The organism is Kluyvera sp. Awk 3 (genome assembly GCF_028069715.1).
In the GTDB taxonomy this organism is placed as follows: domain Bacteria; phylum Pseudomonadota; class Gammaproteobacteria; order Enterobacterales; family Enterobacteriaceae; genus Kluyvera; species Kluyvera georgiana_A.
The window spans coordinates 115,343-171,808 of record NZ_JANEWH010000001.1 but is presented as its reverse complement, the minus strand read 5'-3'; the positions used below and the strand labels follow the sequence as shown (position 1 = coordinate 171,808).

53 protein-coding genes, 6 tRNA genes, 1 other RNA gene and 1 pseudogene (2 of these 61 only partly in view) are annotated in these 56,466 nt (G+C 55.1%); 29 read left to right on the top strand and 32 right to left on the bottom strand.

The window, feature by feature from the left end:
* Both NNN71_RS00815 and nagA read left to right on the top strand, forming a co-directional pair.
* Positions 1-536, top strand: the end of a protein-coding gene (locus NNN71_RS00815) for a class-II fumarase/aspartase family protein (RefSeq protein WP_163446094.1). The gene continues 817 nt to the left of window position 1, outside the view; 536 of the gene's 1,353 nt are visible here — the last part of the coding sequence; its start codon lies off the left edge, out of view; the stop codon is at positions 534-536.
* Positions 526-1,740, top strand: coding sequence for an N-acetylglucosamine-6-phosphate deacetylase (gene nagA, locus NNN71_RS00810; RefSeq protein WP_249022933.1), 1,215 nt, complete (start codon positions 526-528; stop codon positions 1,738-1,740). The genes NNN71_RS00815 and nagA overlap by 11 nt, the downstream gene beginning before the upstream one ends.
* Here the strand turns inward: nagA and NNN71_RS00805 are convergent.
* Positions 1,733-3,280: a hypothetical protein gene (locus tag NNN71_RS00805; protein ID WP_271457675.1), complete on the bottom strand. Its 1,548-nt coding sequence runs from the start codon at positions 3,278-3,280 to the stop codon at positions 1,733-1,735. The genes nagA and NNN71_RS00805 overlap by 8 nt on opposite strands.
* Before the next feature lie 90 nt (positions 3,281-3,370).
* Positions 3,371-4,606 (bottom strand): Nramp family divalent metal transporter, encoded by a 1,236-nt coding sequence (locus NNN71_RS00800; protein WP_167575288.1) that lies wholly within the window; start codon positions 4,604-4,606, stop codon positions 3,371-3,373.
* Positions 4,607-4,941: 335 nt separating this feature from the next.
* Between NNN71_RS00800 and nupC the strand changes: the two genes are divergently transcribed.
* Complete coding sequence (nupC, locus tag NNN71_RS00795; protein WP_163446097.1) at positions 4,942-6,144, top strand: nucleoside permease NupC; 1,203 nt, start codon at positions 4,942-4,944, stop codon at positions 6,142-6,144.
* A 34-nt stretch (positions 6,145-6,178) separates the two neighbouring features.
* Here the strand turns inward: nupC and NNN71_RS00790 are convergent, their stop codons facing one another.
* The 3 genes from NNN71_RS00790 to NNN71_RS00780 form a co-directional block, all read right to left on the bottom strand.
* On the bottom strand, positions 6,179-8,380 hold the full coding sequence (locus NNN71_RS00790; protein ID WP_223803087.1) for a sensor domain-containing phosphodiesterase: 2,202 nt from the start codon (positions 8,378-8,380) through the stop codon (positions 6,179-6,181).
* Between the two features lie 186 nt (positions 8,381-8,566).
* Positions 8,567-8,642: transfer RNA gene (locus NNN71_RS00785), tRNA-Ala, on the bottom strand.
* Between the two features lie 40 nt (positions 8,643-8,682).
* A tRNA-Ala gene (locus NNN71_RS00780) sits at positions 8,683-8,758 on the bottom strand.
* 216 nt (positions 8,759-8,974) lie between these two features.
* Here NNN71_RS00780 and NNN71_RS00775 point away from each other — a divergent pair.
* Positions 8,975-9,322 carry a YfeC-like transcriptional regulator gene (locus NNN71_RS00775; protein WP_064543724.1) on the top strand — a complete coding sequence of 116 codons (348 nt, stop codon included), beginning with the start codon at positions 8,975-8,977 and terminating at the stop codon, positions 9,320-9,322.
* Positions 9,323-9,331: 9 nt separating this feature from the next.
* A complete protein-coding gene (locus tag NNN71_RS00770; RefSeq protein WP_271457674.1) occupies positions 9,332-9,727 on the top strand; it encodes a YfeC-like transcriptional regulator in 396 nt (131 codons plus the stop codon).
* A gap of 41 nt (positions 9,728-9,768) precedes the next feature.
* On the opposite strand, the gene gltX is transcribed toward NNN71_RS00770, so the two are convergent.
* Positions 9,769-11,184, bottom strand: coding sequence for a glutamate--tRNA ligase (gltX, locus tag NNN71_RS00765; protein WP_163446100.1), 1,416 nt, complete (start codon positions 11,182-11,184; stop codon positions 9,769-9,771).
* A 247-nt stretch (positions 11,185-11,431) separates the two neighbouring features.
* Here gltX and NNN71_RS00760 point away from each other — a divergent pair.
* The 6 genes from NNN71_RS00760 (at position 11,432) to NNN71_RS00735 (ending at position 12,460) form a co-directional block, all read left to right on the top strand.
* Positions 11,432-11,507: transfer RNA gene (locus tag NNN71_RS00760), tRNA-Val, on the top strand.
* 46 nt (positions 11,508-11,553) lie between these two features.
* A tRNA-Val gene (locus NNN71_RS00755) sits at positions 11,554-11,629 on the top strand.
* A 46-nt stretch (positions 11,630-11,675) separates the two neighbouring features.
* Positions 11,676-11,751 (top strand) — tRNA-Val (locus tag NNN71_RS00750).
* Positions 11,752-11,755: 4 nt separating this feature from the next.
* Positions 11,756-11,831: transfer RNA gene (locus NNN71_RS00745), tRNA-Lys, on the top strand.
* A gap of 29 nt (positions 11,832-11,860) precedes the next feature.
* Positions 11,861-11,986, top strand: a non-coding RNA gene (locus NNN71_RS00740) — RtT sRNA.
* A gap of 132 nt (positions 11,987-12,118) precedes the next feature.
* Positions 12,119-12,460, top strand: a complete 342-nt coding sequence (locus NNN71_RS00735; RefSeq protein WP_163446101.1) for a FlxA-like family protein — start codon at positions 12,119-12,121, stop codon at positions 12,458-12,460.
* On the opposite strand, the gene NNN71_RS00730 is transcribed toward NNN71_RS00735, so the two are convergent.
* A complete protein-coding gene (locus NNN71_RS00730) occupies positions 12,451-13,377 on the bottom strand; it encodes a LysR family transcriptional regulator (protein ID WP_271457673.1) in 927 nt (308 codons plus the stop codon). The two genes, NNN71_RS00735 and NNN71_RS00730, sit on opposite strands and share 10 nt — an antisense overlap.
* An 89-nt stretch (positions 13,378-13,466) precedes the next feature.
* On the opposite strand from NNN71_RS00730, the gene NNN71_RS00725 reads away from it, so the two are divergent.
* On the top strand, positions 13,467-14,456 hold the full coding sequence (locus NNN71_RS00725) for a bile acid:sodium symporter family protein (RefSeq protein ID WP_271457672.1): 990 nt from the start codon (positions 13,467-13,469) through the stop codon (positions 14,454-14,456).
* Positions 14,457-14,458: 2 nt separating this feature from the next.
* Here the strand turns inward: NNN71_RS00725 and NNN71_RS00720 are convergent, their stop codons facing one another.
* From NNN71_RS00720 to zipA, 3 genes are all read right to left on the bottom strand, one after another.
* Complete coding sequence (locus tag NNN71_RS00720) at positions 14,459-14,671, bottom strand: DUF3820 family protein (RefSeq protein ID WP_163446104.1); 213 nt, start codon at positions 14,669-14,671, stop codon at positions 14,459-14,461.
* Position 14,672: 1 nt separating this feature from the next.
* A complete protein-coding gene (ligA, locus tag NNN71_RS00715; RefSeq protein ID WP_271457671.1) occupies positions 14,673-16,688 on the bottom strand; it encodes an NAD-dependent DNA ligase LigA in 2,016 nt (671 codons plus the stop codon).
* A gap of 71 nt (positions 16,689-16,759) precedes the next feature.
* Positions 16,760-17,782: a cell division protein ZipA gene (gene zipA / locus NNN71_RS00710; RefSeq protein ID WP_064543710.1), complete on the bottom strand. Its 1,023-nt coding sequence runs from the start codon at positions 17,780-17,782 to the stop codon at positions 16,760-16,762.
* A 229-nt stretch (positions 17,783-18,011) separates the two neighbouring features.
* Between zipA and cysZ the strand changes: the two genes are divergently transcribed.
* Positions 18,012-18,773 (top strand): sulfate transporter CysZ, encoded by a 762-nt coding sequence (cysZ, locus tag NNN71_RS00705; protein WP_065355855.1) that lies wholly within the window; start codon positions 18,012-18,014, stop codon positions 18,771-18,773.
* On the opposite strand, the gene NNN71_RS00700 is transcribed toward cysZ, so the two are convergent.
* Positions 18,709-19,566: a helix-turn-helix domain-containing protein gene (locus tag NNN71_RS00700; RefSeq protein ID WP_271457670.1), complete on the bottom strand. Its 858-nt coding sequence runs from the start codon at positions 19,564-19,566 to the stop codon at positions 18,709-18,711. The two genes, cysZ and NNN71_RS00700, sit on opposite strands and share 65 nt — an antisense overlap.
* Positions 19,567-19,850: 284 nt before the next feature.
* On the opposite strand from NNN71_RS00700, the gene NNN71_RS00695 reads away from it, so the two are divergent.
* From NNN71_RS00695 to crr, 5 genes are all read left to right on the top strand, one after another.
* Positions 19,851-21,104, top strand: coding sequence for an oligosaccharide MFS transporter (locus NNN71_RS00695; protein WP_164092351.1), 1,254 nt, complete (start codon positions 19,851-19,853; stop codon positions 21,102-21,104).
* Positions 21,105-21,273: 169 nt separating this feature from the next.
* Complete coding sequence (cysK, locus tag NNN71_RS00690) at positions 21,274-22,245, top strand: cysteine synthase A (RefSeq protein WP_163446109.1); 972 nt, start codon at positions 21,274-21,276, stop codon at positions 22,243-22,245.
* Positions 22,246-22,630: 385 nt separating this feature from the next.
* Positions 22,631-22,888, top strand: a complete 258-nt coding sequence (gene ptsH / locus NNN71_RS00685) for a phosphocarrier protein Hpr (RefSeq protein WP_002913505.1) — start codon at positions 22,631-22,633, stop codon at positions 22,886-22,888.
* Positions 22,889-22,933: 45 nt separating this feature from the next.
* Positions 22,934-24,661 carry a phosphoenolpyruvate-protein phosphotransferase PtsI gene (gene ptsI, locus NNN71_RS00680; protein WP_167575281.1) on the top strand — a complete coding sequence of 576 codons (1,728 nt, stop codon included), beginning with the start codon at positions 22,934-22,936 and terminating at the stop codon, positions 24,659-24,661.
* A gap of 40 nt (positions 24,662-24,701) precedes the next feature.
* Positions 24,702-25,211, top strand: coding sequence for a PTS glucose transporter subunit IIA (gene crr, locus NNN71_RS00675; RefSeq protein WP_065355860.1), 510 nt, complete (start codon positions 24,702-24,704; stop codon positions 25,209-25,211).
* Between the two features lie 134 nt (positions 25,212-25,345).
* Here the strand turns inward: crr and NNN71_RS00670 are convergent, their stop codons facing one another.
* Positions 25,346-25,585, bottom strand: coding sequence for a cytoplasmic protein (locus NNN71_RS00670; protein WP_271457669.1), 240 nt, complete (start codon positions 25,583-25,585; stop codon positions 25,346-25,348).
* Positions 25,582-26,448, bottom strand: a complete 867-nt coding sequence (pdxK, locus tag NNN71_RS00665) for a pyridoxine/pyridoxal/pyridoxamine kinase (protein ID WP_271457668.1) — start codon at positions 26,446-26,448, stop codon at positions 25,582-25,584. Before pdxK ends, NNN71_RS00670 begins: the two co-directional genes overlap by 4 nt.
* Before the next feature lie 85 nt (positions 26,449-26,533).
* On the opposite strand from pdxK, the gene ptsJ reads away from it, so the two are divergent.
* Genes ptsJ through NNN71_RS00650 form a run of 3 tightly spaced genes read left to right on the top strand, consistent with a single transcriptional unit; the run spans position 26,534 to position 29,009 of the window.
* Positions 26,534-27,829 carry a MocR-like B6 salvage transcription factor PtsJ gene (gene ptsJ, locus NNN71_RS00660; RefSeq protein ID WP_271457667.1) on the top strand — a complete coding sequence of 432 codons (1,296 nt, stop codon included), beginning with the start codon at positions 26,534-26,536 and terminating at the stop codon, positions 27,827-27,829.
* Between the two features lie 13 nt (positions 27,830-27,842).
* Positions 27,843-28,598, top strand: a complete 756-nt coding sequence (locus NNN71_RS00655; protein ID WP_271457666.1) for a type 1 glutamine amidotransferase — start codon at positions 27,843-27,845, stop codon at positions 28,596-28,598.
* A gap of 9 nt (positions 28,599-28,607) precedes the next feature.
* The gene (locus NNN71_RS00650) at positions 28,608-29,009 is read left to right on the top strand and encodes a YybH family protein (protein ID WP_163446115.1); all 402 of its coding nucleotides are present in this window, start codon (positions 28,608-28,610) and stop codon (positions 29,007-29,009) included.
* On the opposite strand, the gene cysM is transcribed toward NNN71_RS00650, so the two are convergent.
* The 5 genes from cysM to NNN71_RS00625 form a co-directional block, all read right to left on the bottom strand.
* Positions 29,006-29,917, bottom strand: a complete 912-nt coding sequence (gene cysM / locus NNN71_RS00645; RefSeq protein ID WP_271457665.1) for a cysteine synthase CysM — start codon at positions 29,915-29,917, stop codon at positions 29,006-29,008. The two genes, NNN71_RS00650 and cysM, sit on opposite strands and share 4 nt — an antisense overlap.
* A 98-nt stretch (positions 29,918-30,015) precedes the next feature.
* Positions 30,016-31,110, bottom strand: a complete 1,095-nt coding sequence (gene cysA, locus NNN71_RS00640) for a sulfate/thiosulfate ABC transporter ATP-binding protein CysA (protein WP_271457664.1) — start codon at positions 31,108-31,110, stop codon at positions 30,016-30,018.
* Entirely contained in the window at positions 31,100-31,975 is an 876-nt protein-coding gene (gene cysW / locus NNN71_RS00635) for a sulfate/thiosulfate ABC transporter permease CysW (RefSeq protein ID WP_163446118.1), read from the bottom strand. Before cysW ends, cysA begins: the two co-directional genes overlap by 11 nt.
* The gene (gene cysT, locus NNN71_RS00630) at positions 31,975-32,808 is read right to left on the bottom strand and encodes a sulfate/thiosulfate ABC transporter permease CysT (protein WP_065355867.1); all 834 of its coding nucleotides are present in this window, start codon (positions 32,806-32,808) and stop codon (positions 31,975-31,977) included. Before cysT ends, cysW begins: the two co-directional genes overlap by 1 nt.
* Positions 32,808-33,824, bottom strand: a complete 1,017-nt coding sequence (locus tag NNN71_RS00625; protein WP_163446119.1) for a sulfate ABC transporter substrate-binding protein — start codon at positions 33,822-33,824, stop codon at positions 32,808-32,810. The genes cysT and NNN71_RS00625 overlap by 1 nt, the downstream gene beginning before the upstream one ends.
* 265 nt (positions 33,825-34,089) lie before the next feature.
* On the opposite strand from NNN71_RS00625, the gene yefM reads away from it, so the two are divergent.
* Positions 34,090-34,341: a YoeB-YefM toxin-antitoxin system antitoxin YefM gene (gene yefM, locus NNN71_RS00620; protein ID WP_271457663.1), complete on the top strand. Its 252-nt coding sequence runs from the start codon at positions 34,090-34,092 to the stop codon at positions 34,339-34,341.
* Positions 34,338-34,589 (top strand): annotated as a pseudogene (locus tag NNN71_RS00615) (Txe/YoeB family addiction module toxin); the annotation flags it as partial. The gene yefM and the pseudogene NNN71_RS00615, both read left to right, overlap by 4 nt.
* 38 nt (positions 34,590-34,627) lie before the next feature.
* On the opposite strand, the gene NNN71_RS00610 reads toward NNN71_RS00615, so the two are convergent.
* From NNN71_RS00610 to NNN71_RS00595, 4 genes are all read right to left on the bottom strand, one after another.
* A complete protein-coding gene (locus tag NNN71_RS00610) occupies positions 34,628-35,527 on the bottom strand; it encodes a Dyp-type peroxidase (RefSeq protein WP_271457662.1) in 900 nt (299 codons plus the stop codon).
* 98 nt (positions 35,528-35,625) lie between these two features.
* The gene (locus NNN71_RS00605; RefSeq protein ID WP_271457661.1) at positions 35,626-36,201 is read right to left on the bottom strand and encodes an RpoE-regulated lipoprotein; all 576 of its coding nucleotides are present in this window, start codon (positions 36,199-36,201) and stop codon (positions 35,626-35,628) included.
* A gap of 61 nt (positions 36,202-36,262) precedes the next feature.
* The gene (locus tag NNN71_RS00600) at positions 36,263-36,712 is read right to left on the bottom strand and encodes a DUF2919 domain-containing protein (protein WP_167575276.1); all 450 of its coding nucleotides are present in this window, start codon (positions 36,710-36,712) and stop codon (positions 36,263-36,265) included.
* Positions 36,699-37,124, bottom strand: a complete 426-nt coding sequence (locus NNN71_RS00595; protein ID WP_035891508.1) for a GNAT family acetyltransferase — start codon at positions 37,122-37,124, stop codon at positions 36,699-36,701. The genes NNN71_RS00600 and NNN71_RS00595 overlap by 14 nt, the downstream gene beginning before the upstream one ends.
* Before the next feature lie 213 nt (positions 37,125-37,337).
* Here NNN71_RS00595 and amiA point away from each other — a divergent pair, with 213 nt between their 5' ends.
* Both amiA and hemF read left to right on the top strand, forming a co-directional pair.
* Positions 37,338-38,207, top strand: a complete 870-nt coding sequence (gene amiA, locus NNN71_RS00590) for an N-acetylmuramoyl-L-alanine amidase AmiA (protein WP_064543656.1) — start codon at positions 37,338-37,340, stop codon at positions 38,205-38,207.
* Positions 38,207-39,109 carry an oxygen-dependent coproporphyrinogen oxidase gene (hemF, locus tag NNN71_RS00585; RefSeq protein ID WP_167575275.1) on the top strand — a complete coding sequence of 301 codons (903 nt, stop codon included), beginning with the start codon at positions 38,207-38,209 and terminating at the stop codon, positions 39,107-39,109. Before amiA ends, hemF begins: the two co-directional genes overlap by 1 nt.
* A 62-nt stretch (positions 39,110-39,171) precedes the next feature.
* Here the strand turns inward: hemF and maeB are convergent, their stop codons facing one another.
* The 4 genes from maeB to aegA form a co-directional block, all read right to left on the bottom strand.
* The gene (gene maeB / locus NNN71_RS00580; protein ID WP_163446123.1) at positions 39,172-41,451 is read right to left on the bottom strand and encodes an NADP-dependent oxaloacetate-decarboxylating malate dehydrogenase; all 2,280 of its coding nucleotides are present in this window, start codon (positions 41,449-41,451) and stop codon (positions 39,172-39,174) included.
* 408 nt (positions 41,452-41,859) lie between these two features.
* On the bottom strand, positions 41,860-42,909 hold the full coding sequence (locus NNN71_RS00575; protein WP_271457660.1) for a DUF1176 domain-containing protein: 1,050 nt from the start codon (positions 42,907-42,909) through the stop codon (positions 41,860-41,862).
* A 105-nt stretch (positions 42,910-43,014) separates the two neighbouring features.
* Positions 43,015-43,590: a GDP-mannose pyrophosphatase NudK gene (nudK, locus tag NNN71_RS00570; RefSeq protein ID WP_271457659.1), complete on the bottom strand. Its 576-nt coding sequence runs from the start codon at positions 43,588-43,590 to the stop codon at positions 43,015-43,017.
* Between the two features lie 58 nt (positions 43,591-43,648).
* Positions 43,649-45,631, bottom strand: a complete 1,983-nt coding sequence (gene aegA, locus NNN71_RS00565) for a formate-dependent uric acid utilization protein AegA (protein WP_271457658.1) — start codon at positions 45,629-45,631, stop codon at positions 43,649-43,651.
* 328 nt (positions 45,632-45,959) lie between these two features.
* Between aegA and acrD the strand changes: the two genes are divergently transcribed.
* The gene (acrD, locus tag NNN71_RS00560) at positions 45,960-49,073 is read left to right on the top strand and encodes a multidrug efflux RND transporter permease AcrD (protein ID WP_163446126.1); all 3,114 of its coding nucleotides are present in this window, start codon (positions 45,960-45,962) and stop codon (positions 49,071-49,073) included.
* A gap of 125 nt (positions 49,074-49,198) precedes the next feature.
* Here acrD and ypfM read toward each other — a convergent pair whose 3' ends face one another.
* Positions 49,199-49,258 carry a protein YpfM gene (gene ypfM, locus NNN71_RS00555; RefSeq protein WP_001386977.1) on the bottom strand — a complete coding sequence of 20 codons (60 nt, stop codon included), beginning with the start codon at positions 49,256-49,258 and terminating at the stop codon, positions 49,199-49,201.
* A gap of 358 nt (positions 49,259-49,616) precedes the next feature.
* On the opposite strand from ypfM, the gene NNN71_RS00550 reads away from it, so the two are divergent.
* The 3 genes from NNN71_RS00550 to NNN71_RS00540 are packed head-to-tail and all read left to right on the top strand — an operon-like array spanning position 49,617 to position 51,387.
* Entirely contained in the window at positions 49,617-49,976 is a 360-nt protein-coding gene (locus tag NNN71_RS00550; RefSeq protein WP_167575272.1) for an ArsC family reductase, read from the top strand.
* A gap of 57 nt (positions 49,977-50,033) precedes the next feature.
* Positions 50,034-51,161: a succinyl-diaminopimelate desuccinylase gene (gene dapE / locus NNN71_RS00545; RefSeq protein WP_064543643.1), complete on the top strand. Its 1,128-nt coding sequence runs from the start codon at positions 50,034-50,036 to the stop codon at positions 51,159-51,161.
* 25 nt (positions 51,162-51,186) lie between these two features.
* Positions 51,187-51,387, top strand: coding sequence for a YpfN family protein (locus NNN71_RS00540; RefSeq protein WP_163446594.1), 201 nt, complete (start codon positions 51,187-51,189; stop codon positions 51,385-51,387).
* A 61-nt stretch (positions 51,388-51,448) separates the two neighbouring features.
* Here the strand turns inward: NNN71_RS00540 and ypfH are convergent, their stop codons facing one another.
* From ypfH to bamC, 5 genes are all read right to left on the bottom strand, one after another.
* Positions 51,449-52,147 carry an esterase gene (gene ypfH / locus NNN71_RS00535; protein ID WP_271457657.1) on the bottom strand — a complete coding sequence of 233 codons (699 nt, stop codon included), beginning with the start codon at positions 52,145-52,147 and terminating at the stop codon, positions 51,449-51,451.
* Between the two features lie 76 nt (positions 52,148-52,223).
* On the bottom strand, positions 52,224-54,224 hold the full coding sequence (locus NNN71_RS00530; protein WP_271457656.1) for a tRNA(Met) cytidine acetyltransferase TmcA: 2,001 nt from the start codon (positions 54,222-54,224) through the stop codon (positions 52,224-52,226).
* Between the two features lie 16 nt (positions 54,225-54,240).
* The gene (gene ypfJ, locus NNN71_RS00525) at positions 54,241-55,116 is read right to left on the bottom strand and encodes a KPN_02809 family neutral zinc metallopeptidase (RefSeq protein ID WP_064543639.1); all 876 of its coding nucleotides are present in this window, start codon (positions 55,114-55,116) and stop codon (positions 54,241-54,243) included.
* Between the two features lie 195 nt (positions 55,117-55,311).
* Positions 55,312-56,025, bottom strand: coding sequence for a phosphoribosylaminoimidazolesuccinocarboxamide synthase (gene purC, locus NNN71_RS00520; RefSeq protein WP_035891480.1), 714 nt, complete (start codon positions 56,023-56,025; stop codon positions 55,312-55,314).
* Positions 56,026-56,134: 109 nt separating this feature from the next.
* Positions 56,135-56,466, bottom strand: partial view of an outer membrane protein assembly factor BamC gene (gene bamC, locus NNN71_RS00515; protein ID WP_064543637.1) — the final stretch only. 700 nt of this gene lie beyond the right edge of the window; only the last 332 of its 1,032 coding nucleotides appear in the window; the start codon falls outside the window, past its right edge — the gene reads right to left on this strand; the stop codon is at positions 56,135-56,137.

Sequence of the window (56,466 nt, the reverse complement as noted above, 5' to 3'; positions counted from 1 at the left end):
TTGGCAGCAGCACCATGCCGCAAAAGGTCAACCCGAAACTGGCGAAAGGCATTATCGCTAACGCACAAAAGCTTTATTCCGTACATACCTCGTGCCTGTACGTCAGCCCACGCCCCTTCGAGGCAGATAGCTCGGCCTACTTTATCTTTGATGGCAATATTCAGGAGAGCATGGAGTGCATCGCCGAGATCGTTATGCGCGCCGAGGAACTGACCCGCACGCTGGTCATCAACCCCGAGCGGATGCAGCAAAACGTGCAATTGACCCACGGCCTCATCAATAGCGAAAAAATCATGATGCATCTGGTGGCGAAGCTCGGTAAAGATGCGGCGCATGAGCGCGTTTACCAGTTGGCCATGCGCAGCACTCATGAAGGTATTCCCTACGGGGAGGTGCTGCGCCAGGATCCGGTGATTCAGCAGAACTTCAGCGAGGCGGAAATTGACGCGCTGATTGACCCTTCGCACTACATCGGGCTGTGCTCAGAGATAGCGCTGGAAACCGCCGCACGCGTACAGGAGGCCCATGGTGAGTGATGCCCTGCTCTCTCTCGCCAGTCAGCGAATTGTGACGCCGGACGGAATACGCTCCGGCTACCTTCACATCTGCGGCGATAAAATTACCGGCATCGATGAGACACCCCGCGGGCGCGTCATCGACTATCACGATGCGATGCTGATGCCGGGGTTTGTCGATATTCACGTACACGGCTGGGGGCGAGGATCATTTGCCTGGAAAGGTGAACGGGACTCGCTACGCGCCATGAGTGAAGATTTAGTGTATGCAGGCGTGACGGCCTGGCTTGCCACCTCAGCCACCCAGCCAGAGGATTTCTTGTGTCAAAGCCTGGCTACCGCCGCCGAATGGATCGCGCAAGCCACGCCCGCCGACGGCGCTGAAGCGGTAGGTATCCATATGGAAGGCCCATATATCAACCCGAAGTTTATCGGTATGCAGCGTCTGGACAGCGTTCAGCCCCCCAGCATCGCCGGGTTCGAACGCTATCAACGCGCCGCGCGCGGCCATGTTCGCCTGATGACGCTGGCCCCGGAACTTCCCGGCGCACTGGCATTGATTCGCCATTTGCATCAAGCCGGCGTCACCGTTTCGGCGGGCCATACGGATGCCACGTTTGACGAAATCAGCGAGGCGATTACCGCGGGTTTGAGCCATTTTACCCACGCCTTCAGCGCCATGCGCGGCTTGCACCACCGTGAGCCTGGCGTGGTAGGCGCACTGATGTACTATGAAGACACCTACGCCGAAGTGGCAAAACAAAGCGGAATTACCCTGCGCCCGGAGGTCTTCGACATTCTCTACCGGCTGAAAAAGGATCGTCGGCTGGTAATGATGAGCGATTGTCTCGGTTACGTCGACTTTCCCGAAGGCTTCGAATTTCATCATTATCTGCGCCAGGAGACATTTCGTATCCGCCAGCAGTCGCTGGAAATTACCGATTGCCACGGCTGCACACGCACCATCAGCGCCGAAGACTGGCCCGAAGTCCGCAAGCTGGAAATGAGTTTTCTCGATTCCGTCAAAAACGTGGTTGGCCGGCTGGAGCACGGCTGGGTGTCAGCGGCGCAGATAGCCTGCCTCAACCCCGCTATCCTCGCGGGCGTGGCGGATCGCAAAGGTAGCCTGACGCCGGGCAAAGATGCCGATATTCTGGTACTCGACGACCAGCAAGAACTGCAAGCGGTGTGGTGTCGTGGCGTGTGCCAGCCGCTGGTTAAATAAAAACGTCGCCGTACTGCTGCTCAAGGAAGGCTTTTAGCGCCTGCGGACTCATCCCCTGTACCTGTTGCACGAACGCGTCAACGGGTATTTTTTTGCGCGCCGGGCTTAGCCCGTGCTCGCGCAGCAGTTGAAAATCGTCCTGCGTCAGATAGAAATTCACCTTCACATAGCTGAGTTGAGCATGACGCAGGTGACTGGCAATTTTGTTGGTAAAGGCAATCAGCAGGTCGAAATCCTGCTGCTGGAGCCGGTCCAGTTCGTTGATGTTGACGCAGGCCAGCACCTCAATGTGAAAACGCGAGAGCAGCACCTCTTTGAAGTAGCCCACTTTACTCTCTGAGGAGTTGGTCACAATGATGACGCGTTTTTTCACATCCCCCACTACCCGATTTTTCAGTTCGTGCTTTTTGATAATCAGCACCAGGGTCGCCAGATGAATCGCCGAAAACGACATCTGCCAACACGATTCTATTTCGCGCAGGGCACGCTGGACGTGCTGCCAAAGGTCGGGGTAGCGGCGCTGTACATCGTGTAGCTTTTTATCATCAAACCACAGGCGCAGTTTGTTCTGCACAATCGCCGCGTAGATAAAATGGTAAATTTCGGCAAACCAGGCGTGGTGGTTGTGAATCGTCGCATTCAGACCGCGGGACATCTCCTCGCCGGCCTGCTTAACGTGCCTGATCAGCCGCGCGTCGTACAGCGTAAAGGGACGCCAGGTAAAGGTGAGTGAGGCGATGAGCATATCCAGGCAGGCATTTTCATCTTTCTCCGCCAACACGCGATAGGGATAGGTGGTCAGGAATGCTGCCGCCGAGCTGTCGTTGATTCGCCGTCCGCGCCGAATGCGCTGTAGCGCCAGGCTGAGATAGACCAGCAGATATTTACGCCCATTGTAGCCAAGGTGAATCACCGGGCTGATGACCTTTTCATAACAGGCCGCCGCCTGGCCGATCTCCTGCGCGCACTCATGAAGAAACTGCTCGGCAATGGAACGATTGATAGGCTCGTTGGCCTGATGCGCAATCAGTTGATGACCAGTACCAATCTCGACGGTTTTCAGAATCGACATACAGGCTGCCAGACGCAGGCTGAATTCATCGCCCACCAGTTGCGAACCCTTTCTCGGTATGCTCAGCAGCGTTAACCCACTTTCCTGCACCCGGTTGAGCATGAGCGGGTTATCGTTTTTCACCGTCCCGGCGCTGACATAGAACTTTTTATAGTACTCATTTTTATTGACCACATCGTGCAGACAGAGCGCAACAAACAGATCCTGAACGCGCTCTTCACCGGTCGTGAGATAACGGTTGAAACGCACGCGCTGCAAAAACTGGATGTAATCACTGTAGGTGATACCGGTCGTAATAAATGCATTATCCTGGTGGAGATGCGCTTCGTCCGGCAGCAGTTCGTTAAGCTCTTTCATCGTTCGCTTCAGGGTGGAAAGCGTTTTGCCAAAGCGCAGCACCGCGCTATCAACCGCGAGCGGGCTGTTATCCTGAAGGTATTTGAGAAAAGAGAGATCAAAAGAGTTCATGAACGTTCGCTGCTGTTAAACGCAAAATGCAGCATAGCGAATAAACGGTAAAGAAACCGTGACCTGTCGCGGGTCACGGTAAACAGGCCATTAATTCAGCAGCGTTCCCAGCAGCAACCAGCCGTTTAATGCGACCACCACCGCAACAATCGCCCAGCCGATGCGTTTAATCCACCGCGTGTTGACCAGTTCGCCCATCAGCTTGCGGTCGCTGGTGAAAATCAGCAGCGGAACCAACGCCAGCGCAATGCCAAAGCTCAGCAGCACCTGGCTCATCACCAGAATACGCGTTGGGTCCAGCCCCATCAGAATGACGATAAACGACGGCAGCATGGTGACCGCGCGGCGGAACCACAGTGGAATATGGAAACGAATAAAGCCCTGCATCACCACCTGACCGGCCAGCGTACCAACCACCGTAGAAGACAGGCCGGCGGCAATCAGGCTGAGGCCAAAGATCGTCGCCGCCGCATGGCTGAGCAGCGGTTCAAGCGTCAGGTAAGCCTGATCGAGATCGGTAATGCCGGTATGCCCGTGAAAATGGAAGGCCGCAGCGGCTGTCGCCATCATCGCCAGGTTAACGAAGCCGGCGATGGTCATGGCGATAGCGACGTCCCAGCGGGTGGCCTGATAGCGCTCTTTAGCGCTACCGCCGTGTAGATGCTGGGTCAGCGATGAATGAAGATAAATAACGTGCGGCATGATGGTTGCCCCCAGCACCCCCGCAGCCAGATAAACCGCTTCACCATTGGGTAACGACGGTAACAGCATACCTTTGGTCAGCGGCGCCAGTTCGGGCTGCGAGAACACCAGCTCGACAATATACGCTGCCGCCACGAATAGCAGCAGGCCGCCGATCACTTTTTCCAACGGTTTTTGCCCGCGACGCTGAAGCATCAGAATCAAAAAGGTGGCAATCCCGGTCAGCACCGCGCCCTGTAACAGCGAAATGCCCAGGATCAGCTTAAAGCCGATCGCCGCACCGATAAACTCGGCCAGATCGGTCGCCATGGCGATAATTTCCGCCTGCACCCAGTAGAACCAGACCACCGGTCGTGGGTAATGGTCACGAATCTGCTCCGCGAGGTTTTTTCCGGTAGCGATGCCCAGCTTCGCTGAAAGCACCTGAATCAGCATCGCCATCAGGTTTGCCCACACCACCACCCACAGCAACTGGTAGCCAAAGCTGGCGCCCGCCTGAATGTTGGTCGCAAAGTTGCCCGGATCGATATAGCCGATCGCAGCAATAAATGCCGGCCCCATCAGCGCCAGCCGCATACGGCGTGCGGTACGACAGCTGTTAGTTTCAATGCGACTGTTTGTCATTCTCTGCCTCAAAAACATAGCCTTTGCTATGTTTTAGGCTAACAGAATGAGAATGATTATCAAGTTCATTTAAGCAAGGTGATAATGATTATTCTGATAGCCGGAACCAATAGCCAGACTGGAGGTTGGGAAGGTTTGGTATACGCTTAAGAAGAGAGTAGTACAACGTGGAAACTTTTCATACATTTACTCAACATAACAAAAATGCATGCTTGATCACTAATTTTGAGTTTGCTCACAGGTTCTGAATATAGTGAGAGACAGATCTCGTTTTATTTAACCATGTTACATAGAATGTGCACGAAAATTTAACCCGTCTCATGTTTGGAGCAAATATGGACCGCGTCTTGCATTTTATTCTCGCGCTCGTTGTGGTGGCGATCCTGGCCTTGCTGGTCAGTTCTAACCGCAAACAGATCCGCATTCGTTATGTTATCCAGCTACTGGTCATTGAAGTGCTGTTGGCCTGGTTCTTCCTGAACTCCGATATTGGTCTGGGCTTTGTGAAAGGCTTCTCCGAGATGTTCGAAAAACTTCTCGGTTTCGCCAACGAAGGGACCAACTTTGTCTTCGGTAGCATGAACGATAAAGGTCTGGCCTTCTTCTTCCTGAAAGTACTGTGCCCTATCGTGTTTATCTCTGCGCTGATCGGTATCCTGCAGCACATCCGCGTACTGCCTATCGTCATTCGTGCGATTGGTACCGTGCTGTCGAAAATCAACGGCATGGGCAAACTGGAGTCTTTCAACGCCGTCAGCTCCCTGATTCTGGGTCAGTCTGAAAACTTCATCGCCTATAAAGACATCCTTGGTAAAATGTCCCGTAACCGCATGTACACCATGGCGGCGACGGCGATGTCTACCGTGTCTATGTCTATCGTTGGCGCCTACATGACCATGCTGGAGCCGAAGTACGTTGTCGCGGCGCTGGTACTAAACATGTTCAGCACCTTTATCGTCCTGTCGCTGATCAACCCGTACCGCGTTGATGCCAGCGAAGAAAACATTCAGATGTCTAACCTGCACGAAGGTCAAAGCTTCTTCGAAATGCTGGGTGAATACATTCTGGCAGGTTTCAAAGTGGCAATTATCGTTGCTGCGATGCTGATCGGCTTTATCGCCCTGATCGCTGCGCTGAACGCCCTGTTCGCCACCGTGACCGGCTGGTTTGGCTACAGCATCTCCTTCCAGGGCATTCTGGGCTACATCTTCTATCCGGTTGCGTGGATCATGGGTGTACCGGCAAGTGAATCCCTGCAGGTGGGCAGCATCATGGCAACCAAACTGGTTTCCAATGAATTCGTCGCCATGATGGATCTGCAGAAAATCGCCGCTGAGCTCTCTCCGCGCGCGGTCGGCATCATCTCCGTGTTCCTGGTCTCCTTCGCCAACTTCTCTTCCATCGGTATCATCGCCGGTGCGATTAAAGGTCTGAACGAAGAACAGGGCAACGTGGTTTCTCGCTTCGGTCTGAAGCTGGTTTACGGTTCTACGCTGGTGAGCGTGCTGTCTGCGTCTATCGCCGCGCTGGTTCTGTAATTCACCGTCGCTAACATCAGGACCTGTAACGTTGTTACAGGTCCTTTTTTTTGTTCTCAAGCTGCCAGAGCGGACGCGGTTTATCGATCAGGTAGCCCTGCATATAGTGCACGCCAAGGCGTTCCAGCAGCTGTTGCTGTTCTTCCGTCTCGACATATTCTGCCACCACGGACAAATTCCGCAGCTTCGCCATCTCGCAGATAGAGCGAATAATCATCGCATCCATCGGGTTGTTTAAAACATCACGTACAAAGCAGCCATCTATCTTGATAATGTCGGCTTCCAGACGCTTCAGGCGCTCATAGTTCGCGTAGCCGGTACCGAAGTCATCAATCGCAATCAGGCAGCCAAACTGACGCAACTGCTGGATATTGGCAACGCTGACGTCAGAGTTGGAAAAAGCCTGCTCTTCGGTAATCTCGATAATAATGCGTTTAACATCGACGTGATAACGGCGGAACAGCGCGATAATCTCGGCGGCGCTCCCCTTTTGCATCAAGGTGTACGGCATCAGATTCACCGAGAAATTCTTATCGGGAAGCTCATCCAGCGAGCTGAACAGATACTCCAGTACCTGCATGTCAAAGCGCTTGCTAAGGTTGAACTGCGCAAGGACCGGGATGAATTTATCCGGCGTCACCATACCGTCAGCGTCAACGAGGCGGCTTAGTATCTCGTAGTAACCTTCGCCGGAAGGCTTTCTGATCGACTGGGCGTAAAGCACAAAACCGCCCCAGTCCAGCGCGTTTTTAACCCGATTCAACAGCACAACCTGTTCGCTGCTTTGGTCGAAAGCGTCAACGTGGCCGTTATCCAGCTTGAGGATTTGATTCCCTTCATCGGCCTGCTCCACTAACCAGCTCAGTTGCCCCAGCATATGGTGCATATTTTTATCCCGCGGGCTCACCGGCGCCCAGGAGATCGCGTATTCCAGGTTCAGAACCGCATTGTTCCAGTGGATCTCTTTATTGCTCAGAAAATTAATCAGATGCTTCAGCCGGGCCTCGGTATCCGGACCGTTCAGCACCAGCAGCAGTTCATTACCCGGCAGCTGGAACAACTTTTCTTCACTGAACAGCATCGGCTGTAGGATATGCGTGACGCTGCGTTTGCAATGCATACGCATCATCATGCCATAGTGACGACTGAGGAAGTCGAGGTTACCAATGTGCAGACAACACAGGCTGATCGCGCCAGCGCGCGGCGTCATCATATACTCCTCCAGCGCACGCAGGTTCGGTAAGCCAGTTATCGGGTCCTGCATGGCCTGCGCCTGCCACTTGGCCTGCAGCCGCTGGCTGCGATGGTAGACCTGGAGCAAGTAAAGCAGGCACACCGTAAAGGAGATCAGCGACGACAGAATAAAAGCCAGCGAATACTGGGTTTGTATGCCATGAAGGAAATTTTTGTTGTACATCACCAGCAGGAAGGCGGAAACCGTCCAGGTCATGACGACAAGCGGGTAAGCCAACTGGCTGATGCCAAAAGAGAAAAAGATAAATATTGCCGGAACCAGATAACCCGCAAAATAATAATCGCCAAACGGCGCACACAAAAATATCATCATACCTATCAGGCTAATAAACCAACAGGTAATAAATATCTTATTTCTAAGATTGGTATAACAAGCGATATTACGATACCAGAATGCCCTGGCATAACGTGGGTTCAAGCACATCCTGAAGGGGTAATAAAAAAGACGAGTAAATATCAGTGATGCACAAACCAGGCCCTGAATATCAACAATAGAATAAATAACGGATGTTATATTAAAATAACTGTACATTAACTCCGGAATGTCAATAATCTCACCGGTAATATACATCAAAACCTTGCCCATAACTGGGGTAGCAAAGCCCAACCAGAAAACATTTAAGCCAATGTTTTTTATAGGAATACCGTGTCGCCATCGACGCCCATGCATATAGCGTAGAATAACGCAGGAGATGCATACTGCGGCCAACTGACAGAATAGCAACGTTAATGAATAAAAGGGCGATAAATGCAATTGCCAATAGTTAGTGACGGTAAAACCAATCGCTAATGGGGCGATAGCATGACGGCCAAAAAGCATAATCAATGCAATCATTACGCCAAGCGGTAGCCAGGCCAGATATACAGAATGCCCATCATAAAAAGCAGTAGGAGAGATATATCTGGATAATGGAATAGCCACCAGGCTCAATATAAGAGCCAGGCAGAATTTCCTGAGTGGGTTAGTCCTTATCACCGTCATGCGTATCAGCCGATATCCTTTATCGTACGTAATTTGACTCTTTGAATATTATGGTCGCGAATTTGTTGGCGCAAGTTTAAGCGATAAAATCCTGATCTACACCGGACTTTTGAACGTAAATCGCTGTATTTTTGTACACGACAAGGATGAAAAAAACCCCCGCCTTCAGGCGAGGGTTTCAAATTTTGGTGGAGCTAAGCGGGATCGAACCGCTGACCTCTTGCATGCCATGCAAGCGCTCTCCCAGCTGAGCTATAGCCCCACAGTGTCTTTACGTTCCAAAACCTGATGGGAGCAGGATTTGGTGGAGCTAAGCGGGATCGAACCGCTGACCTCTTGCATGCCATGCAAGCGCTCTCCCAGCTGAGCTATAGCCCCAACGTAAAGCTGTCGAGTTGACGGGCGGCATAATATGAATTCCCTCGCACAGTGTCAACGGCAAAATTCGCTAACGGCATCTAATCGCTGAAAAAGCAGACAAACGCGCCGGTTTACGCGCCTGCTCGCAAACAGGAGTTATGCATGTCACGTTTTCCACTAAAACGATGCTATAACATGAACCTGTAATTCCCACACAGCAACTCAGGAAATAGTATGCTCAAGGAACGAATGACGCCGGAGGAGATCGCCCACCTGACAGGCTATAGCCGCCAGACCATTAACAAATGGGTGCGTAAGGAAGGCTGGAAAACGTCTCCTCGTCCCGGCGTTCAGGGCGGTAAAGCCAGGGTCGTCCACGTCAACGATGAAGTCGTGGAGTTTATCCACAGCGCGCAGCGCGCTTCAGAGCCCCCTGCTCCCTACATTTCCGATAACCCCTTCCATACGCTGCTGCTGACGCTGGTTGATGAGATGACCGAAACTGAACAGAAACAGTTGACCTCGCTGCTACTCCGGGAAGGAATTAGCGGTTTATTGCAACGTTTAGGAATCCGTGGTTAAACGCAAGAGATGAAAACACTTCCTGCCAAAATGTCGACCGAAGAGCTCGCCGAGCGCTTAGGGATAACCCGACAAACCGTTAACCGTTGGATTCGCGAGCAAGGCTGGCACACCGAACCCATGCCGGGCATTAAAGGCGGCCGCGCGCGCCTGATTTTTATCACTCCTGAAGTACTGGACTACCTCGCCAATACCCCAGCGCTGCGTAGCCATACCACGCAAAGCCAGCTTGGAGAACCTTCTCGCAGCTACACAACAAATGAATCTGAGGTGGTGTGGCGACAAATTACCGACGTCCTGCAGAACATGACGCCGCAAGAACAGCAGCGTCTGCACCATTTGCTGGCGCGTGAAGGCATTTGCGGATTTCTTTCCCGGCTAGGGTTAAGCCAGGACGAGACGTAAAAAAAGCGGGTTTCCCCGCTTTTTTCTTGCTCAACGCCGTTTTACTGCTGGCTTTCACGCTCAGCGATAAAACCCAGCGCCTTGTTGATGCGCTCGATACTACGAGATTTGCCAATTGCGTGCACGGTGACGTCCAGCGCAGGCGACTGCCCAGCCCCGGTCACCGCAACGCGCAGCGGCATACCCACTTTACCCATGCCCACTTCCAGCTCATCGGCGGTTGCCTGAATCGCGTGGTGAACGTTTTCCGCAGTCCACTCAGTGATGGCGGCAATTTTATCGCGCACCACTTCCAGCGGCTGACGCGCAACCGGACGCAGGTGTTTCTTCGCCGCATCGGCGTCGAACTCGGCAAAGTCTTCGTAGAAGTAGCGGCAGCTTTGCGCCATCTCTTTCAGGGTTTTGCAGCGCTCGCCCAGCAGTTTCACCAGCTCGCACAGCTGCGGTCCAACGCGGGTATCGATATTTTCCTGCTCGATGTGCCACTGCAGGTGCGTCGCCACGTATTCCGGCGCCAGCGTATTGATGTAGTGATGGTTCAGCCACAGCAGTTTATCAGTATTGAACGCGCTGGCAGATTTGCTGACCGCATTCAGAGAGAAGAACTCGATCATCTCTTCACGAGTGAAGATCTCCTGATCGCCGTGGGACCAGCCCAGACGTACCAGGTAGTTCAGCAGCGCTTCCGGCAGGTAGCCGTCATCACGATACTGCATCACGCTGACCGCGCCGTGACGCTTGGACAGTTTTTTGCCGTCGTCACCGTTGATCATCGACACGTGCGCATAAACCGGTACCGGCGCATTCAGCGCTTTCAGGATGTTGATCTGGCGCGGCGTGTTGTTGATATGATCTTCACCGCGGATTACGTGGGTGATTTCCATATCCCAGTCATCGACCACCACACAGAAGTTGTAGGTCGGGGAACCGTCAGTACGGCGGATGATCAGATCGTCCAGCTCCTGGTTGCTGAATTCGATCGGGCCGCGGATCTGGTCGTCAAAAATAACGGAACCTTCTTGCGGGTTAGCAAAACGCACCACGCATGGCTCATCGGCAGCATGATGTTCGTGACCATGGCGGCAACGGCCGTCGTAACGCGGTTTTTCACCGTTAGCCATCTGCTCTTCGCGCAGCGCATCCAGACGTTCTTTGGAGCAGTAACATTTATAGGCAGTGCCCGCTTCCAGCATTTCATCAATCACCGCGTTGTAGCGATCGAAACGCTTGGTCTGATAGTACGGACCTTCATCCCACTCCAGATTCAGCCAGTTCATTCCATCCATGATGGCTTCAATGGCTTCTGGCGTTGAGCGCTCAAGATCGGTGTCTTCAATACGCAGCACAAACTCACCGTCGTGGTTACGTGCAAAAAGCCAGGAATAAAGAGCAGTACGAGCGCCGCCGACGTGCAGATAGCCTGTCGGGCTAGGCGCGAAGCGAGTTTTGATTTTCATGAAATGGCCTTACGTTTATAAAGATGCCGACAACCGGCAAATCCCGGAAATACAAGTGGGCAATATTCTAGCACTCCCACTCGGTTGTTCCCACCGCAAGCGCATGCTTTGCTGATTTTGCATATAATTCATACAACATAGCGCGTTTTGCGATCGCTTTGTTTATTTTTACGACGAACGAACAAATTCTTTAGAAAAGGCGTTGACTCATTTTCAACTCTCCCTATAATGCGACTCCACACAGCGGGGGTGATTAGCTCAGCTGGGAGAGCACCTCCCTTACAAGGAGGGGGTCGGCGGTTCGATCCCGTCATCACCCACCAACTACTTTATGTAGTCTCCGCCGTGTAGAGTAAGAAATTGAGAAGTGGGTGATTAGCTCAGCTGGGAGAGCACCTCCCTTACAAGGAGGGGGTCGGCGGTTCGATCCCGTCATCACCCACCACTTTCTCGCCAGCTGGATTTCTTACAACAAAATGAAGTACCGAAGTGGGTGATTAGCTCAGCTGGGAGAGCACCTCCCTTACAAGGAGGGGGTCGGCGGTTCGATCCCGTCATCACCCACCACTTCGGGTCGTTAGCTCAGTTGGTAGAGCAGTTGACTTTTAATCAATTGGTCGCAGGTTCGAATCCTGCACGACCCACCAATGTAAAAAAGCGCCCTAAAGGCGCTTTTTTGCTATCTGCAATCTGGAAGATTCGAACCTGCAGCAGGTTCGTGTCGAACGCAGTGAGACAACGGAGCCGTTTACGGCGACGGCCCGAAGGGCGAGCGAAGCGAGTCATCCTGCACGACCCACCAATGTAAAAAAGCGCCCTAAAGGCGCTTTTTTGCTATCTGCAATCTGGACGATTCGCACCTCCGCCCTCAGCCATTCAAGTTCAGCCATATTCTGCCGATACTCCTTATATTTACCCGTATAAGGCGTATACCATGACCGTTATCAGCTCTACCTCTATTCCAGCCCTGAAAACCACCACCAGCACCGCCGCGCCGAGCGGTAACGACGCAGCCTCGCAAATGGCGCGCATTACCCAGCAGATCGTCAAACTCACCCAGCAGCTGAAAGAAATCGCCGACGGTAACGGCAGCGCCGAAGAAAAACAGAAACAGGCCGAAATGATTCAGGAGCAAATTACCATGCTGGAAGCCCAGCTGGCGCAGCTGCAGAACCAACAAGCTGAAAAAGCGCAGGAAAAACAAGAAGCCTCTGTGACAGCGATCACCAGTGTCAACAAACCCAGCGACGAACACCAGATCGACATCTACGTCTGATACAACGGATCCTGCTGGCGTTCATCCGTCAGGCGCTGGCTTTGTTCGCGCACCACATCCCACAACGCCTGCGCGGCGGTGGAGAGCGAACGGTTTTTCCGCCGTACCAGCATTAACTGGCGCTCAACGCCAGGCGCCAGCCTTTTCACCACCAGCGGGCTACCCTCCGGAGGCGGCAATGCCAGCGCGGGAATAATGCTAATCCCAATGCCCGCCGTCACCATCGGGAACAACGTCGCCGGGTGACCAATCTCCTGCACGATATCCGCCTCAATATCGTGCAGGCGCAGCGCGGCATCAATCAACATTCGGCTGCCTGACGCGTAGTCCTGAAGCACCAGCTTTGCCGCTTGCAGCGCCTGCCAGCTGACGTACGGCAAATCCGCGAATGAATGATCGCGTCGACAAAGTAGAAAAAAAGGCTCCGACAGTACCGTTTCGCACTGCAAATCCCCGACCACGCCAGGATCGATAACGATGCCAAAATCCACGTCCCCCTGACGAATACTTTCCAGTACCCACTGTTGAGGGCGATCGTGCAGCACAAAGCGAATCTCGGGATAGCGCAGATTGCTCTCGGCAATACACTGCGGAATGAGGTGTGCAGATATGGTCTGGCTTGCCGCTACGCGCACTGTCCCACTGAGCTGTTGGCCAATCCGCCCGGCTTCACGCAGCGTACTGTGCAACTCATCCAGCTGGCGTTCAAGCCGCTGCGCCAGCTGCTGCCCGGCCTCGGTCAGCACCACCTCACGCGTGGTGCGGTCGAGCAAACGCACGCCGGTCTGATGTTCCAGCTCCTTAACGCTATGACTCACCGCCGACTGGCTGAGGCCAATGATCTCCCCGGCTCGGCTGAAGCTTTTGGCCCGGGCAACCGTAACAAACACCTTTAACTGACGCAGCGAGTAATTCATCTGTTTTTTTCATCAATGGATGCAATAAATCAATTTTATTTCTCAAAAATAAAAAAGCAAAATGTCTGCATCGATCTTCAGGAGTCTTTATGAAACTTTTTCGCGTTTTAGACCCGTTTACGCTAACCCTTATCGCCGTTGTCCTGCTCGCCACCTTCTTCCCGGCGCGCGGCGACTTTGTGCCGTTTTTCGAAAACCTGACCACCGCCGCCATCGCGCTACTGTTCTTTATGCACGGCGCCAAATTATCGCGTGAGTCAATTATTGCCGGCGGCAGCCACTGGCGTCTGCATCTGTGGGTGATGTGCAGCACTTTTGTGGTGTTCCCGGTGCTGGGCGTACTGTTTGCCTGGTGGGCGCCCATTAACGTCGACCCGCAGCTCTATGCCGGTTTCCTGTATCTGTGCATTCTGCCTGCTACCGTGCAGTCGGCAATCGCCTTTACCTCGCTGGCGGGCGGTAACGTCGCCGCTGCGGTATGTTCGGCTTCGGCTTCCAGCCTGCTGGGGATCTTCCTCTCGCCGCTGTTGGTTGGCCTGGTGATGAACGTCCACGGCGCAGGCGGCAGCCTTGAGCAGGTCGGCAAAATTATGCTGCAACTGCTGCTGCCGTTTGTCCTCGGCCACCTGTCCCGCCCGTGGACCGCCGCCTTCGTGACAAAGCATAAGAAATGGATCGCCAAAACCGACCAGACCTCCATTTTGCTGGTGGTCTACTCCGCTTTCAGCGAAGCGGTCGTCAACGGTATCTGGCATAAAGTGGGCGTGGGTTCACTGCTGTTTATTGTGATTGTGAGTATCGTGCTGCTGGCACTGGTGATCCTGATTAACACCGTGGTCGCTCGGCGGATGGGCTTTAATAAAGCGGACGAAATTACGATTGTCTTCTGCGGTTCGAAAAAGAGTCTGGCCAACGGTATTCCGATGGCCAATATTCTCTTCCCGACGTCGGTGCTGGGGATGATGGTGCTGCCGCTGATGATCTTCCACCAGATTCAGCTGATGACCTGCGCGGTGCTGGCGCGCCGCTATAAAGCGCAGACGGAAAAACTGCAGGCCAAAGAACAGGCCCGCGTGTAAAGTTAGCGCTTGAGGGGTTGCACCAATTGGCTCAACCCCTCGGTTTTAATCAACAGCGTGAGCTGCATCAGTTCACCAAGATGGCCCGCCGGAAACTGATCTTTGCGGGCAAACCACAGCAGATACTCTTCCGGAACGTCGATTAAACGTCGGCCTTTATACTTACCGAATGGCATCTCGGTATTAGCAATCTCAACCAGCTGCGCTTTATCCACCTTAGACTCCCAGCAGCCGCAGCATTTCGGCCTCATCAATCACCGCAATGCCCAGTTCCTGCGCTTTGGCAAGCTTAGAGCCCGCCGCTTCACCGGCAATCACCAGGTCGGTTTTCTTCGATACGCTGCCCGCGACTTTAGCCCCGAGTTCAACCAGCCGCGCTTTGGCATCATCGCGGGACATCTGGCTCAGGCTGCCGGTCAGCACTACCGTTTTACCGGCGAACGGGCTGTCTATCTCTTCGGCATTGATCACCACCGGAGCAGGCCAGTTGACGCCTTCTTTTAACAGTTGCTGAATAACTTCGCGGTTGCTGGCTTCGGCAAAAAAGTTAAACACGTGGTTAGCGACCACGACACCGACATCCGGCACCTTCTGTAGCTCTTCAATGGATGCGGCTTCCAGCGCCTCCAGTGTGCCAAAGTAGCCAGCCAGCCCGGCGGCCGTCGCCTCACCCACTTCGCGAATACCTAAGCCATAGAGGAAACGGGCGAAGGTCGTTTGTTTGGCTTTTTCCAGCGCGTTAACCACATTCTGTGCCGATTTCGGCCCCATGCGATCCAGCCCGGTAAGCTTACCAGCCGTCAACGTGAACAGGTCCGCTGGGGTGTGGACGTACTCTTTCTCCACCAGCTGGTCGATGATTTTATCGCCCATGCCATCAACGTCGAGCGCGCGTCGGGAGACGAAATGCTTGAGCGCCTCTTTCCGCTGCGCGCCGCAGATCAGACCGCCGGTACAGCGGGCCACGGCTTCCCCTTCAACGCGTTCAACGTCGGAGTTACATACCGGGCAATGGGTCGGGAAAACAATCTCCTGCGTTTCGGCAGGACGCTCAGAAAGCACCACGTTGACGACCTGCGGGATCACATCACCGGCGCGACGAATTACCACTTTATCGCCAATGCGCAGCCCCAGACGCTCAATTTCATCGGCATTGTGCAGCGTTGCGTTGCTGACCAACACTCCCGCCACCTGAACCGGCTCCAGACGCGCCACTGGCGTAATCGCCCCGGTGCGCCCCACCTGGAATTCGACGTCGCGCACGAAGGTCATCTGCTCCTGGGCCGGGAATTTGAACGCCACCGCCCAGCGCGGAGCACGGGCGACAAAGCCAAGCTGTTCCTGCAGCGCCAGCGAGTTGACCTTAATCACCACGCCATCAATATCAAAACCTAACGTCGGACGATCTTCTTCAACCTTATGATAGTAAGCGAGTACTTCCTCCGGCGAGTCGCACAGCGTTACGCGGTCGCTCACCGGCAGTCCCCACGCTTTAAACTGCAGCAAACGCCCCAGATGGGTATCCGGCAGCACGCCGCCTTCCAGTACGCCCACACCGTAGCAGAAGAAAGTAAGCGGTCGCTTCGCTGTGATGCGCGGATCTAACTGGCGCAGCGAACCGGCGGCGGCGTTGCGCGGGTTAGCGAACACTTTGCTGCCGGTACGGCGCGCCTCTTCGTTAATCTTTTCAAACCCGGCCTGGGGCAGGAATACTTCACCGCGCACTTCCAGACGCGCCGGGATGTTATCACCGTGCAGCTTCAGCGGAATAGCGCGGATAGTACGAACGTTAGAGGTAATATCCTCCCCGGTGGTGCCGTCGCCGCGCGTCGCCGCGCTGACCAGCACGCCATTTTCATAGAGGATGCTCACCGCCAGGCCATCGAGCTTCAGTTCACAGCACCAGGTCAGCTTATCGCTGCTGTTCAGGCGATCCTGAACACGCTTGTTAAACGCCAGGAAGCTCTCTTCATCAAAAACGTTATCCAGCGACAGCATCGGCACTTCGTGGCGAATCTGACTAAAGGCCGCCAGCGGCCCTGCTCCGACGCGCTGAGTCGGTGAGTCAGCGGTAACTAACTCAGGGTGCTGCGCCTCCAGCTCGCGCAGCTCGCGCATCAGGCGGTCGTACTCGGCGTCGGGCAGTTCCGGCGCATCCAGCACGTGATACAGGTATTCATGATGGCGAAGCGTCGCTCGCAGTTCATTCAGTCGTTGTTCTATTGGTTGCATATCACACCATCAATGATAAAAAACCCCCGACAGGCGGGGGTTCAGGAAGGATTGAAAACGCACGAACCTTATCAGGCGTTGGCGTCTTTCACTTCGCGAATACGATCCTGATACTCGCGCAGCTTTTGCGGGGTCATCATACGACGCTGATCGTCGAGTACCACGCCGCCCACTTCATCGGCAATGTACTGCGCCGACTGGAGCATCAACTTGAAGTTTTGCAGCTCGTCACCGTAGCCCGGCACCTGCATGAAAATCGTCACGCCAGGGGTCTGCATATCGCTCATGTTGTCCGGATCAAAGGTACCGGGTTTGAGCATGTTTGCCAGGCTAAACAATGCCGGGCCGCTTCCATCCGGGCTAAGGTGGCGGTGGAAGATGTTCATGTCGCCAAACTTAAATCCGGCCTGTTGAATGCTGTTGAGCAACAACTCACCGTTAATGTGCGAGCCCTGGTGAGCGGATACGTTCATCACGATCACCGTCTCTTTACGCTCTGGCTTGACCGGCTGAGCAGGTTCCGGCGCGGGCTGAGCGACCGGCTCAGGCTGCTGTACCGGCTGCGGCGCTGGCGCTTCTACCGGCTGAGCGGGCTGTGGCGCAACGGGCTGCTGAGCAACCGGCTGCGGTTGCTGTACCGGCGCGTGCTGCGGCTGTTCAACAACCGGAGGGCGCACAGGCTGTTGCGGCTGCACAGGCTGCGGCGGTGGAACCGGCGCGTGCTGAGCAGGCTGATGCGGCTGTTGCACGGGCGGCTGCTGTACCGGCTCCTGCACGCGCGCAGGCTGAGGCGCCTGACGCTCGTAAGGCGGCTGGTACTGGTGTTGGGGCGCGTGACGAGGTGCTTCATGCTCCCCGGCAACCCCAGGGGCGTGATTGACCTTGTGGACACGAACTTCACCCACGCCTTCAACATTGTCATCAAAGTCATCTTCCGACTCATCGTCGGCATCACGAGACTTCATACGCTTGATTGGGCGATCGCGGAACATCGAGGAACGTTCTTTACGGCTCGTCCAGAAACCATGAACCAGTAAAGCGAGTATGGCGATCGCGCCAACAATGATTAATATCAGACGCAAATCCTGCATCATTATATTCTCTGTTGTTCTAACACCTTGCCACCACGGCAAACATTTACTCACTAAGAGTATTTGCCCATCACGTCAAGTGCAAGTGTACACATGACATTCACCGCATAAAGATGAATTAAATCGTACTTTTTGCTTGTTTTTCGAACATTTCTTAACTGGTCATTGTCCAACAACTCGCTAATATAGTGTCGTCTTTTAATGTAGTCAGACAAAGGAGCTTCATCTGACCATGGTTTCATCGTCCACCCCTGCCGCACGTAGCGGCGTTTACTATTTCTCTCAGGGCTGGAAACTGATCGGCTTGCCGGGCATTCGCCGATTCGTCATCTTACCGCTGTTGGTCAATATTGTGCTGATGGGCGGCGCCTTCTGGTGGCTGTTCAGCAAGCTGGAGAGCTGGATCCCCTCGCTGATGGGGCGTATTCCCGACTGGCTGCAGTGGCTGAGCTATCTGCTTTGGCCGGTTATCGTGATTTCGATTTTGCTGGTCTTCGGCTACTTCTTTTCTACTATCGCCAACTGGATAGCCGCACCGTTTAATGGCCTGCTGGCAGAGCAGTTGGAAGCGCGCTTAACCGGCGCAACTCCGCCGGATACCGGTATTGTCGGTATTATGAAAGACCTGCCGCGCATCATGAAACGTGAATGGCAGAAGCTGGCGTGGTATCTGCCGCGCGCCGTTGTGCTGCTATTGCTCTATTTCATTCCGGGCATTGGTCAGACGGTCGCACCGGTGCTGTGGTTCCTGTTCAGCGCGTGGATGCTGGCGATTCAGTACTGTGACTACCCGTTCGATAACCATAAGGTGCCGTTTAAAACCATGCGTGAAGCGCTGCGCACGCGTAAGGTCACCAACATGCAGTTTGGCGCGCTGACCAGCCTGTTCACCTTAATTCCGGTGCTTAACCTGGTGATCATCCCGGTAGCTATCTGCGGCGCGACGGCAATGTGGGTCGACTGCTATCGCGATAAACACGCGATGTGGAAGTAAGCGCCTGCTGTTTCAGGCAGTTGCTCAGGTGACTGGCATCGTAGAAGTGACAGTACTCGGCAATATCCCGCAGCGAGAGAACGTCTTGCTGCATTAAAAATCGGGCGTGACGCAGCCGTAGGGCGATTAAATACTGCTGCGGCGTCATCCCGGTTCGCTGTTTAAAACGGCGCTGAAAGGTGCGTAACGTCAGTGAATAACGTTCCGCCAGCGTCGTCCACTCTACTCTGGACTGCCAGTGACACTCTATCCATGAAAGCGCAAGGCATAACCGTTCCTCCACGCTGAGTTTCGCATTCGTTTTCTGGCGATAACCCGGCAACTGGCTCAGCAGCCGCAGCAGGAAAGTTTCCTGCTGCGCGCTACGCAGCATCTCACTCTCGTTGCACTCCCCCATCTCAGTGCAGGCAAATGCGTTAATCTCCCCCACTACCTTCAGCCACTCGGGGACCGCCATATACCATAACTGTGGCTCAGGTTCCTCAAACAGCAGCGCAGTACGACTTTTAAACCAGTTCAACTCTCCCAGCGGAACATGCAACAGGTTAATGGCGCAGGTTTCCCGCATTTCAGTAAAAGCGTGACGATCGTCGGCGCGCAGCGCCATAAAAGAGCCCGCGCGCATAAACCAGGGGTAGCCGTTGACGATATGGGTCATCGTCCCGGAGAGCAAAAAGAGTATTTCGTGATAATCGTGATCGTGCTCGGGGTAAGCGATGCCAGGCAACCAATATTGCACGCAAACACGATCGCCGGGGCGATTGAATATGCGGGATTGATGCAAAGTTTGCATGGCCATTTCCTGAGCTATCGTCAGAGTAGCGAAATTAAACCGCCGGCGATTAGCTTGTCAAACACCTTATTTTTAAAGGGAAATAATTTAAAAATCACGGCTGAAAATTGAGTTTTATTGTCCTCAGACAGCGCTTGAAAAAGCGTCATTTTCATTCTGTGAGGGCCAACACAGCTTCTGAGGATAAAAACGACAGGCTGGCCGAAGGGTGGCAATCAGATAAAAGTCAGCGACGCTTATTCGGGCTAACGTAGCGCCATCATTTCGCGATGGAGTGGAATTATATGGTCAGCACGATAAATAAGCAGGCTTATATCAGAATAAGCCTCTGTCTGTTTGTTTTCTATTTTGCATGGTCCACCAGCTGGTCATTTCTGGCAATCTGGCTGGCCGATAACGTCGGTCTGAACAGTGAAAAGATTGGCTTTGTCCTGTCAATCAACGCCCTGTTTGCACTGGCGATGAAGCCCGTCTGCGGCTATATCATGGATAAGCTCGGCCTCGGCAAACACCTGCTGGTCATCGTGACCCTCGCTTCGGTGCTGGCGGCTCCCTTTTTCATCTGGGTCTATCAACCGCTGCTCGGTTTTAATCTGATTGCCGGTATGCTGGTTGGCGCGCTGTATCTTTCCTTCGCGTATCTGGCGGGGGTGCTGGTATTTGAATCCTACGCCGACCGCTACAGCCGCGCCTGGTCTTTTGAGTTTGGCCGCGTGCGGATGTGGGGTTCGATGGGCTGGGCAGTGGCGTCGCTGTTTGCCGGGCAGCTGTTCAACCTGTCGCCGAGCTACAACTTCTGCGTCACATCGCTGGCCTGCGTGGTGCTGCTTATGCTGCTCGGCATGCTAAAAACGCAGGGCGAAGGTATCGACTGGCAGGCGGTGAACGCCGGGCAAAAAGCGCCGGTCAATAAAACTGACGTTAAAATGCTCTTTACCCAAAGTGGATTCTGGATCCTGATGCTCTTTTACGGCGGAATTATCTGGATGATGCAGAGCGCCGAACAGCAGTTCCCGCGTTATTTTGTCAGCTTCTTTGCCGACCATAAACAGGGTAACGCGATGCTCGGTTATATGGGTTCAGTTCAATCCGCCGTCGAATTCATTCTTATGTTTTCTATTCCCTGGCTGATTAATAAAGTCGGCGCGCGCAACGGTCTCTTGTTAGCGGGTTTTGTGATTGGACTGCGGCTGATTGTTTCCGCACTGGCGACCCACGCGTGGATGATTGCCATTATTAAACCCTTCTACGGTCTGGAAATGGCGCTGCTGCTGGTATCCATCTTTAAATATCTCTCCCTCTACTTCGATAAGCGCTTAACCGGTACCGTTTATATGGTCCTCGGCTGCTTTAACTACTTAGGTATTGCGCTCATCAACCCCATTGCCGGAATGCTCTACGATCGCTACGGCTTCGCCAAAACCTACCTGGTGATGGGCGTCATTGCCTGGGTGATTACGCTTATCGGCATTCAGGTGCTCGGTAAAGGACGCTATGGCCGCACCTCGCCAGCGCCGATCTCCGCGACTCAGGGCTAACGCATATCATGCCTCATCCACATGGATGGGGCTTATACCTTGTCTTATTCCATCCCGCTTGCCATTATTTCCCTTCAGTATATAGATATGCGAAATCCTTACTTCCGCAGAATCTTTAAGCAGGTATGCTGGTCCAGTACCCCAAATTTCATACAGTTAAGGACAGGCCATGAGTAAGATTTTTGAAGATAACTCCCTGACTATCGGTCATACGCCGCTGGTACGACTGAACCGCATCGGTAACGGGCGCATCCTGGCGAAGGTTGAATCACGTAACCCGAGCTTCAGCGTCAAATGCCGTATCGGTGCCAATATGATTTGGGATGCCGAAAAACGCGGTGTACTGAAACCGGGTATCGAGCTGGTTGAACCGACCAGCGGTAACACCGGTATCGCTCTGGCCTATGTCGCTGCCGCTCGCGGTTACAAACTGACGCTGACCATGCCGGAAACCATGAGTATCGAACGCCGTAAGCTGCTGAAAGCGCTGGGCGCGAACCTGGTGCTGACTGAAGGCGCGAAAGGGATGAAAGGCGCGATTCAGAAAGCGGAAGAAATCGTCGCCAGTAACCCGGAAAAATATCTGCTGCTGCAACAGTTCAGCAACCCGGCTAACCCGGAAATTCACGAAAAAACCACCGGCCCGGAAATCTGGGAAGATACCGACGGACAGGTTGACGTTTTCATTGCAGGCGTGGGCACCGGCGGTACGCTGACCGGCGTGTCTCGCTATATTAAAGGCACAAAAGGCAAAACGGATCTGATTTCCGTCGCCGTTGAACCTACCGACTCCCCGGTTATCGCTCAGGCGCTGGCCGGTGAAGAGCTGAAGCCAGGCCCGCATAAGATCCAGGGGATCGGCGCTGGTTTCATCCCGGGCAACCTCGATCTGAAGCTGATCGATAAAGTCGTCGCGATTACCAATGAAGAAGCCATCTCCACCGCGCGTCGCCTGATGGAAGAAGAAGGTATTCTGGCTGGGATCTCTTCCGGTGCAGCGGTTGCCGCAGCGCTGAAACTCCAGGAAGATGAAACCTTTACCAATAAGAATATTGTGGTTATCCTACCATCTTCGGGTGAACGCTATTTGAGCACGGCGTTGTTCGCAGATCTCTTCACTGAGAAAGAACTGCAACAGTAATGCCAGCGCGTTAAAATTGTGTAAAAAAGCACCCTTTTGGGTGCTTTTTTGTGGTGCACGTCAAACTTTTACCCCCCCTGGCATTGCTTCACCTCCGTAGGTCTGGTATTTAACCATCATATTTATTTTGAGCCGCGAAATTATTCATTACAGCTTTTCCTGTGCTGAATCGATTTTATGATTTGGTTCAAATCCTGCTTTCGCGGCATAATGTTTAATGATAAGCGAAACGTCAAAGGCCAGAAGCGTCTGCGTCGGAAGGTTTGTCGCCGATGGTAGTGCTGATTTTGTGGACGTCGCTTGAATTGAGTAATACAGGCTAAAGTGTAGCCACCAGGCTAGACTTTAGTTCCACAACACTAAACCTATAAGTTGGGGAAATATAATGTTCCAGCAAGAAGTTACCATTACCGCTCCGAACGGTCTGCATACCCGCCCTGCTGCTCAGTTTGTTAAAGAAGCGAAAGGCTTCACTTCTGAGATCACTGTGACTTCCAACGGCAAAAGCGCTAGCGCGAAAAGCCTGTTCAAACTGCAAACTCTGGGCCTGACTCAGGGTACTGTTGTCACCCTGTCCGCAGAAGGTGAAGACGAGCAGAAAGCAGTTGAGCATCTGGTTAAACTGATGGCTGAACTCGAGTAAGTTCAACGAGTTCTTTTAAATATCAGTCACAAGTAAGGTAGGGTTATGATTTCAGGCATTTTAGCATCCCCGGGTATCGCTTTCGGTAAAGCATTGCTGCTGAAAGAAGATGAAATTGTCATCGACCGGAAGAAAATTTCTGCCGATAAGGTTGAGCAGGAAGTTGAGCGTTTTCTGAACGGTCGCGCTAAGGCGTCCGCGCAGCTCGAAGCTATCAAAACTAAAGCTGGCGAAACTTTCGGTGAAGAAAAAGAAGCCATCTTCGAAGGGCATATCATGCTGCTCGAAGATGAGGAGCTGGAGCAGGAAATCATAGCCCTGATTAAAGATAAGAACATGACGGCTGACGCGGCTGCGCATGAAGTTATCGAAGGTCAGGCGACTGCCCTGGAAGAACTGGATGATGAATACCTGAAAGAACGTGCGGCTGACGTACGTGACATCGGTAAGCGCCTGCTGCGCAACATCCTGGGTCTGGCGATTATTGACCTGAGCGCGATTCAGGACGAAGTTATCCTGGTTGCCGCTGACCTGACGCCGTCAGAAACCGCACAGCTGAACCTGAAAAAGGTGCTGGGTTTCATCACTGACGTCGGTGGCCGTACTTCCCACACTTCTATCATGGCGCGTTCCCTGGAACTGCCAGCGATCGTGGGTACCGGTAGCGTCACCACTCAGGTGAAAAATGGCGACTATCTGATTCTGGATGCCGTAAACAACGTGGTTTACGTCAACCCAACCAACGAAGAAATTGACAAGCTTCGTGCCGTTCAGGAGCAGGTTGCTTCTGAGAAAGCCGAACTGGCAAAACTGAAAGATCTGCCGGCAATCACCCTTGATGGCCACCAGGTTGAAGTTTGTGCCAACATCGGTACCGTGCGTGATATCGACGGTGCTGAGCGTAACGGCGCTGAAGGTGTTGGTCTGTACCGCACCGAATTCCTGTTCATGGACCGCGACGCGCTGCCAACTGAAGAAGAACAGTTTGCTGCGTACAAAGCCGTTGCTGAAGCCTGTGGCTCTCAGGCGGTGATTGTTCGTACCATGGATATCGGCGGCGATAAAGAGCTGCCGTACATGAACTTCCCGAAAGAAGAGAACCCGTTCCTGGGCTGGCGTGCCGTGCGTATCGCGATGGATCGTAAAGAGATCCTGCGTGACCAGGTACGCGCCATCCTGCGTGCTTCCGCTTTCGGTAAGCTGCGCATCATGTTCCCGATGATCATCTCCGTTGAAGAAGTGCGTGCACTGAAGAAAGAGATCGAGATCTACAAACAGGAACTGCGTGACGAAGGTAAAGCGTTTGACGAGTCAATCGAAATCGGCGTGATGGTGGAAACACCGGCGGCGGCGACAATTGCGCGTCATTTAGCCAAAGAAGTTGATTTCTTTAGTATCGGCACCAATGATTTAACGCAGTATACTCTGGCAGTTGACCGTGGTAATGATATGATTTCACATCTTTACCAGCCAATGTCGCCGTCTGTCCTCAATTTGATCAAGCAAGTTATTGATGCTTCTCATGCTGAAGGCAAATGGACTGGCATGTGTGGTGAGCTTGCAGGCGACGAACGTGCTACACTTCTGTTGCTGGGGATGGGTCTGGACGAATTCTCTATGAGCGCCATTTCTATCCCGCGCATTAAGAAGATTATCCGTAACACGAACTTCGAAGATGCGAAGGTATTAGCAGAGCAAGCACTTGCGCAACCAACAACAGACGAATTACTGGCGTTGGTTAACAAGTTCATTGAAGAAAAAACAATCTGCTAATCCACGAGACGCGGCCCAAATTACTGCTTAGGAGAAGATCATGGGTTTGTTCGATAAACTGAAATCTCTGGTTTCTGATGATAAAAAAGACACCGGAACCATTGAGATCATTGCACCGCTCTCTGGTGAAATCGTCAACATCGAAGACGTACCGGATGTAGTGTTTGCTGAGAAAATCGTTGGTGATGGCATTGCTATCAAACCGACCGGCAACAAAATGGTTGCGCCGGTTGACGGCACCATCGGTAAAATCTTTGAAACCAACCACGCTTTCTCTATCGAATCCGATAGCGGCATCGAGCTGTTCGTTCACTTCGGTATCGACACCGTTGAACTGAAAGGCGAAGGTTTCAAACGTATCGCGGAAGAAGGCCAGCGCGTGAAAGTTGGCGACACCGTTATCGAGTTCGATCTGCCGCTGCTGGAAGAGAAAGCCAAGTCTACCCTGACGCCGGTTGTTATCTCCAACATGGACGAGATCAAAGAGCTGACCAAGCTTTCCGGTAGCGTTACCGTGGGTGAAACTCCGGTGATTCGCATTAAGAAGTAATTCTTAACCGCATATAAAAATGGCGCCGATTGGCGCCATTTTTTTTGCCTGTAGGCCTGATAAGCGCAGCGCCATCAGGCAATATGCCATACGATTGCCGGATGGCGGCGCAAGCGCCTTATCCGGCTTACCAATTACAGCTGCGAGGTCACCGGGCGAAAGCATGGCTCGCGCATCAGGATTTTCATCCCCTCCGGGCCACTTTCCAGTATCCGACGTTCGGAATCGGACACCTGCAGCTCACATTGATAACCACCGGTGACGCCGAACATCGCACGCGCGACGCAGGCATCCTCCAGCGCATTTTGCCCACTGGTATCATAATGGCCCACCAGACGCCCGTTATGGCGAATAACCAGACGGTAGCTCTTCATCGCACCTCCTCTGCCGGCGGCAGAATTAATTCATCGCAGCCGCATTTCTGCGTCCAGCTCATCACCTCAAGCACCCGCTGTGCCGCATCATGGGCGGCATCGGACAGCGTTTTTTTCTGCACAATGCCGCTAATCAGCTCGGCGCAGAACAGATCGCCAGTGCCTTTTAAGTCCGTTTCCAGACGTGGATGGTCAATGATGGCCGTAGATTCCGCGGTCACTACCGCCACCGTAATATTTTCTGTCGACTGGCCCGGCGCGCTGGTGATCACCACCCATTTTAGCGTCTCAGATAACAGCGATTGCGCTGCCGCAATCGCCTCATTCAACGTGCCACAGGGCTTACCACTCAGCATTTCCAGCTCAAATACGTTCGGCGTTAGCCCCTGCGCCAGCGGCAACAGGTGCGTACGATAGGCCTCTGGAATTTCTGCCTTCACATACATCCCGCTGTCGACATCGCCAATTACCGGGTCGACCAGAATGCAGATATCCGGATGCGTGATCTTCACCATTTTCAGCCACTGCGCCAGCAGCGCAATCTGCTCAGCGCTGCCCATATAGCCGGTGGTCACGGCCTTCAGCTCGCGCAACGCGTCACGTTCATTCAGTGCGGTGAGATAACCGCCAAACCATTCGCCGGGAATAATTCCACCGTAGAACGTCTCGTAATGCGGCGTGTTGCTAAACAGCACCGTTGGTACCGCGGTGACCCGTAGGCCATGCGCTTTTATGGCCGGAACGGCAATGCTGTTGCCGACGCAGCCATAAACCACCAGAGACTGCACGGCAACGATATCCGTTTGCAGCGCGCGGTGCGTATCGTTGAAGAGCACCGACTGTATTTCACTATCCTGCCCCATCTCCTTCTCCTCATGACTCTGGACAGCGGGCGAGCGCCTCACTATTATCGTCATATGCTAAATTTCATTTTGTCATAGGTCAATAATGATCGACGGAAAAAGCGCCAACGAAATCTTTGACAGTATTCGTCAGCATATCACCAGCGGCCAACTGGCGAAGGGTGAAACGCTGCCGCCGGTCAGGGAACTGGCTGCAAGACTGGGGGTAAACCGTAATACGGTGGCGTCTGCCTACAAACGGCTGGTGACCTCAGGGCTGGCGCTAAGCCTGGGACGCAACGGCACCGTTGTGAAAGAGACACCTGCGCCAACGGCACTGGAAGGTGGGAATCCGCATACGCCGCTCACCGATCTTTCCAGCGGCAATCCGGCGACGACCAGATTACCTGACCTGGCGCGTTATCTTTCGCACATCAGCCGCACGCCACGCCTTTACGGTGATGCACCGGTGTCTCCAGCGCTGTATGACTGGGCGCTGGAATGGATGCAGGATGCCATGCCCGCCGCCGGCGATATCGACCTGACCAACGGCGCGGTGGATGCCATTGAGCGCCTGCTCTGCGCGCACTTGCTCCCCGGCGACAGCGTGGTTGTGGAAGACCCCTGCTTTCTCAGCAGCATTAGCATGCTGCGCTACAGCGGTTTTAATGCCAGCCCGGTAGAGATTGATGGCGAAGGACTGGTGGCGGAAAAGCTTGAACTGGCGCTCGCCAAAGGCGCGCGCGCGGTGATTTTAACGCCACGCGCCCACAACCCCACAGGCTACAGCCTGAGCGCCGCTCGCGCCGCCGCTATCCAGCAGGTGCTGAGTCGCTACCCGCAGGTACTGGTTATTGTCGATGACCACTTTGCGCTGCTGTCGTCCGCGGCCTGGCATCCGGTACTCACGCCGCAAACCCAGCACTGGGCCGTGGTTCGATCAATGTCTAAAACGTTAGGCCCGGACCTGCGGCTGGCTTTTGTCGCCAGCGACCCGGCCACGTCAGCCAGGCTAAGACTACGGCTTAACGCCGGTAGCCAATGGGTCAGCCATCTGTTACAGGATCTGGTTTACGCTTGCCTGGCGGACGAAGCCTACCAACGTACTCTCACCGAATCCCGCCTGTTTTATGCTGGCCAACAGCAGAAACTGGCTGAGGCACTGGGCCGCCACGGTGTAGACGGCGTGCTTCAGGGGGACGGCCTGAACCTATGGCTACCGCTTGCAACCCCCAGTCAGCGTACAGCGTTTGCGCTGGCAAAAGCAGGCTGGCTGGTCCGCGAAGGTGAAGCGTTTGGCGTCAACGCGCCCGCGCACGGCCTGCGTATCACCCTTTCAACCCTTAACGACAACGACATCAATCGTCTGGCGTCCGATATTTATCATGCGCTTAGCCTCTGACAGGAGAACATCCATGCGCGTCCATTTTGTGCTTCACGAATCGTTTGAATCCGCAGGCGCTCACCTCCCCTGGGCCGAGTCTCGCGGCCACGACGTTAGCTGGACTCACGTCTATCGGTATGAAAGCGTCCCCGACAACGCTGACGGCTTTGATATGCTGGTGGTGTTCGGCGGACCTCAGTCGCCACGTACTACACTTGCCGAGTGCCCCTACTTTGATTCACAAGCCGAGCAGCGGTTGATTCGTCAGGCGATAGACGCCGGGCGCACCGTCGTCGGCATCTGCCTGGGTTCGCAGCTGATTGGTGAAGCGCTAGGCGCAGCCGTTTGTCAGAGCCCGGAAAAAGAGATTGGTCACTACCCGATTATCCTCACCGCAGCAGGCCAACAGCACCCGCTGTTCAGCCACTTTGGCTCACCGCTCACCGTCGGCCACTGGCACAACGACATGCCGGGCTTAGCCGCCGGAACGGTCATTCTGGCCGAAAGTGATGGCTGTCCACGTCAGATCGTACAATATGGCGATAAGGTGTACGGCTTCCAGTGCCATATGGAATTTACCGCCGAGGCGGTTGAAGGGCTGATTCAACACTCTGAACAGGAGTTGGCTGAGGCCAAAGGCAAGCCATTCATTCGCTCAGTAGATGAGATGCGTACCCATGATTATCGTGAAATGAACCAGAAACTGTGGGAATTTCTTGATAAGCTGACCCAATCGCCCTCCAGTTCGTCTACGGCGCAGCGCCACCGGGATCGCACACGGTTATAAGGAGAATACATGCCAGCATCATCGCTAAGAGCCGTTATCGAAGCCTGCGACCGCGCCATCTCGCAGGAAGACTACGCCACGTTGATGGAATACTATGCCGACGACGCCACCCTGGTCGTCAAGCCGGGGATGGTAGTCAGCGGCAAGGAAAACATCCGCAAAGCGTTTATCGCCATCGCTGATTACTTTCAGCATCGACTGGTGGTAACGCAGGGTCGTATGGAGATTATTGAAGGGGGCGATAACGCGCTGGTGATTATGGAAACGCGGTTAGATATCCCGCTCGCCGAAGGGGGCACGACACAGGTCACGCGCCGTGCGACCTACGTGTTTCGCCAGCAGGAAGGGCGTTGGCTGTGCACGGTAGACAACTCCTACGGCACCGACCTGCTGGATAGTCCTGCGGTTTAGATCCCCGCCCCCTGGCTGAAGTGCTCTTCGCCAAACACGCCGGTAGACAGGTAGCGATCGCCGCGATCGCAGATGATCGCTACCACCACAGCTCCCGGATTCTGTTCCGCTACGCGAATCGCGCCGGCAACCGCGCCACCGGAACTGACGCCGCAGAACACCCCTTCTTTTACCGCCAGCGCGCGCATGGTATTTTCCGCGTCGTTCTGGTGAATATCCAGCACCTGGTCCACCAGGCTGGCGTTGAAAATCCCTGGCATATACTCGGCAGGCCAGCGGCGAATGCCCGGAATGCTGCTGCCCTCTTCCGGCTGTAGGCCAACGATGGTGACTGCTTTCTCCTGTTCGCGCAGAAAACGCGACACGCCGGTAACGGTGCCGGTGGTGCCCATGCTGGAAACAAAATGGGTGATACGCCCTTCTGTTTGCTGCCAGATTTCCGGGCCGGTGGTGGTGTAGTGTGCGTACGGGTTGTCCGGATTGTTGAACTGATCCAACAGCTTGCCTTCACCGCGTTGGGCCATCTCCAGCGCTAAATCGCGGGCGCCTTCCATCCCCTGTTCTTTGGTCACCAGAATCAATTCGGCGCCGTAAGCACGCATCGCCGCACGGCGTTCCTGACTCATGTTATCCGGCATCAGCAGCTTCATGCGGTAGCCTTTCAGCGCGGCAATCATCGCCAGTGCAATACCGGTATTTCCGCTGGTGGCTTCAATCAGTACGTCGCCCGGTTTGATTTCACCACGCTTTTCCGCCTCGACGATCATCGACAGCGCCGCGCGGTCTTTTACCGACCCTGCCGGGTTGTTACCTTCCAGTTTGATCCAGATTTCGCTGCCGTTTTCCGGCCCCAGACGCTGTAATTTGACCAGCGGCGTGTTGCCGATCGTTTGTTCTAATGTATTCACTTCTGCTGTCCAATAAAAAACCCGGCAGCGTTTTGCGTACCGGGCCGTCGGCCGGGCAAGCGTAGCGCCCCCCGGCAAAACCACGTGCGATTAAGCTATCAGGCCGTTTCGGCCAGAGCAAGCGTCTCATGGGATTCGATCCGCTCGTCACCATGATACAAACGCGCGTTCTGTAAGCCGACAAACAGACGCTCGCCGCGCAGCGGCGCGTCGTCACCGCGCATCACCACGGTTAGCGGATCGTGATACCACCCCAGCGGCTGCACGACTAATTGGGTGTAGTGCCCTTTCGGGCTGGCTTCCAGCACCTGCACTGGCAGCGGCGAATCGAGGCTGGTGCGACGGCTGACATCCACTTCCCACGGACGCAGGAACAGATCCACGGGCCCCTGATAAGATGGCGTGTAGCCTAGCGGCCAGCGGTGCGCGCCAACGTGGAACTGCCCGCCGCGCACGATACCCTGCAGACGGTTCACTTCGCCCATAAACTCCAGCACGAAGCGGGTAGCTGGCTCGCGCCATACCTGATCCGGCTCGTCGGCTTGTTCAATATTGCCCTGGCTCATCACCACCACGCGGTTAGCAACTTCCATCGCCTCCTCCTGGTCGTGGGTGACGAACACGCTGGTGAATTTCAGCTCTTCATGCAGCTGACGCAGCCAGCGACGCAGCTCTTTACGCACCTGCGCATCCAGCGCGCCGAACGGTTCATCGAGCAGTAAAATTTGTGGCTCCACCGCCAATGCGCGAGCCAGCGCCACACGCTGCTTTTGTCCGCCGGAAAGCTGCGCCGGATAGCGATCGGCAAGGTGCGCCAGTTGCACCATCTCCAGCAGTTTGGTCACTTTCGCTTTAATGGTGGCGGCATTGGGTCGTTCACGACGCGGCAGCACCGTCAAACCGAAAGCAATGTTGTCAAACACCGTCATATGGCGGAACAGCGCATAGTGCTGGAACACGAAACCCACCTTACGATCGCGCGCATGCAAGCGACTGACGTCAGAGCCGTGGAAACGGATGTGCCCACTGGTCTGGTGCTCCAGCCCGGCGATAATACGCAGCAGCGTGGTTTTCCCGGAGCCAGAGGGCCCCAACAGCGCGACCATCTGGCCGGAAGGGATATCCAGAGAGATATCATTCAGCACCTGGGTGCGACCAAAAGATTTCTTAATATTGGCAATCTCAATGCTCATGATTTCCCTCCTGTTGCGCGCGTTTTTCTTGATTATGCAAACGCCACTGCAACGCACTCTTTAAAAACAACGTCAGAATCGCCATCAGGGTCAGCAGCGCCGCCGCGGTAAAGGAACCGACGGCGTTGTAATCCTGTTCAAGCAGTTCAATCTGTAACGGTAACGACAGGGTCTCGCCGCGAATTGAGCCGGAAACCACCGATACCGCGCCGAACTCGCCGATAGCGCGAGCGTTGGTCAACACCACGCCGTACAGCAGCGCCCAGCGAATATTCGGTAACGTCACGCGTCTGAACATTTGCCAGCCGGACGCGCCAAGCAGAATCGCCGCTTCATCTTCCTGACTACCCTGGCTGAGCATCACCGGGACCAGCTCGCGAACCACAAACGGACAGGTGACGAAGATGGTCACCAGCACCATGCCCGGCCAGGCAAACATAATTTGCAGGTTGTGTGCTTCCAGCCAGCCGCCAAGCGGACCGTTGGAGCCGTAAAACAGCAGATACACCAGACCCGCTACGACCGGCGAGACTGCAAACGGGATGTCCAGCAGCGTCAGCAGCAACTGACGGCCCGGGAAGTCAAAACGCGTCACCAGCCAGGCGAGCAGCACGCCGAATACCAGGTTTACCGGCACGGTAATCAGCGCAATCATCACCGTCAGCCAGATGGCGTGCAGCATGTCCGGATCGGCCAGGTTTTGTAATACCGGCATTAATCCTTTGCTGAACGCCTGGATGAAGATATAAATCATCGGCACCAACAGGATAAGGGCCGAAACCAGTACCCCGGTACCTATCAGAAACCATTTGCCCCAGTTAAAGCGGGGCGCGTCATAACGCTTCAATTGAGTCACTTCCGCCATTAATGACCTACCACACGCCGACCAAAGCGACTTTGCAAAGTATTGATGGTGAACAGCAGCAGCAGAGAGGCTGCAAGGATCACCGAAGCAATCGCACTCGCCGCCGGATAATCAAACTCCTGCAGGCGAATAAAGATCATCAGCGAGGTCACTTCCGTCTTCCATGCGATGTTGCCAGCGATGAATATCACCGCGCCAAACTCGCCGAGGCTACGCGTAAAGGACAGCGCCACACCCGCCAACAGCGCCGGAGACAGCTCCGGCAGCACCACTTTACGGAAGCTCTGCCAACGCGTTGCGCCCAAGGTTTCTGCCGCTTCTTCATACTCCGGGCCTAATTCCTCCAGCACGGGCTGCACGGTACGCACCACGAATGGGATACTGGTAAACGCCATTGCCACCGCGATGCCGATCCAGGTATAGGTCACCTTGATATCAAACTTCGCCAGCCATTCGCCGTACAAACCGTTTACCGAGAACAGCGATGCTAACGTCAGGCCAGCCACAGCCGTCGGCAGCGCGAACGGCAGATCCATCAAGGCATCCAGCAACGTGCGGCCAGGAAAACGGTAGCGCGTTAAAATCCACGCCATCAACAGACCAAATACGCCGTTAAAGATAGAGGCGACAAATGCCGACAACAGCGTCACCTTATAGGCAGCGACCACCTGCGGGTTGCTGATCACCTCCCAATACTGCGACCAGCTCATCTCAGCGAGCTGCATCACCAGCGCGCTGAGCGGCAGTAACAGAATCAAACAGACAAACAGCAGACTGGTGCCGAGGCTTAAGGTAAAGCCCGGCAGCACACGCCTGGAGGAAACAGCAAACATTACTTACGCCCCGCCGCTAACAGCTTGTCTAACTCGCCACCGCTGGCGAAGTGCGTCTTCATCACTTCCGGCCAGGCACCAAACTTGTCCTCCACGCGGAACAGTTCTGTTTGCGGGAATTTATCTTTCAGCTTATCCATCACCTGCGGGTTATTCACGCGGTAGTAGTAATCGGTGATGATGGTCTGCGCCTGCGGGCTGTACAGATAGTTCAGGTAAGCCTTCGCCGCTTTCTCGGTACCGTTGGCCTTCACGTTTTTATCCACCCATGCCACCGGGAACTCCGCAAGAATATTGACCTTTGGCACCACCACTTCAAAGCCCTGTGCTTCATACTGTTTGCGGATGTTGTTCACTTCGGATTCGAAAGTGATCAGCACATCGCCCAGACCACGCTCCACGAAAGTGGTGGTTGCGCCACGGCCGCCGGTATCAAACACTTCGACGTTTTTCAGGAACTGGGTCATAAACTGCTCGGTTTTCGCTTTATCGCCACCGTCAGCTTGATCCGCCGCGCCCCACGCCGCCAGATAGGTATAGCGCGCGTTACCGGAGGTTTTCGGGTTCGGGAAAATCAGCTTCACGTCCGGGCGCACCAGGTCATTCCAGCTGTGGATATTCTTCGGGTTGCCCTTACGTACCAGGAACGCCATGGTCGAATAGAACGGCGAACTGTTATTCGGCAAACGCGCCTGCCAGTCCGCCGGAATCAGATTGCCCTTGTCATGCAGAATCTGCACGTCGGTTACCTGGTTATAAGTTACAACGTCTGCTTTTAAGCCCTGCAGAATTGCCAGCGCCTGTTTGGAAGAACCGGCATGGGACTGCTTGATTGTCAGTTTGTCCCCCCCATTCTCCTGCGCCCACTGCTGCTCAAACGGCGTATTCAGGGCGGCAAACAGCTCGCGGGAAACGTCATAGGAGCTGTTCAACAGTTCCGTCGCCTGCGCCTGAGCCATCAGCAGCACAGATGCCGCCAGAGTCAGGTATCCTTTTTTCAGTAACTTAATCGCCATTGCGCACCCTATAGTGTGAGGACTTTCTGAGCATCAGTGTATTTATAACGGGTACTAAAGGAGTAACGGTTTTATATACCGTTTAGTGATTTGGAAGTTGAAAAGGGAATAAGGATTTTTAACATAACAGGAATATCTGGATAACGCCTCGCAAGAAAGCTACCCGTGCCTTGCCATTGCGGCAGGTCTGATTCCAAATAGTCAGATTCATGGTGAGAAAATCGTCACCATTGTAAAATGAGATGTACATTATCAGGAGAAAACCATGAGAACTATCAGCTACAGCGAAGCAAGGCAGAACCTCTCAGACACCATGCGCCAGACAGCGGAAGAGCGTACACCAATCCTCATCACCCGACAAAACGGCGAAGCCTGTGTACTGATGTCGCTTGAAGAGTACAACTCACTCGAGGAGACAGCCTGGTTGATGCAGTTCCCTGCAAATGCTAAGCGACTGATGGATGCAGTGGAAGAGCTGAAATCCGGAAATGGCATTCAAAGAGATTTAATCGAATGAGACTTATCTGGTCATTACAGGCATGGGATGATTATCTGTACTGGCAGGAAACGGATAAGAACATGATCAGGAAAATCAATGAGCTTATCAGGGAGATAAAACGTACACCTTTTACCGGCAAAGGAAAACCAGAACCGCTGAGACACAGTCTGGCAGGATACTGGTCCCGCAGAATTACGTTAGAGCATCGCCTGGTTTACAGTGTAGAAGACGATGCTCTTATGATTGCCGCCTGTCGCTACCATTATCAGGCCACTAAACACATGGCCTCTGAAGAGAGCGCAGCTTACAACGCCACCAGCTTATCCAGCGAAGGCGCAAAGTAATACCCACCGGTCACCGGCTTAGTAAAGCGCAGCATTGCGTCACGCTTACCGTCGGTATCGCCAAACATGCTCAGCAACTGCTGTTCAATATTGTGCAAACGCGCGCAGTAAGCGCAAAAGTACAGGCCGTGCGTACCGCTGGCCGTGCCGTACGGCAGGCTCTGACGCACAATCTTCAGTCCTTTACCATCTTCTTTCAGGTCTACGCGAGTCAGGTGCGAGGTTTCCGGACGATCGTCGCCGTCGATCTCTTCGTTGGCTTCTTTGGTACGGCCAATCATCATTTCCTGATCCGGGACGCTCATGCGGTTAAGCTGCTTGAGGTTGTGCTCCCAGCGCTGCACGAAAACATAGCTGCCGCCCGCGTCGACGCCGTCTTTGATCACCGCCACTTCACGACGGGTTTCTTCACCGGCCGGGTTTTCAGTACCATCAACAAAGCCGCTCAGGTCGCGTTCTTCAACCCAACGGAAGCCGTGTACTTCTTCCTGCACGTCCAGCGAGTCGCCAAAAGCGGCCAACGCGGCCTGGGCCACGGAGAAGTTCACGTCATGACGCAGAGAGAGGATGTGGATCAGTACGTCAAACTGCGTGGAAGGCGCCAGCCCCTTGCCATACTGAGGAAAATCTTTCAGTTCCTCAGCGCCCACGCCGCCACTCAGCTCGCGCCAGGTGTCGTGGCCAAACGCAACTACCGCGCCTAAATGCGCTTCCGGGAATTTTTCCTGGAACGCCGCCAGCTTTTCGGCAAAAATTTTGCTGCCGGCACGCAGGGCGTTAACGTCCCCTTTCACATTGGCTTCAATCCAAATCGCCGCGCGGCAATGTTCCGGCAAAATGCCGCTCTGAACCTGAGACATCGCTCCTCCTGAAAATAAAATGCCACGACGTCGTGGCATAGAAAAACCTCACATATTGTACCCGTTTTTCACCGCAGCGGGTCAATTCCACATCAAATTTAGCGTCGCCAGATGATTTTCGATAGCGTCCAGTTTTTCAGCGCGTCGTCAGGTGGCATGAGGCCCTGCGGCCCCTGCCAGGTGCCGGAGAACTGGTAGCTAATGTGCTGGCTGTCTTTCGCTTTACATTCCACGACGTTACTCTCGTCTCCGCTTGCGGCCTGGCAGTGACCATACGCTTTGTCGTAGAGCGTATTGAAGGCCGTGCCGACCTGCGCCCCGTCGGCGGCGACAATGCCGTCCTCCAGCACATCAACACGACTGACGGTACCGCTGTCACCGTTGATGACCATTGCCACCTTGTCACCACGCAGCGCTTCAAAATAGCGGACGATGTTGCCGTCATGCGCCTTCATGCCGCTACGTAGGCGGTAATCGCTGCCGAGTGCGTCGCTAATCGCCTGCTCGCTCAGCGCCGTGGTGCCGGTAATGCCGCCAACGCCCTGCTCGGTCACGCCAGCAGAAGATCCAAACCAGTTCCACGGATAGGCCGCCGACCAGTTAACCGAAGACAACGTTGAACAGCCGGTCAGCGCCAGCGGCAGTGCACACAAGAGTAAACGCAGCGATTTCATTCCTACTTCCTATAAATTCAAGTCAGGCCTATTGGAGTCCAGTAAACACAAAAAGTGCCGTTCAATCTGTGACATCACGAAAACAGGCGCGTAAACGTCGATTGCTCAGCAGCCACCACAGAGCATAAATATCGAGAACCAGCAGGCTTACTCCAACGCCGGAGACGGCTTCGCCGCTGAGCCACAACCACGGCTGCCAAAACAGGAGAATCAACTGGGCCACAACTAACGCCGGATGAAGGAGACGCCATAAACGCGGGTAGACATGTCGCCGTCCGCTAAGCAAAAACGCCAGCACCGCCGGTACGCCGGGCAGCAGGCCAATCCAGAAGAGACTGTGGTCGGGGTAGAACAAATTCAGTAAGGCATCGCCCTGATCGCGGGAGGCCCCCGCCATCAGGAATAATACCCACGTCCGCGCTTGCAACAACAGCAGGCACCAGAACAGAAACGGCAAACGCAGACGGCCCTGCGCATCGTAATCAGCGGGCGAAAAATCAGTACTCTTCATCTTCGATCAGGCGCTTTCCTAAGCTTTGGGCATCGGCATGTTCATAGCCCAGGCGCTCGTACATGCCCAGCACCACGTCGTTTTCTTCGCGCACCATAATCTGGATTTTCGGACAGCCGCGAGCAATGAGTTTTTTCTCAAGACGGTTGAGCAACGCGTTGGCAATGCCGCGCCCGCGATACTCCGGGTGCACGCCGAGATAGTAGGCCGATCCGCGATGGCCGTCATAGCCGCCCATGATGGTGCCAACCACTTCGCCGTTCACTTCCGCCACCAGAAACAGGCTGACGTCATGATTCACCTTCCGTTCGATGTCCATCTCAGGATCGTTCCATGGTCGCAGCAGATCGCATCGCTCCCACAGGGTGATGACCTCTTCAAAGTCCGACTGGCGAAAAACGCGTATCTCCATGGTATTGCCCACCTTTTCAGGTTTAAAAACAGTGATTATGGCGTGAACGGCCAATTTAGCCAATATCTGACGCGGCACAGTGAAAAAAATGGCATAATAAGGTACAGACACGTATTGAAATGAAAAGTAAAACAATTCTCATCGCGAACAGTCGTAACCAAAATCGCGATACGATATAACATACAGATTCTTGTTTTTACAACTCAGGCCGGAATGAGCACGTTTAAACCTTTAAAAATACTGACTTCGCGCCGTCAGGTGCTAAAAGCCGGATTGGCTGCGCTCACGCTGTCGGGAATCGCGTCTCAGGCAGCCGCGAAAGACACAACATTAAAAACCAGCAATGGTCACAGCAAACCGGCGAAAAAGTCTTCGAATCGCCGACTGGTCATGTTGGACCCAGGCCACGGCGGTATTGATACCGGCGCAATTGGCCACAACGGTTCCAAAGAAAAGCACGTCGTACTGGCGATAGCTAAAAACGTGCGCGCCATTTTGCAGAAAAACGGTATCGACGCCAAACTGACCCGTTCAGGCGACACCTTTATTCCGCTGTACGATCGGGTTGAGATTGCCCACAAGCACGGCGCGGACCTGTTTATGTCGATCCACGCCGATGGTTTTACCAATCCGTCCGCTGCGGGGGCGTCGGTGTTTGCCCTCTCCAACCGCGGGGCCAGTAGCGCCATGGCAAAATATCTGTCAGACCGTGAAAACGCCGCCGATGAACTGGCGGGTAAAAAGGCCAAGGATAAAGACCATCTGCTCCAGCAGGTGCTGTTCGATCTGGTACAAACCGATACCATCAAAAACAGCCTCACGCTCGGCTCGCACGTGCTGAAGAAAATCAAGCCCGTGCATAAGCTGCACAGCCGCAGCACTGAACAAGCCGCGTTCGTGGTGCTGAAGTCGCCGTCGATCCCGTCGGTGCTGGTGGAAACCTCGTTTATCACCAACCCGGCGGAAGAAAAACTGCTGGGTACGGCCGCGTTTCGCCAGAAAATAGCCGATGCCATTGCTTCTGGCATCATCAGCTACTTCCACTGGTTCGATAACCAGAAAGCCCACGCGAAGCGCCGCTGATGAAGATTAACGTAGAGCAGGTCAAAGCCTTTCTGCTCGGGCTACAGGACGATATTTGTCGGCAGCTTGAGCAGCTCGATGGCAGCGCATTTATTGAAGATAGCTGGCAGCGTGAAGCCGGCGGCGGAGGCCGCAGCCGGGTGCTACGCGACGGCGCGCTGTTTGAGCAAGCGGGCGTGAATTTCTCCCACGTACACGGCGACGCCATGCCCGCTTCCGCCACGGCGCACCGTCCGGAGCTGGCAGGACGTAGCTTCGAAGCGATGGGCGTCTCGCTGGTTATCCATCCGCGCAATCCTTATGTGCCCACCAGCCACGCCAATGTGCGCTTTTTTATTGCTGAAAAGCCCGGTGCAGAGCCGGTGTGGTGGTTCGGCGGCGGTTTCGATTTAACCCCCTACTACGGCTTTAACGAAGACGCCGTGCACTGGCACACCGTCGCACGCGACCTGTGCCAACCGTTTGGCGACGACGTCTACCCGCGCTACAAAAAGTGGTGCGACGACTACTTCTATCTTAAGCATCGTAACGAGCAGCGCGGCATTGGCGGCCTGTTCTTTGACGATCTGAATACGCCAGACTTCGATCACTGCTTTGGCTTTATGCAGGCGGTGGGGAAAGGTTTTACCGACGCCTATCTGCCGATCGTCGAGCGTCGTAAAGATATCGCCTACGGCGAACGCGAGCGTGATTTCCAGCTCTACCGTCGCGGGCGCTACGTTGAATTTAATCTGGTGTGGGACAGAGGCACGCTGTTTGGCCTGCAAACCGGCGGGCGCACAGAGTCGATTCTGATGTCGATGCCGCCGCTGGTGCGCTGGGAGTATAACTACCAGCCGGATGAAAACAGCCCGGAAGCGGCGCTGAGCGAATTTATCAAAGTGAAAGACTGGCTTTCGTAAGCCTGATAAACGAAGCGCCATCAGGCCTCACGAAAAAGCCCCAAAATGGGGCTTTTTTTGTTTTACAGCGGCTGGGTCTGGGCTTCAACCACCGCCAGCGCCACCATGTTGACGATGCGGCGAACGGAGGCGATCGGCGTCAGGATATGTACCGGTTTCGATACCCCCATCAGCACCGGCCCAACGGTCACCCCTTCGGAACTGGAAACGCGCAGCAGGTTATAGCTGATACGCGCAGCTTCCATATTCGGCATCACCAGAATATTCGCCGAACCTTTCAGCGGGCTATCCGGCATGCGGTCGTTACGGATGCTTTCAACCAATGCGGCGTCGCCGTGCATTTCGCCATCAATCATCAGCTCCGGCGCGCGCGCCTTCACCAGCTCCAGCGCATCGCGCATTTTGCTGGCCGACGGGCAGTCGGAAGAGCCAAAGTTAGAGTGCGACAGCAACGCCACGCGCGGCTCGATACCGAAACGACGCACGCTTTCCGCCGCCATCAGGGTGATTTCAGCAATCTGCTCCGGTGTCGGATCGTTGTTGACGTAGGTATCGGCAATAAAGGTGTTACCGCTCGGCAGCAGCAGCGCGTTCATCGCGCCCGCGGTATGCACGCCGTCACGGTAGCCGAATAACGGGTTGATCACGCTGAAATGCTCATGGTAATCACCGATCGTACCGCAAATCATGCCGTCCGCTTCGCCGCGCTGCACCATGATTGAACCAATCGCGGTGGTATTACTGCGCATCTCGCGCTGCGCCTGTTCCTGCGTGATACCGCGACGCTTCATCAGGCTGTAGTATTCCTGCCAGTACTCTTTAAAGCGCGGGTCTGATTCGTTATTGACGATTTCAAAGTCGACGCCCGGCTTAATCTGCAAGCCCAACTTCTGCAGGCGCATCTCGATAACGCTCGGACGGCCAATCAGAATCGGCTTCGCCAGCCCCAGGGTGATAAGCTCCTGGGTGGCGTGCAGCACGCGGTTGTCTTCCCCTTCCGCCAGCACGATGCGCTTCGGCTCTTTACGTGCCTGCGAGAAGATAGGTTTCATAAACAGGTTGGTCTTGTAGACAAACTCGCTCAGTTTCTCAATGTAGGCGTCAAAATCGGCAATCGGGCGTTTTGCGACGCCGGAGTCCATCGCCGCTTTCGCCACGGCCGGGGCGATCTTAACGATCAGGCGCGGATCGAACGGTTTTGGAATAATGTAGTCCGGGCCAAAGCTCAGATCCTGGTCACCGTAAGCGGAAGCCACCACTTCACTCTGCTCGGCGTGGGCCAGTTCGGCGATCGCGTGAACTGCCGCCAGCTTCATCTCTTCGTTAATCGCCGTCGCGCCAACGTCCAGCGCACCACGGAAGATGAACGGGAAGCACAGCACGTTGTTCACCTGGTTCGGGTAGTCGGAACGACCAGTGCAGATAATCGCATCCGGGCGTACTTCTTTAGCCAGCGGCGGCAGAATTTCCGGCTCCGGGTTCGCCAGCGCGAGGATCATCGGCGCGCGAGCCATTTTCTTCACCATCTCCTGGGTCAGCACTTTCGGGCCGGAGCAGCCAAGGAAGATGTCGGCGTCGGCAATCACGTCGTCCAGAGTACGTTTGCCGTCATCCTTCACCGCGTAGGCGGCTTTGGTTTCCGCCATATTCGGCTCGCGGCCTTCATAGATCACGCCCTTCGAGTCGCAGACCACAATATTGTGTTTCTGCATCCCCAGCGCCACCAGCAGGTTCATACAGGCAATCGCTGCCGCGCCCGCGCCGGAGACCACCATACGAACGTCAGAGATGTTTTTCTCCACCACGCGCAGGCCGTTGAGGATGGCCGCGGTACTGATAATCGCGGTGCCATGCTGATCGTCGTGGAACACAGGAATATTCATGCGCTCGCGCAGCTGCTGTTCAATGTAGAAACATTCCGGCGCTTTGATGTCTTCGAGGTTGATGCCGCCAAAGGTCGGCTCCAGCGCCGCCACGACATCGATAAATTTGTCCGGGTTGGTTTCATCCACTTCGATATCGAAAACGTCGATACCGGCGAATTTCTTGAACAAAACACCCTTACCTTCCATCACCGGTTTACCGGCCAATGCGCCGATATTGCCTAAACCCAGTACGGCGGTACCGTTGGACACCACCGCTACCAGGTTACCGCGCGCGGTATATTTGTAGGCCGCCAGCGGATCTTTTTCGATCTCCAGACACGGCGCGGCAACGCCCGGCGAGTAGGCCAGCGCGAGATCGCGTTGGGTGGCGAGCGGCTTGGTCGGCGCTACCTGAATTTTGCCTGGAACGGGGAATTCATGGAAATCGAGGGCACTTTGTCTTAATTGGTCGTCCATTTAGGGTTCCTTTCACGTATCAAACTAAAAGGGTGAAGCGCAATTACGTCCTGATGCACTCCCGAAGGAAGCGCCTAGTATCGCCTGTGACCGCCCGGTAAACTTTGAAGGCCGCCATACTCTTGCGAACACGCCTTGCTTTGTTATTTATTTATGTCGCTTATGTTATCAACTATCGATAGTAAGATCATGATTTCCGGATATGCTTTTTTGTTATGCCAGCCATAACCAAACGGCTATCGCCTTCCGCCATCCGGGCGATGCAGGGGCAAGTCTACCATCCTGGGGAAACCGCCCTCGTTAAGCCATCATCTAAAATCGTTATATTAATCATGTTGTTGATACATTTTTATCAACATTGAAAAGACGCGGAGGGGCGGCTGCCCCTGGAATGGAATCGTGAAAACGTTAACCGGAAACCCACTGTGTAGCCCAGGCGTCCGCTCCCTGCCAGTTGTCACACTGCGGTTGAGTGGCGTAACGCGCCAGGCGAAAGCGTTGTCCATCGAAGCGCCAGCGCGTCTGTGTACCGCAGTCGCCGAGGGCGCGTCCCTTCTCAAGCGTGATCAGTTCACGCGTATGTTCGTTAAACGTCAAATTCACCAGTTCAATATCACGCCCCTCCTTACCGGAAGGCAGGAACGGCAAACGCAGGCGAATCGGCGTGGTGGCAAACGGCTTTTTGCGCGACGCCAGCCAGGCACGATAGATAGTGTTGTAGGCCCCGGATTCACAGCTGGTCATGATCAGCGCTTTATCGTCACTTAACGCGGTCACCCACACTTCACGCCGCAGCGGATCCAGCGAACACTGCACGTTGTTCATCCGCCAGGTGGCGAAATCGAGCAGGTCGTTGTATTCATCGCGACCGAGCGGCGTCGGCGCAGGGCTAACTTTTGCGACGGTCTTCAGCGGCGGAGCGGGCGGCACGCTCAGCGGCGGCTCGTCGCCTTTACGGATCCACGCGGTTTCATTACCCACGCGTTTCTGTTGGGCATCGATAAACAGCAACGCCGCCTTCAGCCCCTGTAACGACATCACCTGCACGCCCTTCGACAGCGTAATGGCCTGAGCATCCTGAATTTGTTGCAGGAAGGCGTCTATGGTGACGCTATCGCCGGTCGACAGCCATTTCGGCTGTATTTTCCAGTGCTCGCCGCTGAGCTTTAGCGGCTTCCCATCAAGCAGCAACCGAGGTTCGATCGCCGGGACCGCCGCCACCGGGTTAACCAGCCCGCCCAACTCAATACGCAGTTGGGCATCGGTGTGCGCCCCGGCGCTGCGGCTGAGGGTCATCACCAGACCATAGTGCAGGCCAACGTTACGGGTCACACAGAAATTCTGGTTATTACAGGTCACCAACCAGTCGGAAAAAAGCTGCTGCGTCGGCGCCGCCCACGTCAACGACGTCGGGAGCCACCCGATGCAGAAGAAAAAAAGGAGAATGCGGTAACGCATGGACGGTACAACCCCAGAAGAAAAAAGCATCAACTTACCGGGGCTATCCTGGAGGACGAAGCGGTAGCGCTCAATCGGATTTATCGGATTGAGCCGGCCACAAAATTACGCCATCAGGCCTGAACCTTGCAGATACTGGAGTAAAATCACCGTCTTACCATCGCAAATTTCACCAGTGCGAATCATCTCAATTGCACGGGTGAACGGCAGCTCCAGCACATCAATATCTTCATCATCCACGCCGCCGCCCGCGTTATCGCGCAGACGATCGTCGTATTCGGCAATAAAGAAGTGGACGATTTCGGTCACGCCGCCCGGCGACATATACAGCTGAAACACTTTACGCACGTTGTTGACCTGATAGCCGGTCTCTTCGATAGCCTCTTTGCGAATGCACGCTTCCGGCTCGTCGTCGTCGAGCAACCCGGCGCAGGTTTCAATCAGCATGCCGTTGGCATTACCGTTCACCCAGGTGGCGACACGGAACTGACGCACCAGCACCACGCTCTGCTTCTGGCGGTTGTAGAGCAGCACCGTCGCGCCGTTGCCACGGTCGTAAACTTCGCGTTTGTGTTGCACCACTTCGCCATTTTTTTGGGTCAAATCGTAGGTAATATTACGCAGGATGAAGTAGTTTTCGGACAGGATTTTATCTTTAATAACGTTGATATTAAGGGACATACAGGCTCCACGGCGATAACGCTTTCGCGTCATATTACGCCGTGAAGCCGGGGTATCGTCAATGCGCGCGGGTGATTTTCACGCCTAACCAGTCGAGGATCCCCTGCGCCGCATGACGGCCTTCAGCCATTGCGGTCACCACCAGATCGGCGCCACGCACCGCATCGCCACCGGCGAAAATTTTGGGATTCGAGGTTTGATAACGGTAGCGCGAATGCACGTTGGCGCGAATGCGTCCCCAGTCGTCAACCTCCACACCCAGCGCGTTCAGCCACGGCATACCGTGCGGATGGAAACCAAAGGCCATGATGACCGCATCAGCAGGCATCACAAACTCGCTGCCGGGAATCGGCGTCGGACGGCGGCGACCCTGAGCATCCGGCTCACCAAGCTCGGTGCGCAGGAAACGGACGCCGCACACGCGGCCCTCAGCATCCAGCTCCAGTGTGACGGGCTGAACGTTGAACTCAAACTCCGCTCCCTCTTCCTTCGCGTTTTTGACCTCTTTTTTCGACCCAGGCATGTTGGCTTCATCGCGACGATAGGCACAGGTGACCTTTTCCGCACCGTGACGCAGTGCGGTACGCACGCAGTCCATCGCCGTATCGCCACCGCCAAGCACCACCACGTTAAGCCCTTTGGTATTGATATACGGTTCCTCAGGCAACGCCTCGAGCCCCATCACGTTTTTCGTGTTCGCGATCAGGAACGGCAGCGCGTCATACACCCCCGGCGCATCTTCATTCGGCAGGTTCGCCTTCATGGAACGGTAGGTACCCACCCCAACAAACACGGCGTCGTACTCTTCCAGCAACCTGTCCAGGGGGATGTCTTTGCCAATTTCACAGTTCAGCTCAAAACGAATACCCATGTCGCTAAAGATTTCACGGCGGCGGGCCATCAGCGATTTATCCAGCTTGAATGCCGGGATGCCGAAGGTCAGCAGTCCGCCGATTTCCGGATGGCGGTCAAACACGACCGGCTCCACGCCCTGACGCACCAGAATGTCGGCGCATGCCAGCCCGGCAGGCCCGGCGCCGATAATCGCCACTCGCTTACCGCTGCTGGCGACATTGCCAATATTCGGACGCCAGCCTTTGGCTAGCGCACGGTCAGAGATATAGCGTTCAATATTGCCAATCGTGACCGCGCCGTGCTCATCGCGCAGGGTGCAGGCCCCTTCACACAGGCGATCCTGCGGGCAGACGCGGCCCGTGATTTCCGGCAGCGGGTTGGTCTGATGCGACAGCTCGACCGCCGCGTCAATATCCCCGGCGTTGACCTGTTCGATCCACTGCGGAATATGGTTGTGCAGCGGACAGGTCCATTCGCAAACGCTATGCTCGCCACAGCTCAGGCAGCGTGCGGAAGCCTGTTGCGCCTGTTCGTGACGTAACGGCAGATAAATTTCGCCAAAGCCGGTTTTACGGGCGGCAAGATTGAGTTTATCCGCCTCACCGCGAGCGGGTGTCAGCGCCATCTGCTGCACCTTGCTACGCTGAATCTTCGCAGCCGGCGCACGACTCTCGCTGTGCCACGGCTGCGCTTCGCGGCAGGCCGTTTGCAGGCGTCGGGTGCGCGCAATATCGCTCAGTTGCTGGCTGGTCATCAGCTGTAGGGCGTCCGCCGGGCAGTTTTCCACACAAGCCGGGCCTGCCGGGCGCTCGTGGCAGAGATCGCATTTGTGGGCCGTGGCTTTTACACGCCCGTCCTGAGTCGGCGCGAGAACAATTTGCATGGTGCCAAACGGACAGGCAACCGCACAGGATTTACAGCCAATACACTTCGCCTGGTCGACCTGGATGGCGTCATCAACCTGCCGAATCGCGCCGTTCGGGCAGCTGCGTGCACAGGGGGCATCTTCACAATGATGGCAGGTAGCGGCCCCTCGTTGATGGTTCATTTTGACGACCGTGATGCGCGGCATAAACTGCGACGCGTCGAGCACATGTTGCTCTCCGTTATGCGACATCACACAGGCAACTTCACACGCCCTGCATCCAATGCATTGTTGGCTATCTACCCTAATAAAACGGTTCATACTCGCTCAGCCTATGGTTAAAAAACCTTATATTTATAAGTCCTATTTATTAGCCGAGGAATCCCCGTACAGGCAATGTCCATTTGCCCAGAATCGGCGACTATTTGTCAGTAAGCTGTGGCAGATCAAAAAATTTCAGCTTAAATGAAATTACGTTTCAGGGGGCAGAAATCGGCTTGCGTAAGGATATGCAAACCGTTTCGCCAAAGCGGTATGATTATTTACATTATCTTCTTATTTTCTCCACGATTGCCGGGAGCCTTACGGCTACAGTGTTTGACGCAATTCAGTACGTAAAAAAAATGACCAACACGAGGTTCGGATCCTGATGGCGAATTTCTTCATCGATCGCCCCATTTTTGCCTGGGTGCTAGCAATCCTTTTGTGCCTTACCGGAACCCTGGCGATATTTTCATTACCGGTAGAGCAGTACCCAGACCTCGCGCCGCCGAACGTCCGCGTGACCGCCAACTATCCGGGCGCGTCCGCGCAAACGCTGGAAAACACCGTCACCCAGGTTATCGAACAGAACATGACTGGCATCGATAACCTGATGTATATGTCCTCTCAAAGCAGCGCCACCGGCCAGGCGTCAATCACGCTGAGCTTCGTCGCCGGCACCGACCCGGACGAAGCGGTACAGCAGGTACAAAACCAGCTGCAAACGGCAATGAACAAGCTGCCACAGGCGGTGCAGACGCAAGGCGTCACGGTACGTAAAACAGGCGATACCAACATTCTGACCATCGCCTTCGTCTCCACCGACGGCAGCATGGATAAGCAAGATATTTCCGACTATGTCGCCAGTAACATTCAGGACCCGCTCAGTCGCGTTGACGGCGTCGGCGACATTGACGCCTACGGTTCGCAATATTCCATGCGCATCTGGCTGGATCCGGCCAAGCTCAACAGCTATCAGTTAACCGCTTCCGACGTCACCAGCGCCATTAAATCGCAGAACGCGCAGATTGCCGTTGGGCAGCTTGGCGGAACGCCGTCGGTTGATAAGCAGGCGCTGAACGCCACCATTAATGCGCAATCGCTGCTGCAAACGCCACAGCAGTTCCGCGACATCACCCTGCGCGTTAACCAGGATGGCTCAGAAGTGACGCTCGGAGACGTTGCCACCGTCGAAATGGGCGCGGAAAAATATGACTATCTCAGCCGTTATAATCGCAACCCGGCGTCTGGCCTTGGCATCAAACTCGCCTCAGGGGCCAACGAAATGGCGACCGCCGAGCGCGTTATTCAGCGTCTGGACGAGCTAAAAGCCTATTTCCCACATGGCCTGGAGTATAAAGTCGCCTACGAAACCACTTCCTTCGTCAAAGCATCGATCAAAGACGTGGTGAAAACGCTGCTGGAAGCCATCCTGCTGGTGTTCCTGGTGATGTACCTGTTCCTGCAAAACTTCCGCGCCACGCTGATTCCCACCATCGCCGTACCGGTGGTGCTGATGGGCACCTTCGCCATTCTCTACGCCTGCGGATACAGTATTAACACCCTGACGATGTTCGCCATGGTGCTCGCCATCGGGCTTCTGGTGGATGACGCCATCGTGGTTGTCGAGAACGTCGAGCGTATTATGAGTACCGAGGGGCTGACGCCAAGGCAGGCAACGCGTAAATCGATGGGCCAGATTCAGGGCGCGCTGGTGGGTATCGCGATGGTGCTGTCGGCGGTATTTATCCCGATGGCCTTCTTTGGCGGCACCACCGGGGCTATCTATCGTCAGTTCTCGATTACCATTGTTTCGGCGATGGTGCTGTCGGTACTGGTGGCGATGATTCTGACGCCCGCGCTGTGCGCCACCATTCTCAAACCCATTCATAAAGGCGAAGTGCACGGCACCAAAGGCTTCTTTGGCTGGTTCAACCGTAACTTCGATGCCAGCGCGCGCCGCTATGAGTCCGGCGTGGCGAAAATCCTCCACCGCAGCGTACGCTGGATGCTGATTTATGTGGTGCTGCTGGGCGGCATGGTGTTCCTGTTCCTGCGCCTGCCCTCCTCGTTCCTGCCGCTGGAAGACCGCGGTATGTTTACCACCTCGGTCCAGCTTCCGAGCGGCTCCACTCAGCAGCAAACGCTGAAAGTGGTGGAACAGGTTGAAGACTATTTCTTCAAAAACGAGAAGGACAATATCACCTCCATTTTTGCCACCATCGGTTCCGGCCCGGGTGGTAATGGGCAGAACGTCGCGCGCATGTTTGTGCGCCTGAAAGACTGGGACGAGCGCGATAGCACCACTGGCACCTCGTTTGCCATTATCGAGCGCGCAACCAAAGCGCTGAACAAGATTAAAGAGGCGCGCGTCTACGCCAGCAGCCCGCCAGCCATCAGCGGCCTGGGCAGCTCTGCCGGTTTTGATATGGAACTGCAGGATCACGGCGGCGCCGGGCACGATGCGCTGATGGCCGCACGCGATAAGCTGCTGGAGCTGGCAGGACAGAGTCCGCAGCTCACCCGCGTGCGCCACAACGGCCTTGATGACAGCCCGCAGCTGCAGATCGATATCGATCAGCGTAAAGCGCAGGCGCTGGGCGTCTCTATCGACGATATCAACGACACGCTGCAAACCGCGTGGGGTTCGAGCTATGTGAACGACTTTATGGACCGTGGCCGCGTGAAGAAAGTGTACGTGCAGGCCGCCGCGAAGTACCGCATGCTGCCGGATGACATTAATCAGTGGTATGTGCGTAACAACGCGGGTCAGATGGTGCCGTTCTCGGCCTTCGCCACCTCACGCTGGGAAACCGGCTCGCCGCGCCTGGAGCGCTATAACGGTTATTCAGCCGTCGAAATTATCGGTGAAGCCGCGCCGGGCGTCAGTACCGGTACCGCAATGGACGTGATGCAGAATCTGGTCAAACAGCTGCCGACCGGTTTTGGTCTGGAGTGGACAGCAATGTCCTACCAGGAACGGCTCTCCGGCGCGCAGGCTCCTGCGCTATACGCCATTTCACTGCTGGTGGTGTTCCTGTGCCTGGCGGCGCTGTATGAAAGCTGGTCGGTGCCGTTCTCGGTGATGCTGGTGGTACCGCTGGGGGTGATTGGCGCGCTGCTGGCCACCTGGATGCGCGGGCTGGAAAACGACGTTTACTTCCAGGTGGGGCTGCTGACGGTTATCGGGCTCTCGGCGAAGAACGCCATTCTGATCGTTGAATTTGCCAATGAAATGAATGAGAAAGGCGAAGACCTGATGTCGGCGACCCTCGAAGCCTGCCGTCAGCGCCTGCGTCCCATCCTGATGACCTCGCTGGCGTTTATCTTCGGGGTTCTGCCCATGGCATTAACCACCGGCGCGGGTTCCGGCGGCCAGCATGCGGTGGGTACCGGCGTGGTTGGCGGGATGATCTCGGCAACGGTGCTGGCTATCTTCTTCGTACCGCTGTTCTTTGTGCTGGTACGACGTCGATTCCCGTTAAAAGAAAAGCCTGAATAAAAACAGAAAAGGCGACAGTCACTGTCGCCTTTTTATCTTTATGTTGAGCATTGACTCTGTACTGCAAACAACACCATCATGGTAATTGAAAGAACACAGCGCTTAATCACTAACCTTTCTGAAAATTATTTACGAAGCATCACTTCGATAAAATCTTTCCAGTTCCCCAGTTCACGTTCGATCATAACTACCTCTCTTATTATTATGCGTATATTACGTACAAATGTATGACCTGTGAATACGGTTAATCCGATTACTTTGATTGCCGCTGCCAACGATTGTTTACTGCTTGAGGCCACTATGGGCTGGAATGTTGACATTTAATGTGACGAACAGCAACATTCTGAAATAGTTATCAGAATGTGAATCATATGATAAGAATTTACCCTACAACAAAGTGAACAAACTGCGACTTTCGTCGTAGACGGCATGATAAACTGTACGAATTTCAGCCTGTTTATCAGGATTAAATTAAAACAGGCAGCCACGGGAATTCCGTGTATATTCGAGACCCTAAAAAACCTGCTGATATAAAGGTGGAACATGACCATCCTCTATGGAATAAAAAATTGCGACACAATTAAAAAAGCCCGTCGCTGGCTGGACGACCATCAGGTTGAATATCGCTTTCATGATTATCGCGTTGACGGCCTGCCCCCCGAGTTACTGGCATCCTTTATTGCCGAGTTGGGTTGGGAAGCGTTATTGAATACCCGCGGTACCACCTGGCGTAAGCTGGACGAAAGCGTGCGTATGGGCATCAACAATGCCGACGCCGCCGCTGCGCTGATGTTGGAAATGCCCGCGATCATTAAACGCCCATTGCTCTGTGCGCCTGCACAGCCTATGCTGCTGGGTTTTAGTGATGCCAGTTACGGTCAGTGGCTCGCCCAGATGCGCTAATGCCGCCGCCCCGTTTTTGACTTTTTGCAGATAACGAAAAATAACGAGGTTTAGTTTATGTCTTGCCCAGTCATTGAGCTGGCTCAGCAGCTTATTCGCCGCCCGTCTCTCAGCCCCGATGACGCGGGCTGTCAGGCATTAATGATTGAACGCCTGCGCGCTATCGGTTTTACCGTTGAGCCCATGGATTTTGGTGATACCCAGAATTTCTGGGCCTGGCGCGGTAAAGGGGAAACCCTGGCATTTGCAGGCCACACCGATGTGGTGCCGGCTGGTGATGCCGATCGCTGGATTAACCCGCCATTTGAACCAACCATTCGTGATGGCATGCTGTTTGGCCGCGGAGCGGCGGACATGAAAGGCTCGCTGGCTGCGATGGTTGTTGCTGCAGAACGTTTTGTCGCCCAGCACCCGAACCATAAAGGCCGCCTGGCGTTCCTGATCACCTCCGATGAAGAGGCCAGCGCCACCCACGGTACCGTGAAGGTGGTGGAAGCGCTGATGGCGCGCAACGAACGCCTGGATTACTGCCTGGTGGGCGAACCGTCGAGCACCGAAGTGGTGGGTGACGTGGTGAAAAATGGCCGCCGTGGTTCCATGACCTGTAACCTGACCATTCACGGCGTGCAGGGCCACGTGGCCTACCCGCACCTTGCCGACAACCCGGTTCATCGCGCCGCGCCGTGGATGAACGAACTGGTGTCTATCGAATGGGATCAGGGCAACGAATTCTTCCCGCCAACCAGCATGCAAATTGCCAACATCCAGGCGGGTACCGGCAGCAACAACGTCATCCCGGGCGATCTGTTCGTGCAGTTCAACTTCCGCTTCAGCACCGAGCTGACCGACGCGATGATCAAAGAACGTGTGATCGCCCTACTGGAAAAATACCAACTGCGCTACTCGGTAGACTGGTGGATCTCCGGGCAACCGTTCCTGACCGCACGCGGCAAGCTGGTAGACGCGGTGGTTAACGCGATTGCGCACTATAATGAAATAGAACCGCAGTTACTGACCACCGGCGGGACGTCAGATGGTCGCTTTATCGCCCAGATGGGCGCGCAGGTTGTTGAGCTGGGTCCGGTGAACGCGACCATTCACAAGATAAATGAATGCGTAAATGCCGCAGACCTGCAGATGCTGGCGCGGATGTATCAGCGTATCATGGAACAACTTGTCGCCTGACGGCACAACAAAAGAGGTAATGCGCATGGATTGGCTGACAAAATACTGGTGGATTCTGGTGCTGGTTTTCCTGGTGGGGGTGATTATCAACGTGATTAAGGATCTTAGTCGCGTCGATCATAAAAAATTCCTTGCCGATAAACCTGAGCTTCCGCCGCATCGTGACTGCAATGATAAGTGGGACGACGACGACGACTGGCCGAAGAAGAACCCGCCGAAGCAATAAATCGCCACATCAGGCTGCCTGAAGGCTTACACGTTCCCGGGTAACCGGGAACGCGCGAGACTTACAGCATTTCAATAATATCGTCATCTTTCGGCGTTCCGCCGCTCAATGCCTCATCGAAATAGTGCTTCGGCACGGTATAACGCAGGTGATCGAGCGCGAACTGCATGCTGCGATCGTCAATCGCGTGCCCCAGATCGTCGACAATATCCAGCGTCACATCGCCGCCCGCGGCCAGGAGCGCTTCCTGACCTTTCACCGCCCAGGCTAAATCGATCACCCGGTCTTCTCCACCGTGGATCAGATGGATCGTGGTGCTGGTGGTCGCGTGCTGCGGCAGCGTGGCGTAACGGCCATTAAAAGCGATCACGCGTGAAGCCAGACCTGGCTCGGCTTTGATGCTTTCCAGCGACATAATCGCCCCTTGTGAAAAGCCGATCAGCGCGGTGGCCTGCGGGCCCACGCCGCTCTGTTTTTGCCAGTAGCGTACCGTTTCAATAAAGGTCGGCATAATGGCATCAACGCGCGCCTGGCGGTTCTCTTCGGTCACGCTCTGCACCGAAAACCACTGGCGACCCGGCGCCGGGCCGCACGGTTCAGCACCGCCAATGCTGACAATCAAGGCATCCGGAAACAGCGGCGCAAACCAGCTGCCGATCTGCCCCATTGAGACCGGATTATCGCCCACGCCATGAAACAACAGCAGCAGCTGTTGAGCGGGCTTCGCGGGGCTTTGAACAACAAAATGATCGTGCGTCATGGCTGTCTCCTTGGTTTTGACGGTCAGTTTACGCCGCACCAGAATAATGACCATGCCATTTAACTGAATGAGTCAGTTAAAAAAATTGCAGTTGCGGGATCTGTTCCGCCAGCCGGTTTGTGCGTTCAGCGTCAACGTTGCGCATCGCCTGCGCCGCTTCTGCACGAAGCCGGGACAGCAGCGCTTTACGCCCCTGCACACCCAGACGAGCACACAGTTCAGACTCAGCCTCGCCGCACAAACGCCCGCGCAGCGCGGGTATTGCCAGCTCAGTCAGCTCGCTCAGCCGGTGCAGGTTCGCCAGCACCGCCAGCATCGGGCGATGAGCAAAGGCAAAACCGGCCAAATCCCACCAGTCATTCTCAGTAAGGATAGTCTCTGTCACTTCCGCCAGAGGCACTTTTTCATCTACCCATCGGCGTAGCCAGCGCCATTCGCGGCACAATCGCTGATGCTCATGTAACATCAACGCTTCCCCTGCCGCCGTCAGCGAACGAATAGCCATCGCCGCGTAGCAGCCGCTGCTGGCCTCCCGCTGAGTGCCAATACGCACCAGCGTAAAGCCACAGCGCTGCCAGAAGCGCCATAGCGCATCGGTATAACCAAAGCTCACTGAGAGATAATCACACCCCTCAGCGTCCTGCCACGCCCGTTCGACCAGCCGTTGGCCGAGACCTTCGCGCTGACGTAGCGGATGTACCGCAATGCGGCTGATGCGTCGCCCGATAAGCGTCGCTGCCAGCGGACTGCCGCCGTGAGCCGCCAGCGATTGCGCCACCAGATTACCGCGCGGGCGGCGAAAACCGGCCCACACTGCCCGGCTCAGTTCCGCCGAAAGCCCGCCTTCGTCGACCAACCACAACGCGCCTGCCGGACCGTCACTGCTTTGAGCACTCAGAAAATGCTGGCCCGGCGCGTCCATCATACGCCGCAGATCCAGCGGCGAGGTGCGATAATGGGCGCCGGAAAGCAGCTGATAGAGCGCGCGGGGCAGCGCTGGGGTCGTTTGCCAGGCTGACTGCGCCACGGGTTTCAACGTTATCGTGCCCTGCGGCGGGGTGGTAAAGGCATCATCATCGAAAATCAGCGCCTCGTTCACAACCGCCTCCAGCGGGCAGCCGGCAGCCCAGCGAATGGGCTGGTTCAGGGTAAACGCCTGCCGCTGCGGGAACGCGGCACAGAATTTCAGCGCAAAGCCACGTCCGGTGCCTTCATAACCCTGGACGGTGGTGGTTAGCAGCACCCGCGAAAAGCGGGTCATCAGCTTTTGCAACAGCGGGGCGGGAATGGCTGCGGCCTCATCGACCACCAGCCAATCGGCGGTTTCATCAGAGGCCAGCAGCGCATCCGGCGCGATAAAGCGAAAGCGCTCGCCGGCAAAGGCAGCAATTACCTCCGCCGAAGCACGGGAAGGTGCCGTGACCAGCGCCGTGCCGGAAAGCTGTCGGATGTGCATTCCGGCCAGCGCCGACTTACCACGCCCGCGTTCCGCCGTCACCACACAAACCTGCGCGGTGGCGTTGGCCAGCGCTGACAGAATCGATTGCTGTTCAATGTCGGGCTGGCCGTTAGCCTGCTGCCATGGTGGTCGCGGAGGGTCATTGAGCGGCGTCAGTGGCTCACCTTGACGCCAGATTCTCGCCTGCGGGTTGGCGGCCAGAGTACGGCAAAAATGGTGAACAAAATGGGGGGTGGCGATGGGCTCCGGCGTATCGCTCCAGCGCAGCGAGTCCGCATCGGGTTGCTGAGGCCAGCGTGAGAAGTCCGGCACCAGCAGCACCAGCCAGCTACCGGCACGCAAGGTCCCCGCCAGCGCGGCAAACGCCGACACGTCAAAACCGGCGCGAGCGTCAAAGATGGCGTGCTGGAACTCGCGCCCGAGCAGCGTGACAAGTTTGCCAGGCTGGCAAAAAGGAGGGGCCACGGTCTGCGGGCCCACCCACAGCACGTCGTGTTCGATAGCGTTGCGAAACGCTACTGCCTGCTCTGCGCACCAGTCAGGGTCGCCGCTAACCACCAGCAGACGGCGAATCCCCTCCTGCGCCATTCGCGCGGCCTGCGCGAGCAGCTCATCCATGACCTTCGACATCCCGTTAAAGCGATTTACTGAAGGTGTTGCACTGGGACGGGTCGCCGCTATCGAAGCCGCGTTTCAGCCAGGTGTAGCGCTGCTGTGATGTGCCGTGAGTAAAGCTGTCGGGTACCACGCGGCCCTGGCTCTGCTGCTGTAAGCGGTCATCGCCAATCGCTTCGGCAGCGTTCAGCGCTTCTTCAAGATCGCCAGCCTCCAGAATCCCCTGTTTTTGCATGTTATGACCCCAGACACCCGCAAAACAGTCGGCCTGAAGCTCCATGCGGACCGACAGGCGGTTCACTTCAGCCTGCGATGCGCCCTGCTGCATCTGACGGACTTTCGGCTCGATGCCGAGCAGTTTCTGGATGTGGTGCCCCACTTCATGCGCAATCACGTAGCCCTGCGCGAAATCGCCGCCTGCACCGAGTTTGCTTTTCATATCGTCATAGAAAGAGAGGTCGATATAAACCGTGCTATCGGCCGGGCAGTAGAATGGCCCCATCACCGACTGGCCGGTACCGCAGCCGGTACGGGTCGCGCCACGGTACATCACCAGACGCGGCGGCTGATAGGTTTTCCCCATTTCTTTAAACTGCTGCGCCCAGGTGTCTTCAGTGGTGGCAAGGATAACCGAGGTAAACTTTGCCGCTTCATCATCGTTCGGGTTGCTGACGCGCTGCGAGCTTTGTTGCTGGCTCTGACCAATCGGTTCGCCGGTCATCAGGCCGGTTAAGTCGACGCCGTAATAGCCCGCAACCAGCACGACAATCAGCAGAATGATACCGCCCTTACCGCTGGGAATACGGAAACCAGGGCCGCGCCCGGAGAGTGGGGATTCAGAACTGTTCCGCCGGTCTTCTACATTGTCGCTTTCACGACGGCCTTGCCAACGCATAACTACCTCGATCTTCTTTTATTGTTACTGATACGATCGTAGGCGGTTACGGGCAGGATTACCACTGGAAATACATCAGGAAGGGAGATGAGCGGGTCAACGCAGCGCCATCGGGCAAGCGACGAACACATTGCCGGATGGCGGCGTCAACGCCTTATCCGGCCTACGCGCAGGCGAGGCCGGGGACGTCATAACTTAGTCCAGCTTCACGCCTAAACGATGCGCCACTTCTTCGTAGGCTTCGATCAGGCCGCCAAGGCTCTGACGGAAACGGTCTTTGTCCATTTTATCCATGGTCTTTTTGTCCCACAGACGGCTGCCGTCCGGCGAGAACTCATCGCCCAGCACCACTTCGCCTTTGAACAGACCGAACTCCAGCTTGAAGTCCACGAGGATCAGGCCCGCGTCGTCGAACAGCTTTTTCAGCACGTCGTTCGCTTTGAAGGTCAGTTCCTGCATGCGCGCCAGGTTCTCTTTGCTCACCCAGCCGAAGGTTTCGCAGTAGGATTCGTTAACCATCGGGTCATGCATGGCATCGTTTTTCAGGAACAGGTCGAACAGCGGCGGGTTCAGCTCAATACCTTCTTCGATCCCTAAACGTTTCACCAGCGAACCGGCGGCGCGGTTACGGACAACGCACTCCACCGGCACCATATCCAGCTTTTTCACCAGACATTCGGTATCGGACAACAGCGCTTCCATTTGGGTCGGGATACCCGCTTCCGCCAGTTTGCTCATAATGAAATGGTTGAATTTGTTATTCACCATACCTTTACGATCGAACTGCTCAATGCGAGCGCCATCCCCTGCTGACGTATCGTTACGGAATTCGAGTACCAACAGATCCGGATTTTCGGTGCTGTATACGGTTTTCGCTTTACCACGATACAACTCAGCTAGCTTTTGCATCTTTGTCACTCCAGTGATGATTAACCATAAAAATTTGTGCTTTTCTGCTGACGCACACGTTTGCGTCACTATACAGAAAAAAGGGCCGGATTGCTCCAGCCCTGATAAATTACTTACTCAATGCCGCCTGGAATACTGCTACCAGGGCGTCATTTTGCGACTGCGTCAACGTATGACCTTTCGGATCGATGAACTGCAGGCTACTACGGTTGTCGAGGTCACCGACCTGAAGCTTGTAGTCACCGGAGACCAGACCCGGATCGCTCGCGCCCAACGCCTGCCAGCTGCTGTCAGACAGCGGCTTATAGGTCACGGCGATGCTGCCCTGAGAACGGGTGCTGTCGGTCACTTTCATGCCCGCTTTTTCCAGCGCGCCCGGCAGACGCTGCCAGACCTGGTTGAACGGTGCGCGCACCACCAGCATTGGCAGACCGGTATCAT

Excerpts from the sequence above, each read along its gene's own strand:
- nagA (WP_249022933.1), top strand. The coding sequence starts at position 526 with ATGGTGAGTGATGCCCTGCTCTCTCTCGCCAGTCAGCGAATTGTGACG.
- NNN71_RS00805 (WP_271457675.1), bottom strand. The coding sequence starts at position 3,280 with ATGAACTCTTTTGATCTCTCTTTTCTCAAATACCTTCAGGATAACAGC.
- NNN71_RS00800 (WP_167575288.1), bottom strand. The coding sequence starts at position 4,606 with ATGACAAACAGTCGCATTGAAACTAACAGCTGTCGTACCGCACGCCGT.
- nupC (WP_163446097.1), top strand. The coding sequence starts at position 4,942 with ATGGACCGCGTCTTGCATTTTATTCTCGCGCTCGTTGTGGTGGCGATC.
- NNN71_RS00790 (WP_223803087.1), bottom strand. The coding sequence starts at position 8,380 with ATGACGGTGATAAGGACTAACCCACTCAGGAAATTCTGCCTGGCTCTT.
- NNN71_RS00775 (WP_064543724.1), top strand. The coding sequence starts at position 8,975 with ATGCTCAAGGAACGAATGACGCCGGAGGAGATCGCCCACCTGACAGGC.
- NNN71_RS00770 (WP_271457674.1), top strand. The coding sequence starts at position 9,332 with ATGAAAACACTTCCTGCCAAAATGTCGACCGAAGAGCTCGCCGAGCGC.
- gltX (WP_163446100.1), bottom strand. The coding sequence starts at position 11,184 with ATGAAAATCAAAACTCGCTTCGCGCCTAGCCCGACAGGCTATCTGCAC.
- NNN71_RS00735 (WP_163446101.1), top strand. The coding sequence starts at position 12,119 with ATGACCGTTATCAGCTCTACCTCTATTCCAGCCCTGAAAACCACCACC.
- NNN71_RS00730 (WP_271457673.1), bottom strand. The coding sequence starts at position 13,377 with ATGAATTACTCGCTGCGTCAGTTAAAGGTGTTTGTTACGGTTGCCCGG.
- NNN71_RS00725 (WP_271457672.1), top strand. The coding sequence starts at position 13,467 with ATGAAACTTTTTCGCGTTTTAGACCCGTTTACGCTAACCCTTATCGCC.
- ligA (WP_271457671.1), bottom strand. The coding sequence starts at position 16,688 with ATGCAACCAATAGAACAACGACTGAATGAACTGCGAGCGACGCTTCGC.
- zipA (WP_064543710.1), bottom strand. The coding sequence starts at position 17,782 with ATGATGCAGGATTTGCGTCTGATATTAATCATTGTTGGCGCGATCGCC.
- cysZ (WP_065355855.1), top strand. The coding sequence starts at position 18,012 with ATGGTTTCATCGTCCACCCCTGCCGCACGTAGCGGCGTTTACTATTTC.
- NNN71_RS00700 (WP_271457670.1), bottom strand. The coding sequence starts at position 19,566 with ATGCAAACTTTGCATCAATCCCGCATATTCAATCGCCCCGGCGATCGT.
- NNN71_RS00695 (WP_164092351.1), top strand. The coding sequence starts at position 19,851 with ATGGTCAGCACGATAAATAAGCAGGCTTATATCAGAATAAGCCTCTGT.
- cysK (WP_163446109.1), top strand. The coding sequence starts at position 21,274 with ATGAGTAAGATTTTTGAAGATAACTCCCTGACTATCGGTCATACGCCG.
- ptsH (WP_002913505.1), top strand. The coding sequence starts at position 22,631 with ATGTTCCAGCAAGAAGTTACCATTACCGCTCCGAACGGTCTGCATACC.
- ptsI (WP_167575281.1), top strand. The coding sequence starts at position 22,934 with ATGATTTCAGGCATTTTAGCATCCCCGGGTATCGCTTTCGGTAAAGCA.
- crr (WP_065355860.1), top strand. The coding sequence starts at position 24,702 with ATGGGTTTGTTCGATAAACTGAAATCTCTGGTTTCTGATGATAAAAAA.
- NNN71_RS00670 (WP_271457669.1), bottom strand. The coding sequence starts at position 25,585 with ATGAAGAGCTACCGTCTGGTTATTCGCCATAACGGGCGTCTGGTGGGC.
- pdxK (WP_271457668.1), bottom strand. The coding sequence starts at position 26,448 with ATGGGGCAGGATAGTGAAATACAGTCGGTGCTCTTCAACGATACGCAC.
- ptsJ (WP_271457667.1), top strand. The coding sequence starts at position 26,534 with ATGATCGACGGAAAAAGCGCCAACGAAATCTTTGACAGTATTCGTCAG.
- NNN71_RS00655 (WP_271457666.1), top strand. The coding sequence starts at position 27,843 with ATGCGCGTCCATTTTGTGCTTCACGAATCGTTTGAATCCGCAGGCGCT.
- NNN71_RS00650 (WP_163446115.1), top strand. The coding sequence starts at position 28,608 with ATGCCAGCATCATCGCTAAGAGCCGTTATCGAAGCCTGCGACCGCGCC.
- cysA (WP_271457664.1), bottom strand. The coding sequence starts at position 31,110 with ATGAGCATTGAGATTGCCAATATTAAGAAATCTTTTGGTCGCACCCAG.
- cysW (WP_163446118.1), bottom strand. The coding sequence starts at position 31,975 with ATGGCGGAAGTGACTCAATTGAAGCGTTATGACGCGCCCCGCTTTAAC.
- cysT (WP_065355867.1), bottom strand. The coding sequence starts at position 32,808 with ATGTTTGCTGTTTCCTCCAGGCGTGTGCTGCCGGGCTTTACCTTAAGC.
- NNN71_RS00625 (WP_163446119.1), bottom strand. The coding sequence starts at position 33,824 with ATGGCGATTAAGTTACTGAAAAAAGGATACCTGACTCTGGCGGCATCT.
- yefM (WP_271457663.1), top strand. The coding sequence starts at position 34,090 with ATGAGAACTATCAGCTACAGCGAAGCAAGGCAGAACCTCTCAGACACC.
- NNN71_RS00610 (WP_271457662.1), bottom strand. The coding sequence starts at position 35,527 with ATGTCTCAGGTTCAGAGCGGCATTTTGCCGGAACATTGCCGCGCGGCG.
- NNN71_RS00605 (WP_271457661.1), bottom strand. The coding sequence starts at position 36,201 with ATGAAATCGCTGCGTTTACTCTTGTGTGCACTGCCGCTGGCGCTGACC.
- NNN71_RS00600 (WP_167575276.1), bottom strand. The coding sequence starts at position 36,712 with ATGAAGAGTACTGATTTTTCGCCCGCTGATTACGATGCGCAGGGCCGT.
- NNN71_RS00595 (WP_035891508.1), bottom strand. The coding sequence starts at position 37,124 with ATGGAGATACGCGTTTTTCGCCAGTCGGACTTTGAAGAGGTCATCACC.
- amiA (WP_064543656.1), top strand. The coding sequence starts at position 37,338 with ATGAGCACGTTTAAACCTTTAAAAATACTGACTTCGCGCCGTCAGGTG.
- hemF (WP_167575275.1), top strand. The coding sequence starts at position 38,207 with ATGAAGATTAACGTAGAGCAGGTCAAAGCCTTTCTGCTCGGGCTACAG.
- maeB (WP_163446123.1), bottom strand. The coding sequence starts at position 41,451 with ATGGACGACCAATTAAGACAAAGTGCCCTCGATTTCCATGAATTCCCC.
- NNN71_RS00575 (WP_271457660.1), bottom strand. The coding sequence starts at position 42,909 with ATGCGTTACCGCATTCTCCTTTTTTTCTTCTGCATCGGGTGGCTCCCG.
- nudK (WP_271457659.1), bottom strand. The coding sequence starts at position 43,590 with ATGTCCCTTAATATCAACGTTATTAAAGATAAAATCCTGTCCGAAAAC.
- aegA (WP_271457658.1), bottom strand. The coding sequence starts at position 45,631 with ATGAACCGTTTTATTAGGGTAGATAGCCAACAATGCATTGGATGCAGG.
- acrD (WP_163446126.1), top strand. The coding sequence starts at position 45,960 with ATGGCGAATTTCTTCATCGATCGCCCCATTTTTGCCTGGGTGCTAGCA.
- NNN71_RS00550 (WP_167575272.1), top strand. The coding sequence starts at position 49,617 with ATGACCATCCTCTATGGAATAAAAAATTGCGACACAATTAAAAAAGCC.
- dapE (WP_064543643.1), top strand. The coding sequence starts at position 50,034 with ATGTCTTGCCCAGTCATTGAGCTGGCTCAGCAGCTTATTCGCCGCCCG.
- NNN71_RS00540 (WP_163446594.1), top strand. The coding sequence starts at position 51,187 with ATGGATTGGCTGACAAAATACTGGTGGATTCTGGTGCTGGTTTTCCTG.
- ypfH (WP_271457657.1), bottom strand. The coding sequence starts at position 52,147 with ATGACGCACGATCATTTTGTTGTTCAAAGCCCCGCGAAGCCCGCTCAA.
- NNN71_RS00530 (WP_271457656.1), bottom strand. The coding sequence starts at position 54,224 with ATGGATGAGCTGCTCGCGCAGGCCGCGCGAATGGCGCAGGAGGGGATT.
- ypfJ (WP_064543639.1), bottom strand. The coding sequence starts at position 55,116 with ATGCGTTGGCAAGGCCGTCGTGAAAGCGACAATGTAGAAGACCGGCGG.
- purC (WP_035891480.1), bottom strand. The coding sequence starts at position 56,025 with ATGCAAAAGCTAGCTGAGTTGTATCGTGGTAAAGCGAAAACCGTATAC.